40 protein-coding genes and 1 pseudogene are annotated in these 49,555 nt (G+C 55.0%); 20 read left to right on the forward strand and 21 right to left on the reverse strand.

The genetic code is table 11. The annotated features are described in order from the left end of the window. The first annotated feature begins 131 nt into the window (after positions 1 to 131). Positions 132 to 3,137, forward strand: a complete 3,006-nt coding sequence (locus KHU33_RS12190) for a hemagglutinin repeat-containing protein (protein WP_407928278.1) — start codon at positions 132 to 134, stop codon at positions 3,135 to 3,137. Further along, on the forward strand, positions 3,134 to 3,358 hold the full coding sequence (locus tag KHU33_RS12195; RefSeq protein WP_211463171.1) for a hypothetical protein: 225 nt from the start codon (positions 3,134 to 3,136) through the stop codon (positions 3,356 to 3,358). Before KHU33_RS12190 ends, KHU33_RS12195 begins: the two co-directional genes overlap by 4 nt. Positions 3,359 to 3,589: 231 nt before the next feature. Here the strand turns inward: KHU33_RS12195 and KHU33_RS12200 are convergent, their stop codons facing one another. Then, entirely contained in the window at positions 3,590 to 4,045 is a 456-nt protein-coding gene (locus tag KHU33_RS12200) for a hypothetical protein (RefSeq protein WP_211463173.1), read from the reverse strand. 113 nt (positions 4,046 to 4,158) lie between these two features. Here KHU33_RS12200 and KHU33_RS12205 point away from each other — a divergent pair, with 113 nt between their 5' ends. Further along, entirely contained in the window at positions 4,159 to 4,410 is a 252-nt protein-coding gene (locus KHU33_RS12205) for a helix-turn-helix domain-containing protein (protein ID WP_211463175.1), read from the forward strand. Positions 4,411 to 4,529: 119 nt separating this feature from the next. After that, complete coding sequence (locus KHU33_RS12210) at positions 4,530 to 5,309, forward strand: SDR family NAD(P)-dependent oxidoreductase (protein WP_211463177.1); 780 nt, start codon at positions 4,530 to 4,532, stop codon at positions 5,307 to 5,309. Between the two features lie 24 nt (positions 5,310 to 5,333). On the opposite strand, the gene KHU33_RS12215 is transcribed toward KHU33_RS12210, so the two are convergent. The 3 genes from KHU33_RS12215 to KHU33_RS12225 form a co-directional block, all read right to left on the reverse strand. Then, positions 5,334 to 5,813, reverse strand: a complete 480-nt coding sequence (locus KHU33_RS12215; protein ID WP_211463179.1) for a GNAT family N-acetyltransferase — start codon at positions 5,811 to 5,813, stop codon at positions 5,334 to 5,336. Between the two features lie 462 nt (positions 5,814 to 6,275). Further along, entirely contained in the window at positions 6,276 to 9,359 is a 3,084-nt protein-coding gene (locus tag KHU33_RS12220; protein ID WP_211463181.1) for an efflux RND transporter permease subunit, read from the reverse strand. Positions 9,360 to 9,363: 4 nt separating this feature from the next. Then, the gene (locus tag KHU33_RS12225; RefSeq protein ID WP_211463183.1) at positions 9,364 to 10,551 is read right to left on the reverse strand and encodes an efflux RND transporter periplasmic adaptor subunit; all 1,188 of its coding nucleotides are present in this window, start codon (positions 10,549 to 10,551) and stop codon (positions 9,364 to 9,366) included. A gap of 340 nt (positions 10,552 to 10,891) precedes the next feature. Here KHU33_RS12225 and KHU33_RS12230 point away from each other — a divergent pair, with 340 nt between their 5' ends. Next, the gene (locus KHU33_RS12230) at positions 10,892 to 12,019 is read left to right on the forward strand and encodes a hypothetical protein (protein WP_211463185.1); all 1,128 of its coding nucleotides are present in this window, start codon (positions 10,892 to 10,894) and stop codon (positions 12,017 to 12,019) included. 72 nt (positions 12,020 to 12,091) lie between these two features. Here KHU33_RS12230 and KHU33_RS12235 read toward each other — a convergent pair whose 3' ends face one another. Continuing rightward, on the reverse strand, positions 12,092 to 13,882 hold the full coding sequence (locus KHU33_RS12235; protein ID WP_230414214.1) for a phospholipase D-like domain-containing protein: 1,791 nt from the start codon (positions 13,880 to 13,882) through the stop codon (positions 12,092 to 12,094). A gap of 501 nt (positions 13,883 to 14,383) precedes the next feature. Between KHU33_RS12235 and hfq the strand changes: the two genes are divergently transcribed. From hfq to KHU33_RS12265, 6 genes are all read left to right on the forward strand, one after another. Further along, the gene (gene hfq / locus KHU33_RS12240; RefSeq protein ID WP_211463187.1) at positions 14,384 to 14,626 is read left to right on the forward strand and encodes an RNA chaperone Hfq; all 243 of its coding nucleotides are present in this window, start codon (positions 14,384 to 14,386) and stop codon (positions 14,624 to 14,626) included. 115 nt (positions 14,627 to 14,741) lie between these two features. Continuing rightward, positions 14,742 to 15,383: a nucleotide exchange factor GrpE gene (grpE, locus tag KHU33_RS12245; RefSeq protein WP_211463189.1), complete on the forward strand. Its 642-nt coding sequence runs from the start codon at positions 14,742 to 14,744 to the stop codon at positions 15,381 to 15,383. Positions 15,384 to 15,489: 106 nt separating this feature from the next. Next, positions 15,490 to 17,415, forward strand: a complete 1,926-nt coding sequence (gene dnaK / locus KHU33_RS12250) for a molecular chaperone DnaK (protein ID WP_211463191.1) — start codon at positions 15,490 to 15,492, stop codon at positions 17,413 to 17,415. Positions 17,416 to 17,500: 85 nt separating this feature from the next. Further along, positions 17,501 to 17,761, forward strand: coding sequence for a hypothetical protein (locus KHU33_RS12255; protein WP_211463193.1), 261 nt, complete (start codon positions 17,501 to 17,503; stop codon positions 17,759 to 17,761). Between the two features lie 248 nt (positions 17,762 to 18,009). Then, complete coding sequence (locus KHU33_RS12260) at positions 18,010 to 18,297, forward strand: DUF1488 family protein (RefSeq protein ID WP_211463195.1); 288 nt, start codon at positions 18,010 to 18,012, stop codon at positions 18,295 to 18,297. Between the two features lie 243 nt (positions 18,298 to 18,540). Then, positions 18,541 to 18,933 (forward strand): Hsp20/alpha crystallin family protein, encoded by a 393-nt coding sequence (locus KHU33_RS12265; protein WP_211463197.1) that lies wholly within the window; start codon positions 18,541 to 18,543, stop codon positions 18,931 to 18,933. A gap of 160 nt (positions 18,934 to 19,093) precedes the next feature. Here KHU33_RS12265 and KHU33_RS12270 read toward each other — a convergent pair whose 3' ends face one another. Next, a complete protein-coding gene (locus KHU33_RS12270; protein ID WP_211463198.1) occupies positions 19,094 to 19,687 on the reverse strand; it encodes a hypothetical protein in 594 nt (197 codons plus the stop codon). A 111-nt stretch (positions 19,688 to 19,798) separates the two neighbouring features. Continuing rightward, on the reverse strand, positions 19,799 to 22,060 hold the full coding sequence (locus KHU33_RS12275; protein ID WP_211463239.1) for a LamG-like jellyroll fold domain-containing protein: 2,262 nt from the start codon (positions 22,058 to 22,060) through the stop codon (positions 19,799 to 19,801). Between the two features lie 809 nt (positions 22,061 to 22,869). Here KHU33_RS12275 and KHU33_RS26865 point away from each other — a divergent pair. Further along, positions 22,870 to 23,145, forward strand: a pseudogene (locus tag KHU33_RS26865) (pentapeptide repeat-containing protein); the annotation flags it as partial. After that, the gene (locus tag KHU33_RS12285; protein WP_211463200.1) at positions 23,142 to 24,593 is read left to right on the forward strand and encodes a glycoside hydrolase family 28 protein; all 1,452 of its coding nucleotides are present in this window, start codon (positions 23,142 to 23,144) and stop codon (positions 24,591 to 24,593) included. The pseudogene KHU33_RS26865 and the gene KHU33_RS12285, both read left to right, overlap by 4 nt. Positions 24,594 to 24,797: 204 nt before the next feature. Here KHU33_RS12285 and KHU33_RS12290 read toward each other — a convergent pair whose 3' ends face one another. Next, complete coding sequence (locus KHU33_RS12290) at positions 24,798 to 25,781, reverse strand: bifunctional helix-turn-helix transcriptional regulator/GNAT family N-acetyltransferase (protein ID WP_211463202.1); 984 nt, start codon at positions 25,779 to 25,781, stop codon at positions 24,798 to 24,800. Between the two features lie 204 nt (positions 25,782 to 25,985). Next, a complete protein-coding gene (locus KHU33_RS26785) occupies positions 25,986 to 27,653 on the reverse strand; it encodes a methyl-accepting chemotaxis protein (RefSeq protein ID WP_211463204.1) in 1,668 nt (555 codons plus the stop codon). Between the two features lie 770 nt (positions 27,654 to 28,423). On the opposite strand from KHU33_RS26785, the gene KHU33_RS12300 reads away from it, so the two are divergent. Further along, entirely contained in the window at positions 28,424 to 28,669 is a 246-nt protein-coding gene (locus KHU33_RS12300; protein WP_211463206.1) for a hypothetical protein, read from the forward strand. 94 nt (positions 28,670 to 28,763) lie between these two features. Here the strand turns inward: KHU33_RS12300 and KHU33_RS12305 are convergent, their stop codons facing one another. Beyond that, the gene (locus KHU33_RS12305; protein WP_329956045.1) at positions 28,764 to 29,534 is read right to left on the reverse strand and encodes an FkbM family methyltransferase; all 771 of its coding nucleotides are present in this window, start codon (positions 29,532 to 29,534) and stop codon (positions 28,764 to 28,766) included. 381 nt (positions 29,535 to 29,915) lie between these two features. On the opposite strand from KHU33_RS12305, the gene KHU33_RS12310 reads away from it, so the two are divergent. The 4 genes from KHU33_RS12310 (at position 29,916) to fos (ending at position 34,638) form a co-directional block, all read left to right on the forward strand. Continuing rightward, positions 29,916 to 31,067 (forward strand): helix-turn-helix transcriptional regulator, encoded by a 1,152-nt coding sequence (locus KHU33_RS12310; RefSeq protein WP_211463210.1) that lies wholly within the window; start codon positions 29,916 to 29,918, stop codon positions 31,065 to 31,067. Further along, positions 31,067 to 31,222, forward strand: coding sequence for a hypothetical protein (locus KHU33_RS12315; protein WP_211463212.1), 156 nt, complete (start codon positions 31,067 to 31,069; stop codon positions 31,220 to 31,222). Before KHU33_RS12310 ends, KHU33_RS12315 begins: the two co-directional genes overlap by 1 nt. A gap of 150 nt (positions 31,223 to 31,372) precedes the next feature. Then, a complete protein-coding gene (locus tag KHU33_RS12320; RefSeq protein WP_211463214.1) occupies positions 31,373 to 33,475 on the forward strand; it encodes a hypothetical protein in 2,103 nt (700 codons plus the stop codon). 752 nt (positions 33,476 to 34,227) lie between these two features. Then, complete coding sequence (gene fos, locus KHU33_RS12325) at positions 34,228 to 34,638, forward strand: fosfomycin resistance glutathione transferase (protein ID WP_211463241.1); 411 nt, start codon at positions 34,228 to 34,230, stop codon at positions 34,636 to 34,638. A 233-nt stretch (positions 34,639 to 34,871) separates the two neighbouring features. Here fos and KHU33_RS12330 read toward each other — a convergent pair whose 3' ends face one another. From KHU33_RS12330 to wecB, 11 genes are all read right to left on the reverse strand, one after another. Beyond that, the gene (locus tag KHU33_RS12330) at positions 34,872 to 36,260 is read right to left on the reverse strand and encodes an NCS2 family permease (RefSeq protein ID WP_230414215.1); all 1,389 of its coding nucleotides are present in this window, start codon (positions 36,258 to 36,260) and stop codon (positions 34,872 to 34,874) included. Between the two features lie 390 nt (positions 36,261 to 36,650). Next, the gene (locus KHU33_RS12335) at positions 36,651 to 36,908 is read right to left on the reverse strand and encodes an energy transducer TonB family protein (RefSeq protein WP_211463216.1); all 258 of its coding nucleotides are present in this window, start codon (positions 36,906 to 36,908) and stop codon (positions 36,651 to 36,653) included. Positions 36,909 to 36,961: 53 nt separating this feature from the next. Further along, positions 36,962 to 37,975 carry a M29 family metallopeptidase gene (locus tag KHU33_RS12340; RefSeq protein ID WP_211463246.1) on the reverse strand — a complete coding sequence of 338 codons (1,014 nt, stop codon included), beginning with the start codon at positions 37,973 to 37,975 and terminating at the stop codon, positions 36,962 to 36,964. 291 nt (positions 37,976 to 38,266) lie between these two features. Further along, complete coding sequence (locus tag KHU33_RS12345) at positions 38,267 to 38,533, reverse strand: hypothetical protein (RefSeq protein ID WP_211463218.1); 267 nt, start codon at positions 38,531 to 38,533, stop codon at positions 38,267 to 38,269. Positions 38,534 to 38,682: 149 nt separating this feature from the next. Then, positions 38,683 to 39,504 carry a hypothetical protein gene (locus KHU33_RS12350; RefSeq protein ID WP_211463220.1) on the reverse strand — a complete coding sequence of 274 codons (822 nt, stop codon included), beginning with the start codon at positions 39,502 to 39,504 and terminating at the stop codon, positions 38,683 to 38,685. After that, positions 39,501 to 40,508, reverse strand: a complete 1,008-nt coding sequence (locus KHU33_RS12355; protein WP_230414217.1) for a YaiO family outer membrane beta-barrel protein — start codon at positions 40,506 to 40,508, stop codon at positions 39,501 to 39,503. The genes KHU33_RS12350 and KHU33_RS12355 overlap by 4 nt, the downstream gene beginning before the upstream one ends. Continuing rightward, a complete protein-coding gene (locus KHU33_RS12360) occupies positions 40,505 to 42,358 on the reverse strand; it encodes a polysaccharide deacetylase family protein (RefSeq protein ID WP_230414218.1) in 1,854 nt (617 codons plus the stop codon). The genes KHU33_RS12355 and KHU33_RS12360 overlap by 4 nt, the downstream gene beginning before the upstream one ends. Further along, positions 42,355 to 43,302: a hypothetical protein gene (locus KHU33_RS12365; protein ID WP_211463228.1), complete on the reverse strand. Its 948-nt coding sequence runs from the start codon at positions 43,300 to 43,302 to the stop codon at positions 42,355 to 42,357. Before KHU33_RS12365 ends, KHU33_RS12360 begins: the two co-directional genes overlap by 4 nt. Positions 43,303 to 43,423: 121 nt before the next feature. Further along, positions 43,424 to 44,500 (reverse strand): bactofilin family protein, encoded by a 1,077-nt coding sequence (locus tag KHU33_RS12370; protein ID WP_211463230.1) that lies wholly within the window; start codon positions 44,498 to 44,500, stop codon positions 43,424 to 43,426. 2 nt (positions 44,501 to 44,502) lie between these two features. Beyond that, positions 44,503 to 45,825, reverse strand: coding sequence for a glycosyltransferase family 2 protein (locus KHU33_RS12375; RefSeq protein ID WP_230414219.1), 1,323 nt, complete (start codon positions 45,823 to 45,825; stop codon positions 44,503 to 44,505). 199 nt (positions 45,826 to 46,024) lie between these two features. Then, positions 46,025 to 47,209, reverse strand: a complete 1,185-nt coding sequence (wecB, locus tag KHU33_RS12380; protein WP_211463232.1) for a non-hydrolyzing UDP-N-acetylglucosamine 2-epimerase — start codon at positions 47,207 to 47,209, stop codon at positions 46,025 to 46,027. A 604-nt stretch (positions 47,210 to 47,813) separates the two neighbouring features. On the opposite strand from wecB, the gene KHU33_RS12385 reads away from it, so the two are divergent. Further along, positions 47,814 to 48,746 carry a 2-hydroxyacid dehydrogenase gene (locus tag KHU33_RS12385; RefSeq protein WP_211463234.1) on the forward strand — a complete coding sequence of 311 codons (933 nt, stop codon included), beginning with the start codon at positions 47,814 to 47,816 and terminating at the stop codon, positions 48,744 to 48,746. A 148-nt stretch (positions 48,747 to 48,894) separates the two neighbouring features. Beyond that, positions 48,895 to 49,555 (forward strand): IS4 family transposase (locus KHU33_RS12390; RefSeq protein ID WP_211463236.1); only part of this gene is annotated, 661 nt, incomplete at its 3' end.

Raw genomic sequence — 49,555 nt, forward strand, 5'->3', positions numbered from 1 at the left:
TTGCCGGCTACCATTCAGAGAAGAACCACGCGAACGATACCGCTATCACCCAGGTCGCCAGCAATGTCGGCAGCCTGCAAGGCAATGTCAGCCTCAGCGCGGGCGACAAATACACCCAGACGGCGAGCAATGTGCTGGCCAAGAACGATATCAACATCGTCGCCAAATCCATCGATATCAATACTGCCGCCAACACAGGCAGTAGCGATCAGAGCAGTGCTGATCTGAAAATAGGCGCGTTTGCCAGAGTCAGTTCGCCGCTGATCGATCTTGGCAACAATCTGGAGAATGCGAAGAAATCGGATGGCCGCCTGCAAGCCATGCAAGGACTGGCAGCGGCAGCGAACGGGTATCAAATTGCCAGCGCCGCCAATGCCGTTGCAGGCGGGGCCGGGAGCGGTGAATTGCTGAAAGCCGAAGTCGGTGTCGGCTTTGCCAGCGCCAATAGCCAGGATCGCAGCAGTTATAACCAGGCCCAGGGCAGCAGTGTCCAGGGGGGCGGCAACGTCAGCCTGACCAGCACCGCAGGCGATATCCACGCCACCGGCGCGCATATCGCCGCTGGGGATGTGCCAGGTAAAACCTTGACACTGGATTCGGCCCGCAACATCCTGCTCGATGCCGGGCAGAGCACCGCGACGAGCAGCGGCAGCAATCATAGCGCGGGTGTCGAAGTGGGCGTGGGGTATGAGGTCGGTGCGAAAACGGGTTTCTATGCCTATGTCAGTGCCAACGTCGGCAATGGCAATTACAACAATAGCGCCACGACCAACAGCAACACGCAGTTGAGCGGCGACACCGTCACCTTAAAATCCCAAGGCGACACGACGTTGAAGGGCGCGACTGTCAAAGCCGATACGATCAATGCCGATGTCGGCGGCAAGTTGGCGATTGAATCGGTGCAAGATACCAGCGTCCAGCACAACGAACAAAGCAGTGTGGGCGGGCGGGTACAGATCTCCTTCGGCACGGCGTGGGAGGCCTCGGGCAACGTGGGGCAATCGACGGCCAACGGCAGCAGCAACGCTGTCAATCAGCAGTCAGGCCTGTTTGCCGGCAATGGCGGTTATCACGTTACGGCCGATACGGTGGCCTTGAAGGGCGGTGCGATTGCCAGCAGCAATGCTGGCAAGTCCGATCTGACGGCCAAGTCCATCACGTTTGAGAATCTCACCAATAAGATGGATTACTCGGCAGACACGGTGAGTATGTCGGGTGGCGTGAGCGGTGGTAGCAGCAACGGCAATAGCAAAGGCGAGGCGCCAGCGCAAACCAGCACCGGCGCCAGCAATCCGAACGTCACTCCCGGCATTCCATTGTTGGAGAGCGGCAGTGCCAGCTCTACCACTTACGGCACCCTCACCGACGGCAACATCACGATTGGCGGCCAGCGCATGACAAGTGCGGCCGGCTTGGGCGCGCACACCGATCTGGCGACGGCCCATACCGCCATCGCGCCCTTGCCTGACCTGAAGAATGTCATGAACAATCAGCAGGCCATGGCAGCCGCCGCCAACACCGTGATTGCTACCAGCGCGCAGATCGGCAACGATTTAGGTCAGGCAGCGAACAAGCAAGCCCAGCAAGCGGATGCAAAGGTCAAAAGCGCCGATGCCGACATAGGAAATGCGCAAGCCGTTCTGGACAATAAAGACAGCACGGAACAGCAAAAGGCGGATGCCCAGCAAGCGCTCAATCTCGCCACCGAAAACCGCAACAACGCACAACTGGCGTACAACGATGCAAAGGCAACAGCGGATAGCTGGGGACCGACGGGCAGCAATAGTCGCGCCTTGAAAGTCGTGACAGGGATCTTAGTCGGCGGTGTTGCCGGTCAAGGGGCTGGTCAGCTTGCGGCTAATGCCAGCGCGCCGTATGTGGCCAACGCGATAGGGGATTATTTCGCGCAACCCGGCCATGAAAACCAGACGGCGCAGGTCCTCACTCACGCCGTACTGGGTGCTATTCTCGCCGCCGCCAATGGCAGCAGCGCCGCAGCCGGGGCCGGTGCAGGCGCATCAGGCGAACTTGCCGCACAGGTGCTGACTCGTGAGTTGTATCCGACTGCCTATGATGCCGATGGCACCTTCCATCCTGAAAAATTAGACACCAATCAGATCAATACGGTGATTGCCTTATCGACGGCAGTGGGCGCACTGGTGGCTGGGGCAACGGGTGGCTCGGCGCTCGATGCCAATGTAGGTGCGAGTATTGCCGCGAATGCGGTGACGAACAACTGGTTATCAAAAAAAGAGAAACAGAAAGAGAAGGAACTTTCGTATGGTTGTTTTGTAAGTAAAAGTGATGACGCGTGTAAACAGCTCGGTAATTTGCAAGCGGAAGATGATCGTCGTAACAAAGAACTAGCTAACGTCAAGGATGCGCTGAAAGAGATTTCGGGTACACCAGCCGAAAAATTGGCGAATCAGCTGGATGCTATTGAAACAAAAATCTGCCAGGCTCCATCGGATTGTTCCAAGAATCCGGATTGGCTGGCCGTTGATCAGGTATTTCATTATGCGAGGAGCAGGGCGCAGGGGCTAGAAGGTGTCTATCCCGAGCAATGGGCGCTGATGGCGCTAGGGGCTTTTGATCTAACCGTCGCGGCGATCAACGGGGCCAAATACTTGGCGACCGAGCAGTTTGCTGCTTCGGGTAGCGCAATGGCTATAGGTAAAACAGTTTCTTTCGTAAATGGTGCAAGAGTTGAAGGTAATTTTTATCGCGATGGCAGTATCGTAGATATAGCTGAACATTTTGGACAATTCCAGGGGGGCGCGTCTTTATTAGCGCCGGCGGAAAGTTTTGGAAAATATGCGAATGTTGGGCGACCAGATGGATTGTTTGTTTCAACAAACCAATATATAAATAAATTGCTTGCCGAAACACAAGGAAATAACACATTGATTAAACAGCAACTCGGTATTGAACCTCAATATTGGAACGGTCCGCTAGTAAGAATCGACATTCCCAATCCATTACAATTCAATCCACGTCTCCCTTCCGGATTAGAGGGTGGAGCAAATTCTCAATTTATGCGCGGTGGATATACGCCTGGAAGTGCACCGGAAATCACCATTAACTCGGTTCCGGTCAAATCTGTAAATCCATCTCCAGTTAGTGGGAGCGGAAAATGAAAGTCATTCGTCAAGTAGATTGGACTTATAGCTTATACGAAGATGAAAATGGCAGATATATCTTAGAAGTTGTTATTCCATCGTCAAAGGCTGCTTGGGCTAACTATGACAAACAGTTCGTACTTCCTTGGTATGAAAAAATTTTCATTCGTTTATTTCCAAAGCGAACAGATGTATTAGCGGATAAATTTTTAGAAATAGAAAAAAAAATGCAGAAATAGGGTACATGCTGTCGATGTGTCGAGACTATCCATACTGAAAGCGGAAACAGCTTTTAGAAGACGCTAAATAACGGCAGTCTCGATAAATTAATAAGTCCAATACCATGAATTACACAGCGCAGATAAAGCGTTTAAGCGACGATGTGGAAGAAGAAGTTGTTCTACGCATTAACGGAGTTGAACTCACATGTTTTGTAACCGGGTGTTTAGTGAATACACGGAGTGATGATCTCATCGAGGCTTGTCTTTCATCGCATTCTTACGTCTAACAACAATCTTTTCGACACGAGATGCCATATCAAGAATAGATGAGCGGCCTCGGGGAGTTGATTTAGCAAATAGGTCAATTAGCTTAGTTAGGTCGCTTACATCAATCATTGCTTTGTCGCCCATCCCTTGCGGCAGCGCAAATTTATTGGCATTGCTTTTTCGTTCAGCCGCCATTTCGCTCTCGCCGAACTGCAACTTTGCGGGTGATGACTTCAGAAGTTCAGCTAGCAACACAATTTTGTCTTGGCGCGGCATCGCCTGACCATGTGTATAGCGGCGTGCCATTTCATAACTGATCGATAATTTGGTTTTTATGTCAGCCACCGTAATGGCGTGGTCTTTCATAGCTGCTTGAACGCGGCTGGCGAAACCCGGATATTTGCCCGGCATACCTTTGGATTCTTTGCTGTCTACCATAGGTAGCAGAATAGGCAAAACTTATAGTTGTGTCACCGCAATTTTAAGTAGTTGTCAAAAACTACTTAAAGTAGTAATATCAGTTCAAATACTCTACTTTGAACCTACATCAAATGGCACAACCCCCCATCTCTAACCCGGTTTCCGAAGCAATCGATCATCTTGGCGGCGACAAAGCGGTCGCTAAACGTGCAGGATTGAAAACCTCATGGGCCGTCACGAAGTGGCGGACAAAACTACCCGCCGAGCGAACCATCTGGCTAGCCAAAGAAACCGGGTTCACTTACACACCACATATTTTGAATCCTGTGATTTATCCCAATCCACAGGACGGCCTGCCGACAAAGAAGAAGACCCGGCCATGATTGATTAATTCCGCCGTACTAATTCTCGCGTTCACATCAGTTACTACTCATCTATTTAAGACCTCTCTTTGAGACAACCGTCCGCAATTAATTGCACAGAAGATCAAAAGGAAAACAAAATGAGCCAACTTTCAACCTACTTCCCCCTCAAGAACAAGGTCGCGCTGATCACCGGTGCGGCACGCGGCATGGCGCTGCAGATCGCCTGCGCGCTTTCCGCCGCCGGTGCGCGGTTGGCGATTCTGGATGGGCTGGAAAGAGAAGGGCGCATCATCACCGGGTTGCTCAACGACGGGCAAGCCAAAGCAAAATTCTGGCGACTCGATGTTAGCGACGGCAACGCGGTGCAGAGAGTGATCGCCGCTGTCGAGGCGCATTTCGGCCGCATCGATATTCTGGTCAACAGCGCCGGCGTCGATGCCGACAATCCGTCCGCGCAGGGGCTGCCGCTAAGGCAATGGGAGAGGGCGATGCAGCTCAACGTCAAAGGCAGCATCCTGTGCAGCAAGCATGTGCTGGCCGCCATGGAGCGGGCCGGCGGCGGTTCCATCGTCAATGTGCTGTCGCTGTGCAATATGGATGATGAGCGCCAGGAGGCGGCCGATCATGTCGCCAAAACCGCACTGCGCATGGCCAACCTGAATGCCATGCGTTACGCCGCACGCAACGTTCGCGTCAATTCCATCCACCCTAGTCTGGTGCGCCCGCCGGCGCTGGCGGTAGCCATGCGTGAGCGCGGTGATCTGCCGCAGGTATTGAGCGACAGGGCCGAGCTGCAAATGTTGGGCCGCAGCGGTTCGGCCACCGATGTCGCGGCGGCGATCTTGTATCTGGTGTCGGACGCCAGCCGCTTTGTCAGCGGCAACGAGCTGGTGATTGATGCCGGGTATGGCAGGTAGCCGCCGTATGTTGACTGCGCTGAATTACAGCGATTTATGGAATAGAACGCGATGTTGTCCTTCGCCGGCATAATTAAGAGCCACCGGGATGCCATCGATTTCACCGGATCCGGGAAGAAGCCTAAATCCCAGTTTGCGATGAAATGCGATAGAACCGGTATTGACCACAGATGTGATGCTGCGCACCTCTGTGCAGCCCTGGGCGCTGACCACCTTGAAGAAATGTTCGTAGAGCATGCGGGCGAAGCCGCTGGCACGTACAGCAGGACTTACGCCCACGAAGTGGATGTATGCGACTTTGGGATCAGACTGCGATACAAAGCCGATCAGAAATGCTTGGACAGCGTCCGATGGGCCTATGGCGAAACTGGTTGCGTTTAAATGTTCGAAAAATATGCGATGAACTAATGCTCGAACAGGACGACCGCCCCACCAGTCATCGACTGCAGAAGAGACGAACTCGTAATCCAAAGATTCAAGGGTGCGGATAATGTGTGCAGTCATCGATTAGCCTTTCCATTAATTAAGCAGTTTTTATTTGACGCATGAGTCGTACAGTTCTCCGTAGCTGAAACGGAGGATGAGGGAATAAAACTCTCATCTTACCCGACGTACTTTGACACAAAGAGGCTAATGATGTGCGAAGTCGAGGCAGGCCGTTTGAAGAATTTCTCAATGATCAATGGTTCTCGACATTGTACGAGGCACGTATGGCAGGTAGCCGCAGTATATTGGCTGCGCTGAACTACAGCGATTTATGGGACAGGGCGCGATGTTGTCCTTCGCCAGCAGAGTTAAGAGCCACAGGGATGCCATCGATTTCACCGGACCGGGAAGCAGCGTAGATCCTAGCTTGCGATGAAATGCGATAGAACCGGTATTGACGACAGGTGCGATGCTTCGCACCTTTGTACAGCCCTGGGCACTGACCACGCTGAAGAAATTAGACGGCAATCCAGACAATTGTCAAATTGCTTCAGGCGGCGTCTCGGTGCGCTTGCGACGCAGTCGTTGCACCAGCCTGTCCATGTATAAATAGACGACGGGTGTGGTGTACAAGGTCAGCACTTGAGATAGCAGCAGTCCGCCAACCATGGCGATGCCCAGCGGCCGCCGCAGCTCCGATCCCGCGCCCGTACCCAGAGCCAGCGGTAATGCGCCCAGCAGCGCCACCATGGTGGTCATCATTATCGGCCTGAAGCGCAACAGGCAGGCGCGATAGATCGCCTCTTCCGGCGCAAGGCCGCCGGCTTCTTCGACGATGGCGACGTCAACCATCATGATCCCATTCTTTTTAACGATGCCGATCAGCAGCATGACGCCGATCAGCGCCACCAGAGAGAAGTCGTAGTGCAGCAGTATCAGGGCCAGCAAACCGCCGATCCCGGCCGAAGGCAGGGTCGACATGATCGTAATCGGATGGATAACGCTTTCGTACAGCATGCCGAGAACGATGAAGATTGCCAGCAATGCCGCCAAAATCAGGAAGGGTTGATTTGCCAGCGACTCTTGAAAAGCTTGCGCGCTGCCTGCAAAAATCGAGGTCAGGCCTGCCGGCTTGGCAATCGAGCGCTCTTTCGCATTGATGGCGTCGATGGCGTCGCCAAGCGCTTGTCCTGGAGCCAGGTTGAACGACAAGGTTGCCGCTGGAAACTGGCCATCATGATTGACCGTCAGCGGCGCCGCTGAATGTTCGAACTTGCTGATAGCGCTCAGGAGCACCGGCACGCCGCTCTTCGACGGCACGTAAATGCGCGCTAGCGCGCTTTCGTCGAGCTGGAAGCGCGGGGCGACTTCCAGGATCACCCGGTAGACATGGACCTGGGTATAAAAACTCGCCACCTGGCGCTGGCCGAATGCGTCATATAAGGTGTCGTCCACCGCTTGCGTGCTGACACCCAGGCGCGCCATCGCCTCTCTATCAAGAGCAATTTGCAAACGCGGCGCGGTGGGTTCGGTATCTCCTTCGACATCGCGAATCTGGGGAATGGTTCGCAGCGCCGCCAGCATGCGCGGCGTCCATAGCTGCAGTTCGGCCAGGTTGGCGTCGCGCAGCGTGTACTGGAATTGCGTCTTGCTGACGCGCGCGCCAATCTGCAAATCCTGGCGGGCTTGCATATGCAGCGTGATTTCCGGAATATTCTTGACCCGCTTATTGATGCGATCGATGACTTCGTATACTGAGGCGCGGCGCTGTTCAAACGGCTTCAGATCGATCAGCAAGCGGCCCACATTGAGCGATGGATCGCCTTCGATCCAGAAATAAACGTTCTGGATATCTTGATCTTGCCTGACCACGTTCGCCAGCGATTGCATCTGGCGCAGCATCGCAGAATATGAAATATCGGGCGACGCTTCTGTAACGCCGGCGATCAAGCCGTTATCCTGCTGCGGGAAAAACCCCTTGGGAATGTAAACGTAGATGCCAAGCGTCACCACCAGCGTCGCCAGCATCACGCCTAGTGTTATCCGCTGATGTCGCAGCACTAGCCGCAAGCCGCGAGCATAACCCTGGCGCATGCGTTCGAGCGTGCTCTCGCAACGCTGGTGGAACCATCCGCGGTGGACACTTTGAACGCTCAGGAAGCGGGCGCACAATACCGGCGTCAGGGTCAGCGACACCACGCCGGAAATCAGGATGGCAATCGCGGCGGTGTCGGCAAATTCACGGAACAGTCGGCCGACGACGCCGCCCATGAACAGCAGCGGTATGAATACCGCCACCAGGGAAATCGTCATTGAAAAAATCGTGAAGCCGATTTCACGCGATCCCCTGAACGCTGCTTCCTGGGGATCCATGCCCTCTTCTACATGCCGCAGAATATTTTCCAGCATCACGATTGCGTCGTCCACCACAAAGCCGATGGAAATGGTGAGCGCCATCAGAGAAACGTTGTCCAGCGTGTAGCCTAATCCATACATGGCCGCCATAGTGCCGAACAGCGACAGCGGAATGACGATTGCGGGAATCAGGGTTGCGCGCACGCTGCCGAGGAAAAGGTAGACGACGAACACCACCAGCAGGCAAGTCAGGATAAGCGTGAATTGCACGTCGCTGACGGATGAGCGTATGGTCTGGGTACGATCACCCAACAGCACCAGGTGCAACGAAGGCGGGAGATTGCGCTCAAGCGTGGGCAACACCTCTTTGATTTTGGCAACGGTGGCGTTAACGTTGAATCCGATCTGCTTGTGCACATCGATCAATACCGCTTGATGCTGGCCTAGCCAGGCGCTCTGCTTGACATCTTCCACGCTGGTAACGACCACGCCCGCATCCCGCACTTTGACCGTTGCACCGTTGCGCGACGCCAATGCAACGGCGCCATATTGCGCCGCTTCGCTGAGCTGATCGTTGGTGTCTAGCGTGATTGACTGCCGGGTTCCGCTCAAGGTCCCCTTCGGACTATTGGCAGTCGCTTCGACAATCCGCTGCCGCACGTCTTCCATCGTCAGCCCCATCGTCGCCACCCGGTTCGGATCCATTTGAATCCGCACCGCGGGTTTCTGGCGGCCGTGATAATCGATCGCGCCTACGCCGCGCACGCGCGCAATTTCAGGCGTCAGAAAATTCTCGACATAGTCGTCGACCTGACCGATCGGCATGTTGTCGGCATAGACGGCAATCGTCATCAGCAAGGCATCCGACGGATTCTTTTTCTCGAAGGTCGGCGGGTGCGGCAGATTCTTGGGCAGATCGCCCAGCGCTGCATTAATGGCGCTTTGCACGTCCAGCGCTGCTGCATCGACGCCGCGTGCCAGATCGAACTGCACGCTGATCGAGCTGGCACCGAGCGAACTGGTCGAAGTCAAGGAGGTGACGCCGGGCAGGATCGCCAGCGCTCGCTCTAGCGGAGAAGTAATTGAAGACGCGACGGTTTCCGCACTGGCGCCGGGCAAATCGGCATTCACCGAAATGGTCGGGATATCGACTTGAGGAACGCCGGCAATCGGCAATTGCGTATAACTGGCGACGCCAATGAACATCAGCCCCAGCATCAGCAAGAATGTCGCTACCGGGCGCCGGATAAACCATGCGGAAAGGTTCAAGATCTCAGTCCAGATGAGCGTGAAGTGCGGTATTTATCTCGGGCTTGGCTGACGACGCCGTCGTCACAGAATCCTTGACCTCGACTCGCGCGCCAGCCTGAAGCTGGAACTGTCCCTCCACGACGATCCGTTCGCCGCCAGCGAGTCCGGCAAGAATGACAGTGCGATTATCCGATACCGGGCCGGCCGTCACCTCTCTTGGTTCAGCCACATTTTTAGACGTCACCACATACACAAAAGGATGTTGCGCTCCGGTCTGGATAGCCGTGGAGGGAACCGATACTGCATCCGGCAGTTCGTTCAACACTACACGCACCGCTGTGAACGCTCCTGGCCACAGATTTTCCCGTGCATTCTTGAAGATCGCCTTGCAGCGGATGGTGCCGGTAGCGGCGTCGATCTGGCTCTCGATAAGAGTAAGTTCGCCTTCGTCCAGCACATTTTTGCCGTCTTCCGCCAAGGCCATGACGTGTAAGGCCTGGCGCTCCTGCTGCTGGCGCAGAACTGGCAACAACACCTGAGGCAGCGAGAAGACCACGGCAATCGGCTGAATCTGGCTAACCACCACCAATCCGTTGGTATCGTTAGCGTGCACCAGATTGCCGGCGTCCACCAGCCTGGCGCCCAGACGTCCATCGATAGGGGTGCGGATCGTGGTGTAGCCCAGTTGTAGCTGAGCCATGTCGATTTGTGCTTGATCGCCGCTGAGGGTGGCGCGCTGTTGTTCGAGCAAGGCGCGTGTGGTGTCGAGAATTTGCGTGGTGCCGGAATCGCGCTGCGCCAGAAATTCGTAGCGCTCCAAATCATGTTTGGTGTTGGCGAATTGGGCGCTGTCTTTTTGCTTCTGGGCCTGGGCGGCGCGCAGTTGGACTTCAAAAGGCTGCCGATCGAGTTCGATCAGAATCTCCCCACGTTTGACTTTCGTGCCTTCCTGGAACAGCACCTTGTTGATTTGAGCATCAACCCGCGCATGCACTACAACGGTATTCAGCGCCTGGACCGTGGCCGCGCTGTCCAGATAACTACGCACGTTTTTGCGCTCTGCCAGCACAACTTTGACCGGCACTGCTTTTTCCGCGTCAGCGGTTTTCTTGCCGCTCTGGCCAAACAAGCCCAATTGGGTGCCGGCGATGTATAAAGCTGCTACTGCGGCTGCTACGCCGGCCAGCCACCATGATTTTGCCGATTTCATGCTTTATCTTTTTGATCTAGAAGATGGGCGCGTATCCAGCGCGAACAGAGTCAAAGCGGCATCAAATACATTTGTACGAAAGGAAATATTCTCAACCCGGGTACACATGCACAACTCTGCGCGATTGCGAATCTATCAGTCAATACTTAGCAATAACTTAGCCTCTTGCGTCTGTTGCTGCGCGGCTGCACGCAAGCATTCATTGTAATGATCCAGTCACAAAACAAGCCGATATTTCTGCGTACTAACGGGGCCGCATAAACGTTGCGACAGAGTCGCAGCGCATAGTCCCCGGGATAGGAAAACCGCAAACTCTCGATTGTTATCGGAAAATCAAAACATGATGAAGATCTTGCAAATAAACTCCGTTCTTATCATTGCAGCCAGCTTGTCGCTGGCGGCCTGCGGCGGCAGCAGCGGAGATAATTCGCTGGCGCCGGCAACCACGTCGGCTCAGCCGCCGGTGGCAAATACCGCAACCGCAAGCGGTTACTCGCTTTCTGTATTTGCCAAAGCTCCCACTACCACTAGCAAGCCGGATTCCATTATCCAATTTGGCGGCAGTGTATACATTGCTTATCAAAATGCAGGCGAGGTCAAGGATGGATCGGTTCCGGGCATTAGCAACGCTATCGTTCAATATGATTTGAAGGGCAACCCGATCAAGACGTATACGGCTCCGGGGCATGTTGATGGCTTGTTAGGGCGTAAGGACACGAATGCTCTATGGGTTTTGGCAAACGAAGACGGAAACCCGCTGCTAACCATTATTGATCTGGCGTCCGGGGCACAGAAGACGTATTCTGCAACTGTCAATCCGACCGCGCATGGCGGCGGTTTCGACGACATGCAGCTTATCAACGGCGTGGTCTACGTGAGCGCCTCCGCCCCTGCCACCGCGGGCACGCCGGCGCCAACCGTGGTTGCACTTACCCTGAATCCAAACGGCAGCACGTTTGACGTAGCTCCGGTGCTGGCAGGTAACGCCCAGGCAACTGACATTACGCCATCGGTTGGCGGCGCCACCAATCCCAATTACGGTAAGCTGGTGCCATTACTACTCTCCGATCCGGATTCGATGGAGACCGACCCATCGGGCAATCTTGTGCTGGACAGCCAGAGCGACGGAAAACTGGTTTTCATCAGCAATCCAGGACCGGCGCAAACTGTCAGCGTATTGTCTTTGACACTGTATAACGACAAGGATGGTCCGACTGAACCGGTCGACGACACCCGCTTCGTTCCCGCTGCCGGAACCAACGGCAATACGTTCATGCTGTTTACCGATGCGTCAAATACGACCTATCGCGTAGACGCGCCGTTTAAACAAGGGGATGCGTATAGCGCCGGCCAAGGTCAAGTCATGCAGCTGGATAAAACTACTGGTCATCTGACGCCGGTGGTTGCCGGCATAGGCGTGGCGTCGGCGCTTCAGGATCCGCACGGCATTGCGTTTATTACACCTTGATCACACCGTAATGTCGATCATCGATCTGGGATTGCTGCTCACTTCAATGCCAGATCGAGTTTCAGGAAAATCTCAGGCAAACAACAAGCGATCAGTGCAATGGAAATCGCTGGGATTGAAATAAGGCTTGGCCCAGCCGTCAGTGGTAGATAAAAACCAGCCAGCGGCAAGCGCAGCCTGCTGTTTCGACGCAGGCACTTTGCCTTTCAATGGCGATGGTGCGCTCGCCATCCGATTGAGAAACTGGAAATGATCCACCAGCCCCACTGCCTCGATCGCGAACACCGTTGCAACATCTCCGTCATAAATCGCCAGCAGGTTATCCCCGTTCGCCTGCTCGCCGCCCAAGGCAAGGTTGGATGAGCCGCAATAAACAACAGGATCGTCGCCGTTGAAATCGCACACGACAAATTTGTGATGAATCTGGTGTCCAATGCCGCCGATCGACCGGACTTGGTCAAACGGTGGAGGGAGAACCGATTTTCCTGGCTTTCCGGTCACCAGCACGCCGGTTTTCTTCCCTGGCGCATACAAGGAAATGCCACTGCTACTATCCGAAATCCCATAGCTGAAGATATTGTCATCGGCGTGCAAATTTTTCAGCGCCGTATAGACCGGGCTGGTGCCATTGTCGATCTCCATGACGGCGAACAATACGCTGGCCTCCTTGGTCGATTTCTTTCCTTCCTGCTGAATGCGGGTTGCAACATCGTCAAGAATTTTACTTGCGAATTGCGCCGTGTGAGGCGCGAACGTGATATCGGTTTGGGGCGATGTGCCCTGAGGGATCGAAAAGGTGGCAGAGGTAAATGGCGATTGCAGATAAGGCTTGAGCTGAATCCCGCCTTGCCATACGGCCTCGAATAGTTTGCCGTATTCTGCGGCTACGCTGGGATCATCGAAGACCAGCACATGGTTCGAGTTGACATAAAGGCCAGTGACAGAAAAATTGGTTGATCCGGTCAGCACCTTCAGCGCGCTTTCCGGCTTGAACGAAACGAACACCTTGTCATGGGCGAAACGCTTGAAATGACCACGCAAGATATCGGCGGGGCTCTTGGCGACGACTCTGAACTGGGCCTCGAATTCATCCTCTGGCGTCGGCTTTGCCGCAGAGTGATGCAGAGATGCATTATCCAGGATGATCCGCACCCGGCCCTGGCTTGCCAGCGCCAGCAGGATCTTGCATATATCCGGTTCGTTAAGGTCATAAGCGAAGACGTCGAGATATTGCGAGGTGTCCTGCAACACTTCGTTCAGCAACTCAAAAATCCTGGCTCGGGCCGTCAGCCCAAGCCAGGCATACTCATCGGCAAAGGTGTACTGTGCTCCGGCGGCATTCGTCCCTGACACCTGTGCCGTATCAAACAGCAACTCGCCGGTCTTGGGCCGGATCGGCGCATCGATGCCGAAATGGTGAGTAAACGCCTGGGACTGCGTGTAGCCGCGCGTAAAACCGAGCTTGAATTTATTCTTTGCAAACGACCCTACATAGACGCTGACCGCTACGCCAAGCGTCGTATCAAGTGCAATAAGCGACTGCTTGCTGTCAAAGTATCTTGGGAAGATCGTATAGGTGTATTCTCCGAAAAACGGGTTTGTTCCCTGGTGAACCGAGCCCGGCACATGCAGCCAGCGGAATTTGTGTATGGGTGCATTAGCCGTTGAATTGGCCGGCTCGCCGGCAACCTGGGCATGCGCGCCTGGAGTTTCAAACTGGAGCGTGTTGTACAGGTAGTATGGCGCCTGGCCTTTTGGCTGACAGTGGATCGTGAAACCCGCCAGATTCTGGGCGCTTTTGGACTGGAGCAAGTTAAACGCCAACAAGGTTTTGCAATCCCCGACGTGGGCGGTGACGGACAACAACAGCGATTGGGCGGTGACAGACGTCATTGCTATTCTCCAAATTCAGTTAAGCACCTAATGGCTCGATGCGCTGATACTTGAAGCGCAATATCTGCTACAGAATGCGCTTCTGCGTGATGCGCCCAGCCCGGCTGACGGGGAATTGCAAAAATATTAGCGAGGAAATATTACGCAGCCATGACTTAAGGGATTGAAAATTGATTAACCCTGATATGGTGCGGCTAGCCATGCGTGAGCGCAGTGATCTGCCCCGGATATTGAGCGACAGGGCCGAGCTGCAATGTTGGGCAGCAGTGGTTAGGTCACCGATGTCGCGGCGATCTTGTATCTGGTATCGGACGCCAGCCGCTTTGTCAGCGGCAATGAGCTGGTGATTGATGCGGGATATGGCAGGCATCATGTCAGCTAAGCTCCATACCTTGGCTCTAGAGAACGAGAACGTTGCTGAAATTTCCTACTGGGGTACACTAGTAGTCTCCATAAATATCGAGAACTGCCGTGAACAACAAGGGACAAATGTTACAAGACCTATTTCTAAATACTTTGCGCAAGGAGCGCGTTCCAGTGTCGATGTTTCTGGTCAACGGCATCAAGCTGCAAGGCCATATCGAATCGTTCGACCAGTATGTCGTCATGCTTCGCAGCACAAATATCCAGTTGGTATACAAGCATGCGATCTCAACGGTGGTTCCTTCCCGCGACATCAAGTGGGCTGATGACGTAGAAAAAAATAACCTTTAACCTTTGGTAGGAATTGCTTGCGGCTGATCTGCTGCTGATCTTGATTGCCGGTATTTGCCTTACGCGCAACCGTTCTCGTTCCTGACAACACCTGGGGGACAAAGGAGAATGTTCCATGCAAAATCAGGAAAATCGTCAAGAGAAAAAACAAGAGGGCGCATCCGAAGCTCTTGATCGCGAATCAACAACGCCACCGTTGCAAGCGGGCGCCTCAGAAAACCAACCGCCAGCGCCGGATAAAGAGGCGCCTGTCTCTGAGCCTGTCTCAACGCCGGCTGAACCCGGTGTTGAGGAGAAGCTTGCCATGTCAGAGGCAAAACTCGCCGAGTTGCAGAATGACTATCTGCGCGCCAGAGCCGAATTGGAAAATGTGCGCCGCCGCGTGCAGGAAGAGATTGCGCGCGCCCACAAATATGCCATTGAAGGTTTCGCCAAAAGCTTGACGCCCGTCAAGGACAGCCTGGAAACCGCGCTAAAGATAGAAACGCCATCCGTTGAATCCTTGATGGAAGGCGTCGAGATCACATTGAAGCAACTCAATTCAGCCTTTGAACAAAACAAATTGACGGAAATTAATCCTATGCCCGGCGAGACGCTCGACCCAGCCAAGCATGAGGCGATTTCAATGATCCCAGCCGATCAGAATGCCAATACTATCGTCACTGTGCTGCAAAAGGGATACATGATTTCCGACCGGCTATTGCGTCCTGCATTGGTGACGGTGGCGAAAGAAAAACCAAGCAGCGGCAAGGCTTGAAAAGCGGTCGCCAGTTAATATATTTGACTTAAGCACGTTGATTTAACCCCGTTGATTCAAGCCCGCCAAATTTTCGGTGCCGGAATGATTCGCGAAGGAGTTGGCTATGAGCAAGATGATTGGTATCGATCTCGGCACCACGAATTCCTGCGTTGCGATTATGGAAAGTGGCCAATCCAAGGTTTTGGAGAATTCGGAAGGAGCGCGCACCACTCCCTCCATAGTCGGTTATCAGGATGACGGCGAGATTCTGGTCGGCGCGCCGGCCAAGAGGCAAGCCATCACCAATCCAAAGAACACCCTGTATGCCGTCAAGCGGCTTATCGGTCGTAAGTTCGAAGAAAAGGAAGTGCAGAAGGACATTCATCTGATGCCGTATCAGATCATCAAGGCAGACAACGGCGATGCGTGGATTGAGGTGCGCGGCACAAAACTGGCGCCGCCGCAAATTTCCGCGGAAGTCTTGCGCAAGATGAAAAAAACGGCTGAAGACTACCTCGGCGCTGAGGTGACCGAGGCAGTGATCACGGTCCCGGCGTATTTCAATGACTCTCAGCGCCAGGCGACCAAGGATGCGGGACGTATCGCCGGCCTGGATGTGAAACGCATCATCAATGAGCCGACCGCGGCCGCGCTGGCGTTCGGCCTGGATAAATCCGGCAAGGCCGATCGCAAAATCGCCGTGTACGATCTGGGCGGCGGCACGTTCGATATTTCAATCATCGAAATTGCCGATGTCGAAGGCGAGAAGCAGTTCGAAGTATTGTCCACCAATGGCGACACCTTTCTCGGCGGCGAAGATTTCGATCAGCGCATCATCGATTACATCATCGACGAGTTCAAGAAAATCAACGGTATCGATTTGAGCAAGGATGCGATTGCACTGCAGCGCATCAAGAGCGCGGCTGAACGCGCCAAGATCGAGCTGTCGTCGACCCAGCAAACGGAAATCAATGAGCCGTACATTGCCATGGCAAATGGCGCTCCGTTGCATATGAATTTGAAGATCACGCGCGCAAAGCTGGAATCGCTGGTGGAGGAGCTGATTCAAAAAACCATCGAGCCTTGCCGTATCGCGCTCAAGGATGCAGACGTCGATCTTAGCAAGATAGACGACGTCATTCTGGTCGGCGGCATGACCCGCATGCCGAAAGTACAGGAGACGGTCAAGGAGATCTTCGGCCGCGAGCCGCGTAAAGACGTCAATCCAGATGAGGCCGTCGCCGTCGGCGCCGCGATCCAGGGATCGGTGCTATCCGGCGAACGCACCGATTTGCTGCTGATGGATGTGACCCCGCTGTCGCTAGGCATCGAAACGCTGGGCGGCGTGATGAGCAAGATGATTCAAAAGAACACTACGATTCCGACCAAATTCAGCCAAGTGTTTTCCACTGCCGACGACAACCAGCCGGCGGTAACGATCAAGATATATCAGGGGGAGCGCGAGATAGTGGCCGGCAACAAGCTGCTGGGCGAATTCAATCTTGAAGGCATTCCGCCGTCACCGCGCGGCATGCCGCAGATAGAAGTGACCTTCGACATCGACGCCAACGGCATTTTGCATGTAAGCGCGAAGGACAAGGCCACCGGCAAGGAAAACAAGATCACCATCAAGGCAAACTCCGGTCTGACCGAAGCGGAGATCCAGAAGATGGTGCGCGACGCCGCCGCCCATGCGGACGAAGACATGCGCGTGAAAGCGCTGACCGAGAGCCGCAATCATGGCGATGCGCTAGTGCATGCTACGCGCAAGTCCTTGCTTGAATATGGCGACAAGCTGGAGGCCGGCGAAAAGACAGGCATCGAAACCGCCATCAAGGAACTGGAAGAGGCGTTGAAGGGTAATGACAAGTCGAGCATCGATGAGAAAATCGCCGCGCTTTCAAGTTCGGCGCAAAAACTCGGCGAGAAGATGTACGCAAATAGTCAGTCGCAAGAAGCTGCCGGGGCTGGCAACGCGGCGTCGAGCGATGCGCATCAACGGCAAGACGATGACGTAGTGGACGCTGACTTTAAAGAAGTGAAGAAATAACACATCTCTACTTTTTGCAAGAAGCGCCAGCCAGAACGCGACGTGGAGCAAGCTGGCGGACAGATGTTCGTGGAGTATCGTTGCTGTGAGTACCAAAACACTTGCCGAGTTGCCGCGGAACGAACAGGATGATTTTGCAGCGGTGTGCGCTGAACATGGCTTGGAAACTGTTCAATTCCTCGTCTATGTCGAAGAGTTATATCCAGTGGTAGGAGGCGGGTGTATTCAACGCCAGGCATATGTCGAGCGATCGTCGAACCAGGTGGCGCGAACATACCCGGCAGGTTTCGGAGCATCGTGGATCATAGCTTTCTCGGTGGATCTGGTCGAAGGTGAGTTTGACTGACGTTCTACCTCATTCGCCTTGAGTGGCAAGATTGCTTTTGCATTCGTTGATCAAGACCTGAATTCCCTTGGGGAATTTTAGCCATTGCTGCCTTGTCAAAGCGGGTATTGAAAAAATGCGAAGTTTGCCTTAATCTTTTTACTCCCATCGCAACCGGCGGTGATTTCTACGCAGAATACGGGTTTTCCCGTGTTCGATGCAGATATGAAAATTGATGGTTTTACTACACATTTTTCAGGAGTGAAGAAATGCAAATTTCCTTTCTTAACGCGGTAACCTACGATCCAAATTCAGACAACGTTATTGTTCCAATTGTCGTCGATGACAAGCTTGCCAGATGCAATGTCACCAAGGAATGCCTGGATAAAAAATTTCATGCAGGCCCCCAGCCGGAAGATCGTCTCGCTACTTACAGGGGGCACCGGATTGAGATTCAACGGGCGCTTATCCGTAAGCTGAAAACCACAGGATTTCGTAGCGATGTAGCACTATCGGCTAACGATTTCAATGAAAAGACCGAGCTGATTAATAATTGAAATTGTCGTAAAGCATGTCTTGGAATGTGGCTTTTCACTCTCAAGATAAGCGCATTTTTCTGTCCCTCAATCTTGAAATTCCATATTAAATTTCTTATATATTGAGTACCGGGAGCGCCGCTCCCTTATCGACGAGAGAAATGAAAGGAGGGCACACTGAATATCGTCAGGCGTGATAGCTCACCTCTTTCGAGATACCGTTCTGGATCGCTGGACGACCAGTTCGGACGGCTGATTGAAAATATGTTTGAAGACTTCTTAACGCCGCTCATGCCATATTCTTCTTTTTCAAGGCAAGGCGAAGATGGGCTTGTCAGTCCACGACTGAACGTAGTTGAAACTGAAAAAACGTTTGAAGTGGAGGCGGAGTTGCCGGGAGTCTCAAAAGAAGATGTCAAGGTAACCGTCGACGATCGACGGGTGTTGATTGAGGCCGAGTCAAAGCATGAATCGACAAAAAAAGAAGGGAAAAATATTATCTATGCTGAGCGCACCACCAGTAAATTCGCGCGCAGTTTTACACTGCCGGTTCCAGTCAATGACGTCAATGCGCAAGCGAAACTTGAAAATGGCATCCTGACGCTAACCCTGCCGAAAACAGAAACAACACACGCTAGGCGATTAACGGTTCGGTAAACCGCGTTTCAGAAAAGGCCGTACGGGGAAGGAGCGTACGGCTTTTTTGGGGTTCTTCACGGATTGCCAGCCGCCATAAAATTTGACGCTGCAGCACTGTTGAGTGCTGAGCTAATGCAGGCATCATGTCAGCTGAAATCGCAAAGGCGTCGACGAAAAATTATTTCTCCTGAACCGGGGATGCAGCAGGCAGCGTCGGCGTGGAAATCAGATTATTCAATCCTGCCCGCTCTACGGCGGAAATCATTGCTTGATAGCCTTCCGTGCTATCACGGTACAGCAGCACGACAGAAAAACCTTGCTCCGCCGGATCGTCGGACGCCAGCACTTCCGCCTCGCCGCCCGCGGCGCGGAGCCGTGAAACGATTACCTGCGCGCGCTGTTCGAAAGCAAATACCGCCCCGACATATCGACGCTTTGCGGTCTCCGATCTGGCGGCGCTAACCTGATATGCATTGCCGTCGCCGGGCACCAGGAGCAGACCGCGTTCCTGCAGCGATTTCTGGAAAAGCGTGAAAACTTCATCAGGTGAAAGTGGATCGGTTGAAGCAAGACTAATTGTTCCCTGTACTTCCTGAGCCAGGCGAATCTTCTTCCCCGAATATTGGCTGACCAGGCGTACCGCATCAGGCAATCCAATATCTCGCCAAATGACATAAAACCGGTCATCGCAAAAGACTGCCGTTGCATGTGACAACAATAGAAACGCTAATAGATATGTCGCGATCTTTTTGAATATTGATATCTGAAACATATCTCCTGACAATTATCGTGGCATTGCCGCAGATACTTTCTACGGGCAGATTGCCGGTAAAGGGCGGACTGCCGACATGTGCTGGCGCGATGCATGTCGACAGTCAGAACGTCACATCAACGCGGCGATCTGTGCTGCGCTCAAAGCTCCTCGATAAATGCGGAATTCATCTATCAAGCCGTCGAAGTACGGATCACTGGCGTACTGTGACCTCCCGATCCAGTTCTGGCTGGTACTGCCCAGGTGGAACGGTGCAAGCACCATCGCGGTATTGGCGCCAACTGCGCTGCCGTTCACGTACAAGGTCCCGACATTGCCCGACAGGGTGATAGCGACATGCGCCCATTGCCCGATCGGCATTGCGGTATTGCTGTCGATCCCTTGCTCGCCGCTACTGCCATTGACCGTCATGGCAAAGCGTGGAAATCCACTGTTATTGCGTGTCGCTAACATCATGTAGTGGCCGGTGCCGGTGCCGAAATCAAACACCCGCGCCCATTTTTGCGATGCATTCCAATAGACCCAGGCCGCGATCGTGATATCCGAAACATCGGCCACAATGTCGGCCGGCAGACTGACGTAACCGTTGCTGCCGTTAAGTGACACTGCACTGCCTTTTTTGCCTATTCCCCAAGTCGCTCCGTTGGTCAGCGTTCCGGTGTGACCCTTACCGCTGGAATCGGCGGCCGTAGTGCCGCTGCCGTCATCGAACGCCAGATAGGTCTGCAATTGCACAGCCGTAATCGCAGTCGCCTCGTTCGATGCTGAAGTGAGTCCGGATGGCGTTACAGCGGTGACGACATAGTAATAGGTGCCGGCGGCCAGGCCACTGTCGGTATAGGTCAGCAGATCGGTGATGCCAGTCGCGACGGTTGTATAAGGTCCACCGGCAGTCGTGCCGCGCTTGACGTCGTAACTGCTTGCATACGCGCTGCCCCACCACGACAGGATCACTTGCCCCGGATTCGCGATCGCGGTCAGGCCGCTTGGCGCCGCGCCGCTTGCAATCGGGTCGCGCGTGCAGGTTAGCGTGCCATAGCCCAATTGATCGTAGCCGCCGCTGTTAGGTCCATAGTTGCCGCCGCCGCCTTCCGGCTGGATCAGCGCTGCGAATTTCCGGGAATACGGCGCGGCCAATCCTTTACGGTTGACGTAATGGTTATAAACCAAAGCCCACGCCGGCCGCACGGTGCCTTGTGCAATCGTCGACAAGGCGGTTTGATTGACTCTGTCGATATTGTTGTAAGTGACATAAGGTACTGTATAAAACGTATTGCCTGATTCAATCAGATTGGCTTTGGCGACGTATTCGGCGCCGGCAAGAAAACGGTTATTGTCATAGCCATACAGGTCTACTCCCTGATTCCATGCCATTTCGCAAATCGGTCCCATCAATGCGATGCCGAGCGTGTTGTGTCCCTGGTCGCGGCCGGTTTCTTGCCACTGCCCCAGATAACCTGGATGCATGTAGTAGACGGCTTGCGAAACGGCGCCGTTGCCGGCCCCGTGCTTGAAGTAATCGACGGCTTCGTTAAACATGGCACGGTCATCGCATAACACGCCGATAGCCATGATCGAGGCCATATTGCACAAGTCCCAATTAGCCCAGTAGTGGGTAACTTCGGTATTGTTGTGACGGATCAGGAAATCATGATTGATCGGGTAAAAGACTGTCCGCATCATGTTCTGAAAACTGGCAAGATCGGCAGCAGCCCAACCGCTATAAGAGCGCATGATTTCGGCCGCATTGGCGAACTGGTAGCCCTGGAGGCCGGCGACCAGATCGCCATTCGTATCGCCGCCTATTCCTGTCAGCGTCGACGACCAGGCGTTCAAGATAGTCACGGCCTTATCGGCATAGGCGGTGTCACCCGAAATTTTCCACCGCAGTGCGCAGGCATAGGCGGCGGCGATGTCCTTATACAGAATAGAGTAGTTCTGCGCATGTACGTGATCGTTCCCGCGATAAATCATCGTTTGCGGACGAGGCCTGTAACCCAAGCTGGCGTGGCTGTTAGTGATCAGGACGTTCCAGCCGTTGATCCACGGCGACGCTTTCGCCTTCACCTTTTGGCTCATCCGGTCAAAATCGGCCTGGGTATGCAGCAGGCCTGGATGAATAAATGCATTGCTGACAGGAGCTGGCGTCGCTTCCGGTGTAGCCGGCGCTGCTTCTGGTGGCGCAGGTGTAGCCGGCGTCTGGTTGGAAGTGGCAGGGAGGTTATGCGCTGCCGTTACGGACGTCATTGCTGGCATCGGCACGACAGCCGTGGCAGACGAGCCGCCGCTGCTGGTTATGAGTGTACCGCCCCCGTCGCCACAGCCCGCCAGCAACAAGGCGCCAAGGCTGGAAATGAAATGACGGCGCGACATGCCGTTGGCGTGCTGTTCGCCACTGGATGCATCGCTTGTATCGACAAGTGTCTGCGACGATTTGTGATTGGCATCGATCACCGGATTATTCACGCTCTTGTCTTTCAACGATATTGTTTTGGAAATGACAGGGGGAGATTGAATGTCGTCTGGCCGCGATGTACGCCCGTTGATGTTTCACATGCAGTTTGCTGCCACGTTCAGACGGCTGAACAGGCATGATCAACTCGATGTTCAACGCCGATTCCGGCGGCGTCGAAACAAATTTTCGGCACGGTATTCAATCCGGGAGTTTCATCGCAAATATTGTGCCAATAGCGAATAAGCGGTTGCCGTCCTCAATTTGTGTTAGCGCTAACAAAATTTGTCAGTTTTTTTGCTTTTCGGTTAAGTTTTTTCCACGGCTAGGCGTTACAACTGCGGATCGCTTTTTCGGAGTGTTCTTCTGGATTCGTTCGGTTGCGCGTTCAACATCCGATGTGGCATGGATCGTGCCTGTGATGTCGCTCGAACATGACTGCACGCGCATCTGGTCAGTATCGTCTCTGCACCTTCACTGTTCGAAATCCCTGCTGAAGAAATAATTTTTCCCTTTTTATAAGGCGGAAAAGATTGTTCTTGCGGATACCTTTATCTTTTGGAAAATATGACGTCTTTTTTGAAAAAGCATTCTTTTATAACTACCTTTATCTGTCTGATTCTCTGCGCTTGCGGGGGCGGTGCAAGCGATGCCGGAACCGGTTCCGGCGCCAGCGGTACGGGTAGCGTAGGAAACGTAGTCAGCAACTCAACTAGCACAGGCTCAACTAGCACAGGCTCAACTAGCACAGGCTCAACTAGCACAGGTTCAACTAACACAGGTTCAACTAACACAGGTTCAACTAGCACAGGCTCAACTAGCACAGGTTCAACTAACACAGGTTCAACTAACACAGGTTCAACTAGCACAGGTTCAACTAGCACAGGTTCAACTAGCACAGGTTCAACTAGCACAGGCTCAACCGGCACAGGCATCACCTCAACCAATGTGGATGCTGCGCTTCCCGCTGAGCCGCAGCTGCCTAAAACGGTATGCGCTGCATTGACAGCTAATCTGCAGCAGACGGCTGGATTGCTGCCTGCCTCGATTGACGCCAGTCTGGCCAATTCAAATCCGGATACTGTGCGGATTCAAGCAGCAATCTCCAGTTGCCCTGCAGGGCAAGCGGTGACGCTGACTACCGGAAGCAGCGGCCAGAATGCCTTCCTTTCAGGTCCGATAACTTTGACCAGTGGCGTTACTCTCTGGATTGATCAGGGCGTGACTCTATTCGCGTCGCGTAGTCCTGTAGATTTCGACACAGGCGCCGGCAATTGCGGCACCGCTGCAGGTGACGGCAAGTCCTGCAATGCCCTGATCACCGCCAGCAAGACGCAAAACAGCGGAGTGGTAGGCGACGGTATTATCGACGGCCGTGGCGGCAGTGTCTTAACGTCTGGCGCCAACGCTGGAATAATGACTTGGTGGGACGTTGCCATGCTGAATAAATCGACGGGAAAGAGTCAGAATAATCCTCGTATGATCCAGATTTTCGGCGGCAGCAACTTCACGCTGTATCGTATTACCGTCCAGAATGCACCGGCATTCCATGTGGTGCCTAATACCGTCAGCGGTTTTACGGCTTGGGGGGTAAAAATTCTGACGCCGACCCTGGCTTACTCCAAGCCGGGTTATGCCTGCCCGGCAGGAAGCAGCCCGGATCCGACCACGCCAGCTACCTCGCCAAGCACTTGCTTTACGCCGGAAACCACAAAAAATACGGATGGAATCGATCCTGGCCAATCGAATAATGTGTTGATCGCTTATTCCTATTTCAGCGGCGGCGATGACAATATTGCGATCAAGGCGAGTGGATCGGCGGCGGCGCTCTCGCATCGGATTGTCCACAGTCATTTCTATTATGGCCATGGCATGTCGATCGGCAGCGAGACGAATTCGGGCGTCGATGGCATCGAGATGCGGGATCTGTCGATCGATGGCCAGGACTCTCAAAACGGCGTGGGCATACGGATCAAGTCGGATGATGGTCGCGGTGGCGAGGTAAAGAACATCAGCTATCAGCAGATCTGCATGCGTAACGTCAAGGAGCCGATGATATTCGATCCTTACTACAGCCCTGGAAATCACACTTCGGCGCCGAATTTTCACGACATTACGGTCAGCGGCTTTCATTATTTGGGCAGCGCAAAATATGGCGGCGGCACGCTCACCTTCAATGGTTATGCTTACAACGGCACGCTCAATCCGTTGAAGATTACTTTGGATAACGTCATATTCGATTCTGCGCCGAAGATATCGAACGCCAGTCACAACGGTGGCCCGACGCCGCCGTCGAACACGCAGTTCATCATGGGGCCGGGGCCGGTCAACTTCACGGTCGCATCTTCAGCGGCGAATAACGTGACGATAACCGAGCTGCCGAAAAACAGTCAGTCAGCGCTTGATTGCAGCCAGGCCTTCGTCTCGTTTCCATCTTCTGCATCTCCCTTTTAGCGGTTGCCGGCATATGTATCGGGTGACATGGAGAAGAAAATATCCCGTCTGCATATGTGGCGGCAGATGGGAAATTCCATGTCGTTCGACATGCAACGGCGCCGTTGGCGTCCCGGCGTCTTTGACGTGCAAAACAGCGGCTGTTTTTACATGCGAAATGATGCTGTTTTAATGCGGATATGCCGTCAGGTCAAATTCAGTTGCTCAGTGTCGTGATTGGCTGGATTGACGACTAAATCGTTGTTCGACAACAGTCTTTCCCCATTGCGATCCCTCTGCTTCGTCTGTCAGTTCGAAGCCTGACGACTGGTACAGATGACGCGCCGCGTCGAGGCCTTTGAGAGTCCATAAATACGTCTGGTCAAACCGTGCGTCGGCAAAATCCAATGCGAGTGAGAGCAGCCGACGCCCGACGCCTGATCCGCGCAATGAATCATCGACAATGAACCAGCGCAAATGCGCGCTGTTCGCAACTTCATCTCCGTCTATCGCGATCGAGGCCAGTGTCCTGCCGTTTTCGACGTAGAGCCAGAGCGCCTTATTCCTAGAAGGTAGGGCCTGGGCAAATTCGGCCAGTTCCGTGGCCACTTTTCTTTCGAAGAAGATGCCGAATCCCGACATTTGCGAATAGAAGCGCGCGTGCAGGCTTGCTATGTCGCCGATACACCCAGGTTGGTAGCCCAGTTGAATTTGCTCATCTATCGTCCTGTCTTGCCGTGGGGCTTTGCCGGCGTTGTTTCGCGCCAGCGCATCCGTGTAAAGTGCAAGAGATCGGACCAAGGCCTGCTGATCGGCAGGAGCCAGCTGTCGCAATGCGCTGGATACCTGATCCGTTGCAAATCGATCGATTTTCTTACGTAATTTTTTTCCGGCATCGGTCAGATAGAGCCTGAAACAACGGCCGTCGTCGTCAACACTTTCGCGAGTCAATAATCCGAGCGCTTCAAGTTTGGCCACTTGCCGGCTCGTATTCGACTTGTCCAGCCGCAGTACGCTCGCCAGGTTGCGCGCCTGGATACCCGGCGCCAGGCCGATCTCGATGATTGCGTGTACAGCTGACGGCGCAAGATCGCTATCTGCCAAAGACTGCCGCATGAAACCCAGTTCGCGAACCAGTTTCCGGGAAAACTCGCGTAGCGCGAGAATCGTATGCTCCTTAGGACGAAACCAGAAATTGAAATAGTCCATGCTCCACCTCAATAAAGTTGCGTATCGCAACCAATATACTTGCGAGGCGCAACTAGATCAAGTCAAAATTGATTTAAGGAAATATCCACTATGAAATCGAAAATTAGCATTTATTTGCTATTTTTCATCTTCAAAGTGGGCTTATTCGAGTGGTTCCGGACAATCGGCCGTCACGCCGATTTCAACCACATCGACGATCCGGCATCATGCGGCCAGCCGCCGCGATTGCGATTGCGACACCGGCCGCACTGCGCCGGTCCTGACGTCGCTGCCGCGCATGGACAATACCGAGGCCGTCTGAGCCGGATCCAGCGTGAACACGCTGATCACCGCCGCCAGGTTTGCTGCCTGCTCTTTCAGCGATTCGGCAGCAGCGGCGGCTTCCTCGACCAGCGCGGCATTCTGCTGCGTGACCTGATCCATCTGCCCGATCGCCTGGTTGACTTGTTCGATGCCGCCGCTCTGTTCTTCGCTAGCGGCGGTAATCTCCGCCATGATGTCGCTCACGCGCTTGACGCTACTGACGATCTGTTCCATGGTTGATCCCGCTTCATTGACCAGCTTGCTGCCGGCGTCGACCTTTTCCACCGAATCGCCGATCAGGGCTTTGATTTCTTTTGCCGCAGACGCGGAGCGTTGCGCCAGATTGCGCACTTCAGCGGCGACTACCGCGAAACCGCGCCCCTGTTCGCCGGCCCGAGCGGCTTCAACCGCGGCGTTCAACGCCAGGATATTGGTCTGAAACGCAATGCCGTCGATCACCGCAATGATGTCGACAATTTTTCTGGCTGAATCGTGGATCGAGCCCATGGTTGCCACCACCCGGGACACCACAGCACCGCCCTCAAGCGCAATGCCGGAAGCAGTTGCGGCCATTTGATTGGCCTGGAGGGCATTGTCGGCATTCTGTTTTACCGTCGACGTTAGTTCTTCCATCGATGCGGCGGTTTGTTCCAGCGATGCGGCTTGCTGTTCGGTGCGTGCCGACAGATCCTGATTGCCGGCCGCGATCTGGCCCGAGGCCGAGGCCATCGTCTCGATGCCGCTGCGGCAGCGGCCGACTATGCTCTGCAAGCTTTCATTCATCTGACGCAAGGCGCCCAGCAATTCGCCAATCTCATCTTTGCGTCCCGTCTCAATCCGGCTGGTCAGGTCGCCGTCGGCAACCGTGCGGGCAATCTTGACGGCGGAACGCAACGGTCCGGTAATGCCGTTGATGATCCAGTAGGTCAGCACGCTGCCGATGAGCGTGCCGATGACTACTACCGCCAGTAAAAACCGCAACGCCAGAGCATTTCTTTGCGATGCCTCGTTTTCACTTTGCTGCATCAAGTCTTTTGACTGCTGCGCAACGAAGGCGACGATGTCATCGATCTTTTTTGTCGGTTCGCGATCCATCCCGGCGACCAGCTTGTCGACAACGTGGGCGCTGCCCGCTGCTGCCGGATCGAACTGCGTGAGGGCAGACAGATATTTTTTCGCCAGCTCGGCATTGGTCTGGTTGGCCTCCGCAATAAGCGACGTGTCGAGGCCCAACTGGCTGAGCGTTTGCCCTAACTGTTTGAGCCCGTCTCTGGATTCCTCCCCCTTTCTTACAAAGGCATTTTTATGCTTCTCAAACGCAGCGCTGTCATTACCTCTTAACAGGAGATCTTTCCATTCCTGGATCTCTATTTTGAAATCAACCTGCGCTTTCCTGGCAAGATTCACGGCTTGTTGAAAGTTAGCCGCGCTTTTCATCATGTCGGCGGTCCGTGCATTGCTCTCGTAGAGCGAACGCCAGCCGATCATTCCCATCAAGACGGAAGTCAGTATCAGCAATGTCGATAGCGCGGTGAGTCTGGCGGATATTTTTAGATTAGAGATATTCATTGTTTTTTTAATAGTGAGAAAAATCTTGATGGACAATAAATAACATTGCACGGGATACGCCTGTCGACTATCGATACAACAACGCCAATACCTCCGGGGACGCGGCATCACGAACACTGTGCCGTTGTTGGGGTTTACGGCAGGCGAAATCAAAACTTGAAAGTTCATTTGTAACCGAACATAAACGGATGTCGAATTTGTTGGCATATACAAAATATTTAGCGAGGAAGTTTTCTGGATTGATGTTCTGAGCCGTTCGGTCGCTGTCACTGATGCAGTTTTCTGGAAGCGTCGGGAAGGCCGATTTTTCTAAATATCTTTGTGCCTTAGCCGTTAATGCCCAATGTGATAGTCATGCACTAACTGGAGGCAGGTATGAAGTCGATAAATACAGAATTAAGCCCATTGCCATTTGAAAAGGTATCCATCGTCGAGGCCAAATCGGTGCTTGATGGCGCCGATGTCGCGCCCAAAACGGAGGTGCAGCGGTGGTAATGCCGTTCAGTTAAGGTTACGGGGGAATGGCGTTAGCTGCGTCATTGGCGACCCCGTCATTCCCGCGAACGCGGGAATCCATTTTTAATCACCATGCTCTGCAACATGGATCCCCGCGTTCGCGGGGATGACGGAATGACCGCATCGGTCCATTTAAAGAATGCCGTTCTGGGCTTAACTGAACGGCATTAGTGCAGCGGTGGGAGTTTTTTCGGCGCCGGGAAGCTCGGAAAGATCATGACTTGTGTGAACTGACTTACCAGTGGTTTGCAAAATTGCCTGCAAATGAAAAGCCGTGGGAGCTGGCCAGATATTTTCCGCGGATCGCCAATGAACTGGCCCAGAGTTGGGAGCGGCCGGCGGCATGCATGAGATGCCTGGAGCAGCTCCTGCTGGATAACAGGGGAGGTCGCCAGGGCTTCCCGGTGAAGGTGGCGCGAGAGATCATGGCGCTGCAGCGCTATTTCAATCAGGTCGTGTTTTCCAGCGCGTCTCGTCAGCAAGGCGTCTCGCATCATTGAGGCAGTTGATCGCGGTACAGTCCATCGGATTACGCCGGCATGTTTCGCCCTCCCGGCAAAGATGGGCGCGTTCTGCCGGGGTCGGCGAGAAGCGCTAGCGGCGGTTGAACATGGTTTTCAGGCGATGAATCGCGCGCCAGGATCGGCTTTGCTTAAAAGCGTCGAGCTGGGCTTCGGCGCGGTCGGCGCGTTGCTTCTCCATCAATAACGCGTTCTCGAATTCCGCCACCGGATGGCTGAACTTGTGCCCGTAGCAAAACTGGAAGTCATCCAGATTGCAGGGAGGGATTTCGAAAGCGCCTGACCAGTGCAGTTGTTCTTCTGCCAGATAGAAGGTGTTCAGGCCGTCAAACAGAACGGGACGGTAAGATGCATCGGTGATGATTTTTTCCCACGGCTGATCGCGGTTCCATGGAGTCTCTATCAGAATGATCCAGGGCCGCCATTTGGTGAAATCCATGCCGCGCAGCACAGACTCTTCGTGGCCTTCAACGTCTATCTTCAGGAAGTGTATGGGGCCTTGCACATGTTCTTCGCAAATGGAGGCCAAGGTCCGGGAGTTGACGGTTTGACTCTGCAACGGCATGCCGGAGTCTCGATAGCGCTGGGCTGTATCGGCGTCAGCAGTCGAGAGCCCGGTTCCGGCAACCGCGTAAAAAGTGCGGGCTTGATTGGCGTCGCCAGCGACACATTGCAGGTTTATGTCCTTGGGTCTTTGTAGGCACAGCGGATCGTAAAACTCCTGAAGCGGCTCAATGTTAATGCCGTTCCAGCCGCGCTCGTAAAATGCCCGCGTTACAGAATCATGCGATGGGTGATTGGCGCCGACATCGATATAAAACCCGTTCTCGACATATCTGAGCACGCGCCACAACCTGATGTCTTCGAAATTCTGTGCATAAGAAATGAACGTCACTGTCTTTTCCTGTTGGTCAAATTGCATTATTGGCAATGGCGCACATGCGGTGATTTATTGTGCATGTGAAGTTAAGGAAAATCCAACTTTGCATCAAAATGGGGAAATGTAAATTTAGTCGCCATGGTCGTCTGAAATTTATTCCCGGCCGTAAATTAATCTCGTATTATTGATACATATTGTTACAGTTATGGCCTGGCGCCGGGCAGCCGGGAGTTTTTTTATGCTTTAGTGATTTATCACTTGGTAACGGTTGATGGGTGGTGGGCGGTAGCGAGCAAATCCGCACACATCCTGTGTAGAAAAAAATCATCAGTTACTGGACAAAAAATGAGCGCGACCGAACGATCGAGTTACGACGATTTGCTTAGCCTCCTTTACGACGCCGTCATGGCGCCAGGTGGTTTTCAGGGTTTTATCGAAGCGTTTTGTAGTGTGTTTCGGCTGAAGGCTGCAACGCTGTTGATTCGACACGTCAACACGCAAGAAATGAAAGGCTTGTGGGTACATGGCATTGCCAAGGAGTGGTTTGAAAGCTATGCACTCGAATACGCCAGTGAGGATATCCTCGCACACCATATGACGGCTTCGCCAATTGCACTTTTTTACGCGAGCAATCTCGATCTCCCGCATCCCGAACGATTTCCCGAAAACCGCTTTTACCGGGAATGGATTGAGCCGCAAGGCGTTGCTTATGCTGCCGGAGGAATCGTTCTGCGCGAAGGGGCATGGGTTACTGAATTTTTTCTGCAGCGTGCTCCCGAACATCTAGCTTTCATGCGCGAAGAACTGAATGAATTTAATCAAGTGATTCCGCATTTACAGCGTGCGATCCAGATGCGTCAGCGTTTCACCGAACTGCAATTGGGTCACAGCTTCATGTCTGGCAGCCTCGATGTTCTCGCGATGCCGACATTGTTGTTCGACGAGTACAGCCGCGTGGTTCATACCAACCGCAATGCCAATGCGCTGCTGAGCAGCGGCATCAGTTTGTCGATCGAGGGCGGCCATTTGTTCACCAGCGATGCCGCGGCAACGCGCGGTCTGAATCTGGAGCTTACCAATGCGATCCGTGCCAGCCGCGGCAGCGGGGCAGAACTGGCTGGCGTAGTCCTGCTGCCTCGGCTTGAGCGCTTGCCCTTGATGCTGATGATCGCGCCCTTGCGTCTGGCCGGGGCTTTTCCTGTGCAGGGCGCCGCACTGCTGTTTATTTTTGATCCGGAGATGACTCCCACCATTACCTCGGATCTGGTGCGCCGCCTGTTCGGACTGTCCGAAGCCGAAGCAGAACTTGCGGTTGCCTTGTGCAGCGGGAAAACCTTGGACGACGTTGCAAAGGAGCGCGGCACCTCGATGAATACCATCAAGAGCCAGATCAAGAGTATTTTTCTCAAGACCGGCACCAAACGCCAGTCAGAACTCGTATCTCTGTTGTTGGCCAGCCCGGCTTATTTCCTGGAGCAGAAGCGGTATCCCGGGTAATGCAGCTCATCGATGCCCGCGTAGCAATCATCGCAAACGTTCTTCAATTGTTCTTCAATTCCATCGCCCGCATCCCGTTTCTTTCGGTGAAAGCCGATCTCTTCTGGCGGCTATCACCCGTTTGGGTGATAGCTTCGCCGGCCTATTCTCGTTAATCTTCACGGCAATGACACAGCGAATTGGCGAAAAATAAGGGCCGGCATATTTACCTGCCATCGATATTCAGTCTTGCAGTTAATACGACCGAACTAAATTCCAGGGGATTTCTCCTGAGCGCTTAGTTCAAATTTTTGGGGAGCTAAATAATGAATAAAAAAATAGAAACACTGGCGCTTGTGTTTGCTAGCGCCGCCATGGTGACGCTGGCCGGATGCGGCGGTGGCAGCAGCAGTTCCGGCGGCAGTCCCGCGGCTCCTGCTGCTGCCGCAGCTGCGAGCGTTCAAGGTACCGCCGCCACTGGCGCAGCGTTAGCCAATGCGGCGGTTGCCGTCACCAACAGCAGCGGTAATTCGCCCTGCCAGGAAACATCTATCACCACCACCGCACTGGGCAGTTACACCTGCACCCTGAAAGCGGGGGAGGCCGCGCCGTTTTTTGTGGTTGTCACCGACCCCGCAGGCAATACTGCACCATTGGTGAGCGTGGCAACCAGCACGCCGGCAGCGGGTGCTGCGCTGACAGTCAACGCCACACCGCTGACGACGGCCATCCTGGCGCAGTTGAGCGCCGATGGCAATCCGATGACGCTGGTCAGCAGCAAGGCGATTGACACAGCGGCGCTGGCCAAGGTGACCGCCAACGTCCTGGCGCAACTGGCCAACGTGCTGACAGCAATTGGCGCTCCAGCCGGTTACGACCCGTTCGCGACCAGCATCACTGCGGCCACCGCGTCAGGCACAGGCAATACGGCCGATCAGATCCTGGATGTTGTGAAAGTGGTCACCGATCCCGCCACCGGCAAACTGGCGCTGAGTACGGTGGGCAGCCCGACGCCGGTGACCTTGGCAACGGCGACCAATACCGGCACTGCTGTTGCAGCACCGACCTACAGCGTTTCAGATCTGTCGCAAGCGGCTCAGATCACGGCCCAGGCCTTCAAAGCGTGTTTTGCGCTGCCGACCGCGCAGCGTGTGTTGGCCACGAATACCGCCACTCCCGCATCGCAGGGCGGCCCTGAAGTGACTTCGGCAGCCGCCGCCTGCCAGAGTCTGGTCGCCGACACGAGTAATGCGGCCAAGATGAATTTTCTGCACAACGGCTACAGCGCGGCCCAGCTTCTATACGGCATCTTGACCAGCGACAGCATGACAGGCGCGCAGTTCAGCGTGCCTGAGATCATGGCGTTTTATCCGGCAGCGAACACCGCTGCCGGCGCCGATGAGGCTGTACTGAATATCCGCTACCTGGACGCCAACGGCAATCCTGGCAACGTGATTACGGTGGCGCGCAACCTGGCCAATACCGCATCGACCGCGCGACCGACTAACTGGTGGCTGGTGGGCAATCAGAATCCTGTCGATGTCACGCTGAAACTGACGATTCGCCGCGTGGAGCAGTTGAATTCGGCGTTGAGTCCGTCCAACAGTAACCTATTCAGCACATTCCAGACTGGCATCCAGGTCAACGTAAATTCCAAAGGACCCGGCAGCATCAACAGTCTCGGTTCCTTGGCGGTGGCGCGAATCTCCGGCCCCGGTTTGCCGGGTAACGGCGCTTCGGGCACAGGGCTGGTATACGTTGCGCCAATCCAGCAGGGGCAGCTCGGCATGGATCTGTTTAATAAAACCGGCGACATCACCCTTGCTGCCGGGGCCCGCTGCGGCAATAGCAATAATTTAACTTACAACTGCCCGAACTTCTGGTTCAGCCGGACTTCCGGTATCACTGGCGCCGCTGCCACTACTTTGGCAAGCAACCAGACCGGCCTGGTTTGGGCGCAACCCGCTGACAGCGTGAACCCACAATTATTCGTCAAAGGCACCAAGTACAAAATTGAGTTGTTCTATGGCTCGGACAAAACAACACCTATCGTCCTCTACAAAACTTTACTATCCGATCTGATCCAGGCGGAACAAGCTGTCAACCTGCCATGGAATAAGCCGGGGCCGCAAACACTGAGCGCGCTCGATCCGGCCGGCAGCCTGGCCGGCGCCCAGACCAACCTCACGGTCGATTGGGTGCAGAACATAGCAGCTCAACAAATCAGCGGGGTGCAAGCAATCGTGGACAGTAGCGGCAGTTATGGGCAGATGCTTGCTGTGCCAAGAGGAGCAAGCTCCGCGGTTTTAAGCGCGGTACCTGCATTCAGCGCGCTTGCCGTTGGGAATGCGCCACCAAGCCGTACTTTGCTGTTCGCCTACAGGATGCTTGACAACAGCAACAAGACAGCCGTCTATCGCTATAACTGACGCTGGCTTCACGCATCCAGATTTTATTGGCCATCCAGATCCCTGCGAGTGATTACGCTTGCAGGGATTTTTTTCGTTGGTCATCGTGAAAGACGCCATCAACCATGTCATATCCGGTTTTTGAAAATCCCCGAAATTACACTCATGTATTCAATAGTAGTGATGGTGAACATACTCTTGATACACCTCATCGACGATCCAGGCCGCGATGATTGAAAACGGAATCAACAGAACAAGTGCTAAGCCGATTTCCATAAAATAAGATCACCCTTCGATGAACCCTCTTTCAATGATTTCAGGTTCAGACTAATAAATCCCGCCTGGATTGCAAGAGCACACTCATATCCTTTTTTCATAAATCTCAGGCACTACCGCTGCCCTTAACAATTTGCCTCAATCACTATTTCATGAAAAGGCTATTCATCTGTCGGGGTGCGATCACGTTGAAGGAGATTGCCGCAATTGGTGATAAGAATTCATGAGTTGAAAGGCGCTACTATTGCTGCTGATAAAATCGGCGCAGCGTCTGTATCTCGGGTCCCGCAGTTACGACCCGAATCATACGCATGCATCACGATTCACAGAAAACGGTCACGCAGGTGAAGAGGCCAGTTTCTTCAGATAACAACAATAGCGTATTTGTTGGCCATCCTTTGACTGTCGAACAATTGAACAATTGCGCAAGGAAGTTGAAGAGGGAATCTCTCTGTTTCGGCAAATTCTACTCAACCGTCACAATCAAAGGACAGTCGGTGCTCACCGGAATTAATCACATAACGCTTGCGGTCAGGGACTTGGCGACTGGTATTGATTTTTACCAAGGGCTCTTGGGTTTTAGGCTCGCTGCCCGCGGGGATGCCGGCGCATATCTTTCGCTTGGCGAGCTATGGTTATGTCTTTCGCTTGATGAGACCCAAACTAAAAATCCGCAAACAGATTACACGCACTACGCATTCTCCATTTCCCCATCGAACTTCGCAGACTTTCAAGAAAAACTGAGAGCTGAAGGCGTTGCAGCGTGGAAGGATAACAAGAGTGAGGGCGATTCTTTCTACTTTCTCGATCCGGACGGACACAAACTTGAAGCCCATGTTGGAGACTTGGCGACGAGACTCGCTCAGTGCCGGATCCGGCCCTATTCAGGCATGAAATTTTTTGACTGACCGGCCTTGGACAATTCCAGTTTTTAAGAGCTTTCAGTCTCAATGAAATCTGAGCAGCTTTGCGGGAGGATTACCGGGGCAGGTTGCCGGATCTCTCGATCTCATGGAGCGCAGCGGCAACTAAATCGACGAATAAGCCCGCAAAAATAAAAAAGGCAGCACCATGAGGCGCTGCCCAAATCGACTATTCAAGGAGAACTAAAAAAGTCGAAGCTACCAGGATATATAAGATCTCAGATCGCCCAGCCGCCGGCGTAGAAGACTGCGAGCGCAATCGCAATCGCGACTGTGCCTACGTTCAGTTTGCGGAACTCGCCCGAAACCACGCGGCCAATCACCAGCGTGCAGAAACCAAGCATGATGCCGGTCACGATGTTGCATGTCAGTACGATGAACACCGCGCATACCAGACCAGCCATGGCGTCGACCGTATCGTCCATATGCATGCGGCTGACACTGCCTAGCATCAGCAAGCCGACATACATCAGCGCGGGTGCGGTTGCATAGGAAGGCACCAGGCCGGCCAGCGGCGAAAAGAAAATCACCGCCAGGAACAACAGGCCGACCACCACCGCAGTCAAGCCGGTGCGGGCGCCGGCGGCTGTGCCCACTGTCGATTCGATGTAAGCGGCAGCAGGAGCGCCACCGACCAGGCCGGCAAAAATCGAGCTGAGGGAATCGGCTGTCAGCGCTTTGCCGCCGTTGTGGATATAACCTTTTTCATTGACTTGTCCGGCTTGGCCGGCCACTGCGCGAATCGTGCCGGTGGCGTCGAACACCGCCGTCATTACCAGCGCCAGCACACTTGGCAGCACGGCCATGCTGAGTGCGCCCTTGATGTCCATCGCGCCGATCAATGAAGCGTGGCCAGGGGAGCTCAGCGCCGGCATGGCAAACACGCCGGTGAACTTGACGGCAGGATCGAAGATCAGGCCGATGACCGACAAGGTGATCACTACCAGCAAGATGCCGCCCGGTACACGGCGCCGCTCAAGACCGAAAATGGCAGCCAAGCCGATGATGCTCATCACCACCGGGAACGCGGTAATGTGGCCGAGTGCGACCGGCAACCCGGGAGCGGCATTTTTCACCACCAGTCCGACATCGCTGGAGGCGATCAGCAGCAGGAACAAGCCGATGCCGACGCCGGTGCCGTGCGCTACGCCGGCCGGCAGGTTTTGCAGGATCCAGGAACGGATGCCGGTCACGGATATGGCGGTAAACACCAGGCCCATCAAGAACACCGCGCCGAGCGCCACGGCTGGCGACAAACCTTTACCAAGCACCAGGCCGAAGGCGGTGAAAGCGGTCAGCGAAATCGCGCAGCCTACCGCGATCGGCAAACGCGCCCACAGGCCCATCAACAGCGAGCCGACAGCGGTAGTCAGGCAGACCGCAACGAACACGGCGCTGACATCGAAGCCCGCCTTGCCCAACATGCCAGGCACCACAAAAACCGAATACACCATCGCCAGGAAAGTGGTGATGCCGGCGACTACTTCACGGCGCTGGGTGCTGCCGCGCGCGGTGATCTGAAAGTATTGATCGAGTTTGCCTGCGCCGACGGCGATAGGCTCTCCCAGGCCCACAACAGGCTGGGGCTGGAGTTGTTGTTCCATCATGATCGAGCTGCTCCTTATATGTCCTTGAAGCGGCCGTCACTCGACCGTCATCAGGGTGTCTCGTGTTATGTTTTTGAATAGTCAGCGACCAAACGCCGAACCCTGGTAGCTGGACTGCTCGTCATTTGAAAGGATGGTGAGCTCGGCGAATACAGCTTAGGGTATTGGCGGCAGCGAACCCATCATGGGAGCTCAATAGCCGCCATTTGCATTTCCATATGCGGAGAAGCGGCGGCAGAGCGGCGGCAAAACAGCGAAGTTGCTAGTTTGGCAGGGGCGAGCGGCGCATGAGGAGAGCCTCGGAAAACGGGAAATTACGGGTTGAACTCAAGCTGGACGGCGGCAATCGTGCTCTGATCCGAGGGCCGCCCGATTGGCTATTGCCCGTATTCAGTCATGAAAGGTGTAAGCCAGGTCATGCCAATTGTGCGATGTTTTCGCACCTTTCCGCTTGCTGGCGAAACGCATGTTCATGATTTCCCGCTGCGCCAGCGCATCGCGCTCGGGGTCGCCGCAGCTCTTTTTGATTTTCACATCGGTGACGTGGCCGGCTGTATCTAGATAAACGCGCACCAGCACCCGGTCTGTCGCCGTCGCCGCCGACGTCGATTTCACCGTTCCCGATAGCAATTTGTCGATGAGGCTCATAGGTACATCCCGGTTCGGAATAATGGTAGAAATTATACGGCCCTGATCTGCGCTCAAACCTGCCAGGCGCCGTTGCGGTAGACCTGCTCATCATCAAGATAGACCGCATCGGTTACCGCAAAAACGTCGATGTGATATCTGGCATTGGCGCGCTTGATGCTGGCTTTGTTGTAGACGCCGTGTTTGGCGCCTAGCGACAGATGGATGCCGCACATGCGCTCGTAAGTGCCGATATCGCTGACCATGCGTTCCCGCGAAAACGCACGGTTCATGCCAAAGCCCAATTCCCGCAGCCACACTTCACCTTCGTCGGCGCGGATATTGGCCAGCACCTGGTCGAAATCGGGAGTGGAATCCAGCACTGCGCTGACCCGGCCTTTGACGATCACCAATGTAATCGGCTGTTGCGGTCGGTTGACGTGGAATGAGGTGTCGCCAAAAACAAAGATACGCACCCGTCCGTTCACCGCTTCCAGATCTTGCGCTTCGGTGAATACTTCGCCGATGGGGAACTGGCCGCCGACGTTGTTCATCTCGCTGTAGTCGCCTATGTTCAGCTTGGCCGGCTCGAACGGAGAAGCAAACACCAGGCGTTCGCCGCCGCTCTCGACGACACCCATGCGGGCGCTGTCAATCCGCGCTTTCAAGGCGTAGCCGACGCCGCGATAGTAGCCGGGGTCATATGCCAGCGATTCGATGTAGTAGAGGGCTTGCGGCCCTGGCATGCGCGACAGATGCGGATGCTCTATCACCTTGAGTCCGCGCTTGAACAGTTCGACCCGTATGCGGAATGCCTCAAGACGGAAGTTGGTCGATTGAATCAGGATGACCAGGTCGTTCGCTTCAAGCGTCGCAAAAGCAGCCAGTACGGCGTCCGGCACGACGGCGTCAAAGTCGATGAATGTCGCAGCCGGCAGGCAGCGCCGGTAGGCTTCCGTGAGGGCGACGGCGAGATCGCAACGCGTATCCGATACCACCATCGCGGCATGCGGCGGCGCATGCTGGATTGCCATGGAGAGAATATCGCGCAGATGCTTTTCCGCAGCGCCAACCGCCTCCTGGGTCATGCTGCAGGCGGGGCGACCGACGGTTTCTAGGTTAGCAGTTGAGATGAACATCAATTTACCGTTTCGGGGAAGACAGGGAACGCCGTCCCATAAGGCCAGGTCTTAATGGCGACGCGCTTCCTGCTGGATCAGCATTTTAATCGACAACCAGGCTTGGGGCCGATTTTGGGGTGGTTTTGAGCGGGTCCGGCGCAAGGCTGGAGTGGATGCAAGCGGACAAGGTTTGTTGCGCTTCCGGGCTACGCAAGAAGAGGGGGCAGCGACAGATCTATCGCGCCGCTCTTAAACGACTCAGTCTGCGAGACCTTTGGTCAGCAGCTCGGCCACCAGCTGATTGAGGTCAAGCTCGCGTTCTTTGGCCAGCGTTTGCAGCTGCTGCACCAGGCTGCCGTTCAGTTTGACCGCAAACGGCACCAGGCCCAGCGCCTGATCGCGCTTGCGCTGCTCGCGTCGATCGATGGCGGCGACGTCGCTGTTGCCGAAGCCGGCAGCGCCGGGGGCGCTCATTTTGCCCATGAGTTTCTTGGCGTCGCTCTTTGCCATTCCGGTCTTTTTCACTATTGATATCCTGGTTGATAGACGTTAATCGGTTGCGCGCAGTATACGCTTGGCTGCACCGCGCCGGCGTTTTCCTATTCTGCTTGAATCGGCAGATGTATCGGGCGGCCGCCTGATTCGCCTTATTCACCGTATTAACCGCGTTAACCTTATTCGCGCCGCTTCCAGCTCATGGCCCAGGAATAGAGCCCGACCAATGCGCCGAACTGTATCAAACTCGATCCGAGCAGGTAGATGAGGGGATGCCAAAGCAGCGAATACCGCAGCATCACCCAAGCCGCGAACGTGTATTGAACAGGCGTCAGCACAATCAGGTAGCTGATTGCCATTAGCGTCAGCAGAATCTTGCGTGGAAGGCCGAAATCGAAAATATTGTAAAGCAGCCCGTATATCCACGGCGTCAGAAAAATCAGCAGCATCGACGCTTGCGTGAGTGCAGAAATGGAGGACGCCGACTGATAGGGAAATTGCGCTGCCCAGAAATAAAAATACAGCTGGCTCATCGCTTGAATCATGCTGACCACGCGCAGTGCATAAGATATCGGCAGCATGCGGCCCGGCAGCAAGGTGCTGCCGATCAGGAGCGTAATGGTGATCAACATGCCGCTCCACCATTGCAAGGGATTGGGAAGCGCTGCTTGAACGAAAGCGTAGGGGACGGATTGCATCCCCGGAAAGGACGTCTTGTCTGTTTTCAGCAGCAATTCGCTGGCGAGGCCATTGGCCCAGAATCTGATGACTCCCGACCAGAATTCTGCAATCAAGGGCCATGCAAGCAAGGTGCAAAGAAAAATAGTGGCCGGTACCAGCAAAACATCCACCCAGCGGGTACGCGGGAAAGACAAGCGCCGCAAGGCACGGTGTGTCTGTATCAACTGGCCGCCAAAGCCGAGAAAACGCGGATTGATCGCAGCGTCCGGCAGCTTGTCCGTGTCGGACAAATGAGTTGAGGCGTCTGGCCTGGATTTCATCTGAAACTCCAGCGCCAGCCGAGATTGAATGAGAGCCGATCGTAGAGCGGACTTCGGTAATACTCCAGCCCTGCCAATAACATGCTGTCGCGGGTGATTCTTTCGCGCCATTGGACGTTGGCGGTATTGCTCTTGAAATTCACCAGTGCCGAGCCGCCTGGCAAGACCTTGTAGGTTTCCTTGGCATGCTCATAGCGAACGATGATGGCGCGGCGATCGTCGCTGCCAAAGGTCGCGGCAATGTATTGGCTGGGACCCAGTATCTTGCCGGGGTCGGCCCAGTTCAAGCGCAGGCCGCCTTCTACCACCAGGCCCTTATGGTAAACGATGCCGGTGAACAGCAATCCCTGGTCGGCGCGGGCGCTTTCATTGCCTTTGGCGTAGTAGGCGCCGACGCCGGCGACATACTGGCGTTCACTGCCGAATTTTCGATAACCGGTGGTATCGATGCGCCAGCTCGGAAACAGCGGGCTGTTGCCGGTGCCGACGGCGACGGTGCTGTAATAGTCTTGCGAGAAATCGTGCGTAAGAGAGAGATTGCCATAGTTGCCGGAAAATCCGAATCGGGATTGCTGCGTCAACTCTCCCTGTACCACGCCTGCCGACGTCACCGCCATGCCGTGCAGCGATATCATGCGGGCATGGCCATAGCCGTGCGTCATGTGGCCGTTCCCGCCTGCCAGTTCAAGCGCGCCACGTTCGGGGGCTAATTCCGGCTCCTTGCTTACAGAAGTATCGGTCGCTGTCGCCGCAGCAGGGTCTGTGACGGCCACCGCCTTGTCGTCAACTGCGGCCGATTCCGCCGGCGCGCTATACAGCGACAATAAGCGAAGGGGCTGGACGCCGGACGCCGGCATGGCGGCATCAATCCCGGCCGCCGCATGGCAAGAATAGGCGGCCACGCCCAAAGACAGCCCGAGCGTTGCCAACGCTGTTCTCGCTACCAATGTTCTATGGCGAGCCGCTATCCGGATAGCGTTGTTATTGGTGGTTGTAGTATTCAATGCGCTACCTTCTTTCTCAACGGTGTTGAAATACGAAGTTGCTTGACGTCGCCGGCGATTACAGCCCAGCTCTCGCCGCGTTGTTCCACTCTCGCTTTACCGCCGGTCACGCGCGGCTCGGCATAGAGCGAGACAGGAAATAACCAGGTCAGCTGATTCAATGAGATGGTATTGGCTGCATCGATCACCACCGCATTGCGGTCATTTGAAATATTCCATACCGTCTGTTCGCGGCGACTCATGAAGCGAGCAAGATCGGTCATGGTGCGCCAGCGAAATATCCCCTTTCTTTCAGCTTCGTCAGCGGCAAGCATCAACTGGTTGATGGCATCGGGATACATGACCGCTCCTGGCGGGTGGAAATAAATCAGCCGTATCTGACCGGTATTTTCGGTAAATCGCACCAGCGATGTCAACCAGTTGCTGATTTCACTTTCCGGAACGTGCTCAATGTAAGCTTCCTCAATCGTGCTGATGTGACCGTAAGTCTGCACCGGAAACGACCAGATGTGCTGGTCGCGGCGGCCGTCGCGATAGGTATGGGTCGGCCCTTGTCCGATGTTTCCGGTGAAGTAGTATGCCTGAACATGTTCTGCTTCAAGCCAGTCGGTTATCCAGACCGGTTGATTGCCGTTAGGCGCCGAATATTCGGTTTGCTTGTGTCCGATCAGTTGCTCGACCGTCTCGGAATTTTGCACCAGGTAGGAAGTCATCTGCTGCTCGTTGTCGTCGGACACGTGGTTGCCGAACCAGTCGTGTATCCAGCCGCCGTGGCTGCCGATTTCATTTCCCCGTTCCAGCAAGCCGCGTAATATTTCCTGAAACGCCGGGTTGTGGTTCAGGTCAATGCCAAGGCCGTCGCCGAATTCCCGCTGATCCGGACCGGCAGTGACATGGATGCTGAACGGCCCGCGTTTAAACACGCCGGCTTTAATCAGCTGGTCCATTGCAGGAATACAGATCTTGGCGTCGCAGTGCCAATTCAAGACCAGTCCGCCTATCGCTTCCGGCGCTGCAGACAATTGCGGCTGCCCCATGATGCGGTTGGCGAAGTAGTGCAAAAAGCCATGCATCAATATGCCGTCGGTACGCAGCTTCAAATAACCCAGCGGCAGATTGACAAACAGAACCCGTCCTTTGCCGGCAGTGTGTTCGCCGGCAATCACGGTGTTGCCTTCGGCCCGCATGTGCACTGTTCCGGCATAGGAACTCGCGGTGCGCAGGACCGGGTAGCGCAACGTATTTTCGCCGTAACCTGACAGGACCGCCCGGCCGCCGCTCGCTATCCATCGGCCTGGCGGCAGATATAGTTGTTCCATGATTTGCGCGCTGCCGGAGATGGTCGGGTTAAAGGACATTTTCTGGTGTAGCGTCTGGTACATCGCATAGTCGGTTCCGGCCAGCTTTGAAAAGCGCGATGCCGGTTCTGCATAATAGCCGTTCTCGTCCAATATGCCGGCATCGCCTACCAGCATCAAGGCTCCGCCATTCTCTACAAACTGGCTGATCCGGTTAACCAGCGCCGTGCTGATCTGACGATGGATAGTGTCCGGCAAAATCACGCCGGCAAATGGACGCTCGCCTTTCAGGCCACGGCGTGAGAATTCCGACGCTGTAACGGCTTCCAGACGGATCCCTTCTTCCGCGGCGCCATCCAGCCATGCCGCTGAAAACAGCCGGCTGGTGTCGGACAGGTCGTCCGGCAAGACCAGGGCAATCGTATCGCTTTGCCATTGCGCGGGACTGACTTGATTGATGCGATACACCCAGGTTGCTACGCCGCCAATGATGGCGGCGACCAACAGCGTCAGCCATATCTTGGACAGCTTGCGCGGGCGTGGAGCGATCATGATGGCTGGCTCATATCCCCGGTTATGTCATTGCTTATATCGCTGCCCGTATCCTTGGTTTTCAGCGCATTTGCCAAGCCGACGCGTACGCCTTCCTCAACAATGTTCCAGCGGCCCGCGGCGCGCCAGGCGTTGGAGTTTCCGAGCCAGGTGCGCGCTGTTGCCGCATCGCCGGCCTGGTAAGCCGCCCAGGCGATCAAGCCCCACGGGAAATGATCGCTTTCGCCGGCCAGCCATTTTTGACCATAGTGCGCCATCCATACCTGCCAGTAGCGTTTCCCGCTTGCTCCGGTGCGCAGGTTGTATAGCCATAGATAAACCGGCGCCACGGCATTCGGATAGAAGCCGATCGGCGCCGGCGGCAGGCTGGCGCGTTCCGGTTCAAGGGCGCCATCCGGATCGTAGCCATAGGCAAATCGAAGCCCTTTCAGCATGCCGGCGGCGCTTGGCAAGGCTGCCAGCTGAACCGAAAAGCGTGCTGCCGCCGAGCGATCGCGGCGTAGCTGGGTCAACGCTCCGATCACTTCGACATTGTCGGCAAAATAAGCAGCGCTGCCGCCGGATAACGCGCGGAATGTCTGTTGAGCAGGATTCCAGAGAGTGGCCAAATGCTGCAGGGATCTGGCGCAGCTGGCAGCCAGCACCCTATCCCCTGGTAAAACGTCGGTCGCCGTCAAGCACCATAGTGCATCCAGGGAATCGTCCGCATCGGCGGGCCCGCAGGCGACCCAGTCAGCCGCGCCGCTGCGGCAGATTCGCGGGAAGGGGCCATTTTCCTGTTGGAACGGCAGCAGCCAATGGGCAAACGCTGATGCCGCCACGGTGACATCTACGCCCAGTCGATGCGCGGCCAGCAGCGCTTTGAGCGCGAAGTAAGGCTCGACATAATCACCTTTTGGAAAGACGGTGATGGCGCCGTCTGGCTGAATGAAATCGGCAAACATGGCTTCGCTTTGCATTGGCGCAGATTGCCCTGCTGCCGTCGCCGGCGTCATGCAGCTGAAACACAAAACACAAGCGAGCGCACACCATATCGATGGTGCAGCCTGAGGCGCCTTGCTGGTATCAAGCCGCATCGGATATCTCCCTTGCCGTCACCGTTGCGCCGTCTTGGGTAGTAATCACGCCATGCACGATGCAGCCTGCAGCGATGGTCAATTTCCGACAGATCATGGTTGTAGCTGCGTCGGGAGTGCCAATGCGGCAATCGGGGCCGATCACGATATCGTTTTGACTGATGACCGGACCAAGAACTGAACAATCCCGCGCCAGCACAATATTTTTGTTGGAAACAATACTGCCGGCAATGCGGGTGCGCTGTTCCAGGAGCAGGTCGCCATAACTCTTGATGTTGCCGAATACCGTTGTGCCGGCCAGCACACGGTATGCTCCACGCACCACAAAATCGCCATTCTGATAGCTGTCGGAGGATGCTTCGGCGCCGTCATCGAGAACCTGGCGCACGCGCGTCACCCCGGACGCCAACGCCTCGGGCGCCGCTGCGGCGGTGCCGCTGGAAACGCCGAAGCGCATGCTTGGCGCGCCGGCGCGCACAAATCGGCTGCCATCGGCAAAGTTTATTTGCTTGATCGCGGTGATGCGGCCGTCAATCGATGCGTTGCTGCCGACGTGGATCAAGAGAGCGTCGATCCAGCGATGCACCACCGTATCGGCGCCCAGCGTGATGACGCCCTGTGCAGAGCAGGCGCGCAGGCTTGCTCCGGCGCCGACCGACAGATTCGAGGCTGCAAACAGATCGGCCTGGTTGTGGCTGCCTGGCGGCAAACGAGCGTCGTGCACGAAGATGACGATACCGTTCTTTTTCCGCAGTATGTTCAAGGTTTCAGGATGATAGCCGGCGTTGGCGTCAGCGCCGAGGCGTTGGTGTACGATGCTCAGATTGTTGCCGATGCTAACGGTCCGATCGGTTTGCAAGTTCTGCAATTTCTGAAAATCTACAGCGGGCATGGTGGTAATGCGCAGGCGAAAGCTGTCGGCGAAATAGCGCAGTTTATTTACCTCGTTCCTTCTGACCGGCAACGGCGCGACATCGGTAGGGCGCAACCACTCGCATACCGCTGGAATGTATGGCAGCAAGGCGATCAGGATTACGCAGAGCAATAAGAGTGCCGGGAAGGCCATGATTAGAAGATCTTTCGGTTGAATTCGACGGGAGAATCTATCTGCGCGCTTGCGGGCGGCAAGATGAGTTCTTGGATAGGGGGTGCCGTGGCAACCCTGAATCTTTCTGTTTTCTGCCATACCAGCTCGCGTTTCCGCATCAAATCCAGAATTTGGCTGATGGTCGCACGGGTGATGGATATCAGGCTGACCAGGAAGCCGAATATGTTCAGCGGCAGCAAGCGGACACGATTGCGATTGCCGTCCAGATAAGTGGCGGCCGCAATCTCAAAAAAAGCCGCATTGGTGCCAAACGCCCCAGAGGCGACCAGGCCGCTTAAAGCCAGCCATCCGAACAGCCATTGGTGCGACGTCATGAAAAACTGAACGACCGTCAGTGTCCAGCCGATGAGCAGCAAGGGCGGCATGATGAAGACGCACAGCAGAAGCGCGCCGTCTACTCTTTCACGCAGGCTGATCCGGGGATTCCTCAGTAAGTCCATCAAATTGCGGCCCATTACCTGATTGTGTCCGCGCGCCCACCTGCTGATTTGCCTGATGCGGACCGGCCAGACTTCCGGAACTTCTTCGTAGCACTCCGAACGATTTTGATAAACCGTTTTCCAGCCGTTTTGCAAAAGGCGAAAAGTGACATCGGTATCTTCCGCCAGCATATCGCCGTTCCAGCCGCCGATTTCCTCCAGCGCGCAGCGCCTTACGCCGCCGACAGTGCCGCCATACTGCGGCACCAGGCCAAGATTCATGCGCGCAGCCTGATCAACCTGGTAGCCGCCGGCCCGTTCCAGATCGAGCAAGCGTGTCAAGAGATTGGTGCCGGCGTTGATGGGCACTACACGGCCCATGATGGCGCCGACTTCCGGATCAAAAAACGGCGCGACAAGTTGCTTTATCAAGCCGCGTGCAGGGAGATAGTCGGCGTCAAAAACGATAATGATTTCGGCCTGTATTTTCTCCGTGGCGTCGCGCAATGCGGCGGCTTTGCCAGGGCGTCCGGCGCTACGATGGAACAGCATGAAGCGATCGGGATTGGCGGCGGCAATGCGATCGATAATTTCACGCGTGCCATCCGTGGAGCGATCATTCAGGGGCATGATGATCAGTTTGTCGCGAGGATAGTCGACTTCGAGCAAGGCGTTCAACGCATCCGCAATTACTTTCTCTTCATTGTGAGCGGCAACGCACACAACGACTTGCGGCCACGACGCTTGTTCGATATCGAGATAAGGCTGGCGCTGCCGTCCAAACAGGCGGTTAAGGGTGAACAGGTAGTGTCGAATCGTATAGAGGACCAGTAAAAATATGATGCATCCGAGTACGGCTGTCATCAGATCCAGCTCTATCGTCCGGGCGCTGAATTCCAGAGGCGAAGAGCGTGCTTCCGCGGCCATGGCGATGAGAGAAAGAAATGCGCAGCGCGCCTTTGTTTTGGAGGGCCGCCCACACATTGCACGAATAGCTGTTTTACGAAGAGTACGCAGTGAGCAATTCATAAACCGCTCCTTGAAATGAGATCGTCTGCCAGACTTACTGAAGGAGCGTTGCCGCCAGCTGCGCTGTTTCTACCTGATCAAATTTTTCCACTCCAAATTCATCTGTCGCTCTGCCGCATAGAACGTCAACTATCCGCTCCGCCGCTCTGCCGTCGCCGTAGGGATTGATCCGATAAGTCGCCTGCTCCCAGGCGCAATCATCATCGTAGAGTTGCTCGACCGCGGCAACGATGCGTGCCGGGTCGGTGCCGACCAGTTGCACCGTGCCGGCGCTGACCGCTTCCGGACGTTCCGTGACATTGCGCATCACCAGCACCGGCTTGCCCAGCGCCGGCGCCTCCTCCTGCACGCCGCCGGAGTCGGTCAATATCACATGAGCACGCTGCATCAGGCGTACGAACAGCAGATAATCCAGCGGTTCGATCAGATGCACATTAGGCAGGTGGGATAGCGCCGCCAGCACCGGTATCTGCACGTTCGGATTGAGATGCACCGGATAGACGATCTGTATGTCGGAGCGTTGCGACAGTTTCACCAGCGCATCGCAGATTTCTATGAAACCGGCGCCAAAATTTTCGCGCCGATGGCCGGTCACGAGCAGCAATTTCTGGTTCGCTCTAAGGTAAGGTAAATGCGCGTCAAGATTTTCGCGCAGATGGCGGTCCAGTGCAATCCGTCGGGTTGTCATGTGCAGCGCGTCAATCACGGTGTTGCCGGTGACGATGGCGCGGCCGGCCAGGTGTTCCGCGGTGAGGTTGGCTTTTGCCCGGGTGGTAGGGGCAAACAGCAGATCGCTGACGACATCGACATAACGACGATTCATTTCTTCCGGCCAGGGTTGCGTCAGGTCGCCCGTGCGCAGGCCTGCTTCGACATGCGCCACCGGTATGTGTCGATGAAATGCCGCCAATGCGGCCATCATGGCGGTGGTGGTGTCGCCGTGCACCAGGATCCGATCTGGTTTCACCGCTTCGAGCACCGGGTCGAGCAAGGCAATCAGGCGCGCACCCAAACCGTTCAGCGCCTGGTTTGGCAGCATCGCGTCGAGGCTGTGATCCGCCTTGATTTCAAACAAATCAAGCACTTGCTGCAGCATGAGCCGATGTTGACCCGTAACGCAGACCAGCGATTCGATTGCAGTTTCGTGGGAAAGCGCCTTGACGACAGGGGCCATTTTTACGGCCTCTGGGCGCGTACCAAAGATAGAGAGAACTTTCATTTGTACCCTCGACTAGTCGAGTTAACTTGCACCCTGTCGAGACGAATCTCGCGAGGTCCTTTGGTTCTTCGTTCTTGATACAAATGCCGATCCGGCTCAGAGCCCTGAAAAACAGGGAAGGCCACTGCCCATGCAATATGTGTGAGCAATGACAAACATTAAATTTTTATTGAATTATTCTTGCAGATAAATTTCCGTTTGAAAACTGTATCCAATGTTACTTAATAATGCAATTATCACAATAATGATATTCATTGATTTTGTTTATTATCTTTTGTTAAACAATGTGACGGAATTATAACTGACAAAAGCTGGCCCATCACAAGCTAGTTTTGCGTTGACTTTGCGCTGACTAAAAAGGAGAGGGAGGCGCTTAAAGGTAGTTTCGAGCAGTTTCGGCGGGAGCTGAGCGTCGGGATGGATAGACGATGATCGGTGCTTGGTGGATTGATCAAAGCAAGCAGCAGCTGACATGGATCTACATGCCCGGGCCAAGCAGGAAATACGGTTTCGAGATTATCATTGTGCACATTGCGCCGCCGGCGCAGACCGGTTCAAACACGTATTCAAATCGCTTATTCAAATACTCTTACGCCCATCGCCAATGCTTTCTACTCTCTTGATTCTTAATCCATTGTCCGACCAAAGTCTGCAGCGCATCGCGCAGGACTTCCAGATTGTCTATGCGCCCACCGCCGAGCAGCGCCGCGCCGCCGTCGCCAGTCATGCCGACGCCATACGAGCCGTGCTGACCATCGGTTCGATCGGCTTGTGCGCGGAAGAAATTGCGGCCTTGCCGAAGCTGGAGCTGATTTGTGCACTAGGCGCAGGCTTTGAGAACATCGATCTGGCGGCCGCGCGCGAGCGTGGCATCACGGTGTCCAACGGCGCCGGCACCAATGACGCTTGCGTTGCAGATCACGCCATGGGTTTGCTGCTGGCGACGGTGCGCGGCATTCCACAGCTGGGGGTGGCGCTGCATCAAGGCATCTGGCGCGACGCCCTGCCTTTGCAGCCCAGCGTGTCCGGCAAGCGTCTCGGGATTATCGGGCTGGGCACCATCGGCAAACAGATTGCGCGGCGTGCCGCAGGCTTCGATATGACGATCGGCTATCACAATCGTTCGGCGCGCGATGATGTGCCGTTCGAGTATTTCGCGTCGCCGCTGGCGCTGGCGCAATGGGCCGATTTCCTGGTGGTTGCCACCCCCGGCGGTGCGGCTACCCGCCACATGATCAATCGACCGGTGCTGGATGCGTTGGGAGCACAGGGTTTTGTCGTCAATATTGCGCGCGGCAGTGTGGTTGATACCGCGGCGCTGGCGTCAGCCTTGCGCGAAGGGCGGGTGGCCGGCGCCGGCCTCGATGTCTACGAGAGCGAGCCGCTGCCGCCGGCGGAATTGCTGGGTTTGCCGAACGCCGTGCTGACCCCGCATGTGGCGGGCTGGTCGCCGGAGTCGGTGGCTGAGACGGTCCGTCTGTTTCTGGAAAACGCCAGGCGGCATTTTTCGGGGCAAGCGGTGCTGACGCCGGTTTGAGGTGACGATTGATGGGTAACGATTAATAGATAACGATTAGTGCTTGAAAAAAATCCGGCTCGACGCCGTAATGCCGTTCAGTTAAGACTGAACGGCATTTTTGTTTTTAAGTGTTGTAAACGCAATTGGAGGCTGTTAACCTGCGTCCATGCTTGATGACGCGATCCATTTTATGACTGAAGCTCAGGAGGCGCCCAACTGGGAGCGCCTGGGGCAGCATTTACCATATGAGTGGATAGAGCAGGCAATCAATTACACCGGCAAGGCGAGCATCCGGCACCGTCGGCTCCCAGCCGAGCAGGTGGTCTGGCTGGTAGTTGCCTTGGCGCTGTATCGGCATCAATCCATCAGCGAAGTCATCGACGATTTGGATCTGGCCTTGCCGGATGCCCAAGTTCCGTTCGTCAGCAAGAGTGCGGTCGCGCAAGCACGCCAGCGACTTGGGGCGGCGCCGTTACAAGCGCTGTTTGAGTTATCCGCCCGCGCGTGGTGCGATCAAGACAGCAAGCACTACCAATTCAAGGGTTTGAGGTTGTTCGCCATGGACGGCACAACCTTAAAAACGGTTGATACGCCAGAACACCGTCAGCATTTCGGCGCCCAACGCTACGCCTGTGCCGTGTCGAGCTATCCTCAGATACGCGGGGTCACGCTAACGGATGTCGCGACGCACCTAATTCGTAGTGCTGCCTTTGGTCCCTACGGTACGCACGAAATGCAGTATGCTAAAGAACTGGTTTCCTCTATTCCCGGCGATTCCCTCACGGCCTTTGACAAAGGCTTTTTGTCGGCGGAAATCTTATGCAACT

The organism is Collimonas silvisoli, from assembly GCF_018305005.1.
GTDB lineage: Bacteria > Pseudomonadota > Gammaproteobacteria > Burkholderiales > Burkholderiaceae_D > Collimonas > Collimonas silvisoli.

Excerpts from the sequence above, each read along its gene's own strand:
- KHU33_RS12370 (WP_211463230.1), bottom strand. The coding sequence starts at position 44,500 with ATGGCCTTCCCGGCACTCTTATTGCTCTGCGTAATCCTGATCGCCTTG.
- KHU33_RS12385 (WP_211463234.1), top strand. The coding sequence starts at position 47,814 with ATGCTTTCTACTCTCTTGATTCTTAATCCATTGTCCGACCAAAGTCTG.
- KHU33_RS12320 (WP_211463214.1), top strand. The coding sequence starts at position 31,373 with ATGAATAAAAAAATAGAAACACTGGCGCTTGTGTTTGCTAGCGCCGCC.
- grpE (WP_211463189.1), top strand. The coding sequence starts at position 14,742 with ATGCAAAATCAGGAAAATCGTCAAGAGAAAAAACAAGAGGGCGCATCC.
- KHU33_RS12375 (WP_230414219.1), bottom strand. The coding sequence starts at position 45,825 with ATGACAGCCGTACTCGGATGCATCATATTTTTACTGGTCCTCTATACG.
- KHU33_RS12350 (WP_211463220.1), bottom strand. The coding sequence starts at position 39,504 with ATGAAATCCAGGCCAGACGCCTCAACTCATTTGTCCGACACGGACAAG.
- KHU33_RS12310 (WP_211463210.1), top strand. The coding sequence starts at position 29,916 with ATGAGCGCGACCGAACGATCGAGTTACGACGATTTGCTTAGCCTCCTT.
- KHU33_RS12205 (WP_211463175.1), top strand. The coding sequence starts at position 4,159 with ATGGCACAACCCCCCATCTCTAACCCGGTTTCCGAAGCAATCGATCAT.
- KHU33_RS12210 (WP_211463177.1), top strand. The coding sequence starts at position 4,530 with ATGAGCCAACTTTCAACCTACTTCCCCCTCAAGAACAAGGTCGCGCTG.
- KHU33_RS12270 (WP_211463198.1), bottom strand. The coding sequence starts at position 19,687 with ATGTTTCAGATATCAATATTCAAAAAGATCGCGACATATCTATTAGCG.
- KHU33_RS12360 (WP_230414218.1), bottom strand. The coding sequence starts at position 42,358 with ATGATCGCTCCACGCCCGCGCAAGCTGTCCAAGATATGGCTGACGCTG.
- wecB (WP_211463232.1), bottom strand. The coding sequence starts at position 47,209 with ATGAAAGTTCTCTCTATCTTTGGTACGCGCCCAGAGGCCGTAAAAATG.
- KHU33_RS12225 (WP_211463183.1), bottom strand. The coding sequence starts at position 10,551 with ATGAAATCGGCAAAATCATGGTGGCTGGCCGGCGTAGCAGCCGCAGTA.
- KHU33_RS12365 (WP_211463228.1), bottom strand. The coding sequence starts at position 43,302 with ATGTTTGCCGATTTCATTCAGCCAGACGGCGCCATCACCGTCTTTCCA.
- KHU33_RS12260 (WP_211463195.1), top strand. The coding sequence starts at position 18,010 with ATGCAAATTTCCTTTCTTAACGCGGTAACCTACGATCCAAATTCAGAC.
- KHU33_RS12335 (WP_211463216.1), bottom strand. The coding sequence starts at position 36,908 with ATGAGCCTCATCGACAAATTGCTATCGGGAACGGTGAAATCGACGTCG.
- KHU33_RS12215 (WP_211463179.1), bottom strand. The coding sequence starts at position 5,813 with ATGACTGCACACATTATCCGCACCCTTGAATCTTTGGATTACGAGTTC.
- KHU33_RS12195 (WP_211463171.1), top strand. The coding sequence starts at position 3,134 with ATGAAAGTCATTCGTCAAGTAGATTGGACTTATAGCTTATACGAAGAT.
- KHU33_RS12330 (WP_230414215.1), bottom strand. The coding sequence starts at position 36,260 with ATGATGGAACAACAACTCCAGCCCCAGCCTGTTGTGGGCCTGGGAGAG.
- KHU33_RS12290 (WP_211463202.1), bottom strand. The coding sequence starts at position 25,781 with ATGGACTATTTCAATTTCTGGTTTCGTCCTAAGGAGCATACGATTCTC.
- KHU33_RS12315 (WP_211463212.1), top strand. The coding sequence starts at position 31,067 with ATGCAGCTCATCGATGCCCGCGTAGCAATCATCGCAAACGTTCTTCAA.
- dnaK (WP_211463191.1), top strand. The coding sequence starts at position 15,490 with ATGAGCAAGATGATTGGTATCGATCTCGGCACCACGAATTCCTGCGTT.
- KHU33_RS12340 (WP_211463246.1), bottom strand. The coding sequence starts at position 37,975 with ATGACCCAGGAGGCGGTTGGCGCTGCGGAAAAGCATCTGCGCGATATT.
- KHU33_RS12265 (WP_211463197.1), top strand. The coding sequence starts at position 18,541 with ATGTTTGAAGACTTCTTAACGCCGCTCATGCCATATTCTTCTTTTTCA.
- KHU33_RS12230 (WP_211463185.1), top strand. The coding sequence starts at position 10,892 with ATGATGAAGATCTTGCAAATAAACTCCGTTCTTATCATTGCAGCCAGC.
- KHU33_RS12200 (WP_211463173.1), bottom strand. The coding sequence starts at position 4,045 with ATGGTAGACAGCAAAGAATCCAAAGGTATGCCGGGCAAATATCCGGGT.
- KHU33_RS26785 (WP_211463204.1), bottom strand. The coding sequence starts at position 27,653 with ATGAATATCTCTAATCTAAAAATATCCGCCAGACTCACCGCGCTATCG.
- KHU33_RS12275 (WP_211463239.1), bottom strand. The coding sequence starts at position 22,060 with ATGTCGCGCCGTCATTTCATTTCCAGCCTTGGCGCCTTGTTGCTGGCG.